48 protein-coding genes are annotated in these 57,671 nt (G+C 45.7%); 23 read left to right on the forward strand and 25 right to left on the reverse strand.

Annotated features, from left to right (window positions below; translation table 11 throughout):
* Both QUA25_RS07415 and QUA25_RS07420 read left to right on the forward strand, forming a co-directional pair.
* Positions 1-935, forward strand: a 935-nt coding sequence (locus QUA25_RS07415; RefSeq protein WP_333036771.1) for a GAF domain-containing sensor histidine kinase, incomplete at its 5' end; no start/stop codon positions are given.
* Between the two features lie 170 nt (positions 936-1,105).
* Positions 1,106-2,638, forward strand: coding sequence for an ATP-binding protein (locus QUA25_RS07420; protein WP_333036775.1), 1,533 nt, complete (start codon positions 1,106-1,108; stop codon positions 2,636-2,638).
* A 247-nt stretch (positions 2,639-2,885) separates the two neighbouring features.
* Here QUA25_RS07420 and QUA25_RS29425 read toward each other — a convergent pair whose 3' ends face one another.
* From QUA25_RS29425 to QUA25_RS07430, 3 genes are all read right to left on the reverse strand, one after another.
* Entirely contained in the window at positions 2,886-3,038 is a 153-nt protein-coding gene (locus QUA25_RS29425) for a transposase (RefSeq protein WP_445302109.1), read from the reverse strand.
* 244 nt (positions 3,039-3,282) lie between these two features.
* Positions 3,283-3,870: a hypothetical protein gene (locus QUA25_RS07425; RefSeq protein ID WP_333036777.1), complete on the reverse strand. Its 588-nt coding sequence runs from the start codon at positions 3,868-3,870 to the stop codon at positions 3,283-3,285.
* Positions 3,871-4,003: 133 nt separating this feature from the next.
* Positions 4,004-5,389, reverse strand: a complete 1,386-nt coding sequence (locus QUA25_RS07430; protein WP_333036778.1) for a sensor histidine kinase — start codon at positions 5,387-5,389, stop codon at positions 4,004-4,006.
* A 121-nt stretch (positions 5,390-5,510) separates the two neighbouring features.
* On the opposite strand from QUA25_RS07430, the gene QUA25_RS07435 reads away from it, so the two are divergent.
* The gene (locus QUA25_RS07435) at positions 5,511-5,678 is read left to right on the forward strand and encodes a hypothetical protein (protein WP_333036780.1); all 168 of its coding nucleotides are present in this window, start codon (positions 5,511-5,513) and stop codon (positions 5,676-5,678) included.
* A 106-nt stretch (positions 5,679-5,784) separates the two neighbouring features.
* Positions 5,785-6,108 carry a DUF3155 domain-containing protein gene (locus QUA25_RS07440; protein ID WP_006635576.1) on the forward strand — a complete coding sequence of 108 codons (324 nt, stop codon included), beginning with the start codon at positions 5,785-5,787 and terminating at the stop codon, positions 6,106-6,108.
* Between the two features lie 351 nt (positions 6,109-6,459).
* Here QUA25_RS07440 and QUA25_RS07445 read toward each other — a convergent pair whose 3' ends face one another.
* A complete protein-coding gene (locus QUA25_RS07445) occupies positions 6,460-6,993 on the reverse strand; it encodes a cofactor assembly of complex C subunit B (RefSeq protein ID WP_333036782.1) in 534 nt (177 codons plus the stop codon).
* A gap of 299 nt (positions 6,994-7,292) precedes the next feature.
* Between QUA25_RS07445 and QUA25_RS07450 the strand changes: the two genes are divergently transcribed.
* Entirely contained in the window at positions 7,293-8,483 is a 1,191-nt protein-coding gene (locus QUA25_RS07450; protein WP_333036784.1) for a transposase, read from the forward strand.
* Positions 8,484-8,655: 172 nt separating this feature from the next.
* Here QUA25_RS07450 and QUA25_RS07455 read toward each other — a convergent pair whose 3' ends face one another.
* From QUA25_RS07455 to QUA25_RS07475, 5 genes are all read right to left on the reverse strand, one after another.
* The gene (locus QUA25_RS07455) at positions 8,656-9,048 is read right to left on the reverse strand and encodes a PadR family transcriptional regulator (protein WP_333036786.1); all 393 of its coding nucleotides are present in this window, start codon (positions 9,046-9,048) and stop codon (positions 8,656-8,658) included.
* 339 nt (positions 9,049-9,387) lie between these two features.
* Positions 9,388-9,591, reverse strand: a complete 204-nt coding sequence (locus QUA25_RS07460; protein WP_190657763.1) for a DUF751 family protein — start codon at positions 9,589-9,591, stop codon at positions 9,388-9,390.
* Positions 9,592-9,975: 384 nt separating this feature from the next.
* Positions 9,976-11,268: a type II restriction enzyme gene (locus QUA25_RS07465; RefSeq protein WP_333036790.1), complete on the reverse strand. Its 1,293-nt coding sequence runs from the start codon at positions 11,266-11,268 to the stop codon at positions 9,976-9,978.
* Positions 11,269-11,270: 2 nt separating this feature from the next.
* On the reverse strand, positions 11,271-12,158 hold the full coding sequence (locus QUA25_RS07470; RefSeq protein ID WP_333036792.1) for a DNA adenine methylase: 888 nt from the start codon (positions 12,156-12,158) through the stop codon (positions 11,271-11,273).
* Between the two features lie 172 nt (positions 12,159-12,330).
* Positions 12,331-13,266: a metallophosphoesterase gene (locus tag QUA25_RS07475; protein ID WP_333036794.1), complete on the reverse strand. Its 936-nt coding sequence runs from the start codon at positions 13,264-13,266 to the stop codon at positions 12,331-12,333.
* 103 nt (positions 13,267-13,369) lie between these two features.
* Between QUA25_RS07475 and QUA25_RS07480 the strand changes: the two genes are divergently transcribed.
* Together QUA25_RS07480 and QUA25_RS07485 are read left to right on the forward strand one after the other, a co-directional pair.
* Complete coding sequence (locus QUA25_RS07480; RefSeq protein ID WP_333036795.1) at positions 13,370-14,401, forward strand: hypothetical protein; 1,032 nt, start codon at positions 13,370-13,372, stop codon at positions 14,399-14,401.
* Between the two features lie 181 nt (positions 14,402-14,582).
* A complete protein-coding gene (locus tag QUA25_RS07485; protein ID WP_333036797.1) occupies positions 14,583-15,125 on the forward strand; it encodes a Uma2 family endonuclease in 543 nt (180 codons plus the stop codon).
* Between the two features lie 294 nt (positions 15,126-15,419).
* Here the strand turns inward: QUA25_RS07485 and mrdA are convergent, their stop codons facing one another.
* Positions 15,420-17,234 (reverse strand): penicillin-binding protein 2, encoded by a 1,815-nt coding sequence (mrdA, locus tag QUA25_RS07490; RefSeq protein WP_333036799.1) that lies wholly within the window; start codon positions 17,232-17,234, stop codon positions 15,420-15,422.
* Between the two features lie 214 nt (positions 17,235-17,448).
* On the opposite strand from mrdA, the gene QUA25_RS07495 reads away from it, so the two are divergent.
* A complete protein-coding gene (locus tag QUA25_RS07495) occupies positions 17,449-17,808 on the forward strand; it encodes a phage holin family protein (RefSeq protein ID WP_333036800.1) in 360 nt (119 codons plus the stop codon).
* A 212-nt stretch (positions 17,809-18,020) separates the two neighbouring features.
* On the opposite strand, the gene QUA25_RS07500 is transcribed toward QUA25_RS07495, so the two are convergent.
* The 3 genes from QUA25_RS07500 to QUA25_RS07510 form a co-directional block, all read right to left on the reverse strand.
* Positions 18,021-18,698 carry an N-acetylmannosamine-6-phosphate 2-epimerase gene (locus QUA25_RS07500; protein ID WP_333036919.1) on the reverse strand — a complete coding sequence of 226 codons (678 nt, stop codon included), beginning with the start codon at positions 18,696-18,698 and terminating at the stop codon, positions 18,021-18,023.
* A gap of 80 nt (positions 18,699-18,778) precedes the next feature.
* Positions 18,779-19,144 carry a four helix bundle protein gene (locus QUA25_RS07505; protein WP_333036801.1) on the reverse strand — a complete coding sequence of 122 codons (366 nt, stop codon included), beginning with the start codon at positions 19,142-19,144 and terminating at the stop codon, positions 18,779-18,781.
* A gap of 106 nt (positions 19,145-19,250) precedes the next feature.
* Positions 19,251-21,797: an ATP-binding protein gene (locus QUA25_RS07510; RefSeq protein WP_333036806.1), complete on the reverse strand. Its 2,547-nt coding sequence runs from the start codon at positions 21,795-21,797 to the stop codon at positions 19,251-19,253.
* Between the two features lie 590 nt (positions 21,798-22,387).
* Between QUA25_RS07510 and QUA25_RS07515 the strand changes: the two genes are divergently transcribed.
* The 6 genes from QUA25_RS07515 (at position 22,388) to QUA25_RS07540 (ending at position 32,011) form a co-directional block, all read left to right on the forward strand.
* The gene (locus tag QUA25_RS07515; RefSeq protein ID WP_333036808.1) at positions 22,388-23,674 is read left to right on the forward strand and encodes a chemotaxis protein; all 1,287 of its coding nucleotides are present in this window, start codon (positions 22,388-22,390) and stop codon (positions 23,672-23,674) included.
* 202 nt (positions 23,675-23,876) lie between these two features.
* Positions 23,877-25,799, forward strand: a complete 1,923-nt coding sequence (locus tag QUA25_RS07520) for a response regulator (protein WP_333036811.1) — start codon at positions 23,877-23,879, stop codon at positions 25,797-25,799.
* Positions 25,800-26,068: 269 nt separating this feature from the next.
* Positions 26,069-29,542, forward strand: coding sequence for a PAS domain S-box protein (locus QUA25_RS07525; protein WP_333036813.1), 3,474 nt, complete (start codon positions 26,069-26,071; stop codon positions 29,540-29,542).
* Between the two features lie 283 nt (positions 29,543-29,825).
* The gene (locus tag QUA25_RS07530; RefSeq protein WP_333036815.1) at positions 29,826-30,212 is read left to right on the forward strand and encodes a response regulator; all 387 of its coding nucleotides are present in this window, start codon (positions 29,826-29,828) and stop codon (positions 30,210-30,212) included.
* Between the two features lie 1,065 nt (positions 30,213-31,277).
* Positions 31,278-31,586, forward strand: a complete 309-nt coding sequence (locus QUA25_RS07535; protein WP_333036817.1) for a DUF1830 domain-containing protein — start codon at positions 31,278-31,280, stop codon at positions 31,584-31,586.
* Between the two features lie 74 nt (positions 31,587-31,660).
* Positions 31,661-32,011 carry a late competence development ComFB family protein gene (locus QUA25_RS07540; protein ID WP_333036819.1) on the forward strand — a complete coding sequence of 117 codons (351 nt, stop codon included), beginning with the start codon at positions 31,661-31,663 and terminating at the stop codon, positions 32,009-32,011.
* An 82-nt stretch (positions 32,012-32,093) separates the two neighbouring features.
* Here QUA25_RS07540 and QUA25_RS07545 read toward each other — a convergent pair whose 3' ends face one another.
* Positions 32,094-32,447, reverse strand: a complete 354-nt coding sequence (locus tag QUA25_RS07545) for a DUF6464 family protein (protein WP_333036822.1) — start codon at positions 32,445-32,447, stop codon at positions 32,094-32,096.
* 445 nt (positions 32,448-32,892) lie between these two features.
* Positions 32,893-33,624: a sucrose-phosphate phosphatase gene (locus QUA25_RS07550; RefSeq protein WP_333036824.1), complete on the reverse strand. Its 732-nt coding sequence runs from the start codon at positions 33,622-33,624 to the stop codon at positions 32,893-32,895.
* A 171-nt stretch (positions 33,625-33,795) separates the two neighbouring features.
* Between QUA25_RS07550 and QUA25_RS07555 the strand changes: the two genes are divergently transcribed.
* Positions 33,796-36,042 (forward strand): iron uptake porin, encoded by a 2,247-nt coding sequence (locus QUA25_RS07555; RefSeq protein ID WP_333036827.1) that lies wholly within the window; start codon positions 33,796-33,798, stop codon positions 36,040-36,042.
* A 504-nt stretch (positions 36,043-36,546) separates the two neighbouring features.
* Here QUA25_RS07555 and QUA25_RS07560 read toward each other — a convergent pair.
* Both QUA25_RS07560 and QUA25_RS07565 read right to left on the reverse strand, forming a co-directional pair.
* Complete coding sequence (locus QUA25_RS07560) at positions 36,547-39,888, reverse strand: PAS domain S-box protein (protein WP_333036828.1); 3,342 nt, start codon at positions 39,886-39,888, stop codon at positions 36,547-36,549.
* A gap of 406 nt (positions 39,889-40,294) precedes the next feature.
* The gene (locus QUA25_RS07565) at positions 40,295-40,954 is read right to left on the reverse strand and encodes an HAD family hydrolase (RefSeq protein WP_333036830.1); all 660 of its coding nucleotides are present in this window, start codon (positions 40,952-40,954) and stop codon (positions 40,295-40,297) included.
* 111 nt (positions 40,955-41,065) lie between these two features.
* Here QUA25_RS07565 and QUA25_RS07570 point away from each other — a divergent pair, with 111 nt between their 5' ends.
* The gene (locus tag QUA25_RS07570; protein WP_333036832.1) at positions 41,066-41,830 is read left to right on the forward strand and encodes a Uma2 family endonuclease; all 765 of its coding nucleotides are present in this window, start codon (positions 41,066-41,068) and stop codon (positions 41,828-41,830) included.
* A 279-nt stretch (positions 41,831-42,109) separates the two neighbouring features.
* Complete coding sequence (locus tag QUA25_RS07575; protein ID WP_333036833.1) at positions 42,110-43,918, forward strand: aspartate kinase; 1,809 nt, start codon at positions 42,110-42,112, stop codon at positions 43,916-43,918.
* 324 nt (positions 43,919-44,242) lie between these two features.
* Here QUA25_RS07575 and dcm read toward each other — a convergent pair whose 3' ends face one another.
* On the reverse strand, positions 44,243-45,274 hold the full coding sequence (gene dcm / locus QUA25_RS07580; RefSeq protein ID WP_333036835.1) for a DNA (cytosine-5-)-methyltransferase: 1,032 nt from the start codon (positions 45,272-45,274) through the stop codon (positions 44,243-44,245).
* A 337-nt stretch (positions 45,275-45,611) separates the two neighbouring features.
* On the opposite strand from dcm, the gene QUA25_RS07585 reads away from it, so the two are divergent.
* Positions 45,612-45,995 (forward strand): DUF4346 domain-containing protein, encoded by a 384-nt coding sequence (locus tag QUA25_RS07585; protein ID WP_333036837.1) that lies wholly within the window; start codon positions 45,612-45,614, stop codon positions 45,993-45,995.
* Positions 45,996-46,054: 59 nt separating this feature from the next.
* Here QUA25_RS07585 and psb32 read toward each other — a convergent pair whose 3' ends face one another.
* Entirely contained in the window at positions 46,055-46,777 is a 723-nt protein-coding gene (gene psb32, locus QUA25_RS07590; protein WP_333036839.1) for a photosystem II repair protein Psb32, read from the reverse strand.
* Between the two features lie 132 nt (positions 46,778-46,909).
* Here psb32 and QUA25_RS07595 point away from each other — a divergent pair, with 132 nt between their 5' ends.
* Positions 46,910-47,140: a hypothetical protein gene (locus QUA25_RS07595; RefSeq protein ID WP_006635545.1), complete on the forward strand. Its 231-nt coding sequence runs from the start codon at positions 46,910-46,912 to the stop codon at positions 47,138-47,140.
* A gap of 152 nt (positions 47,141-47,292) precedes the next feature.
* Here the strand turns inward: QUA25_RS07595 and QUA25_RS07600 are convergent, their stop codons facing one another.
* A complete protein-coding gene (locus QUA25_RS07600; RefSeq protein ID WP_333036842.1) occupies positions 47,293-47,838 on the reverse strand; it encodes an NADPH-dependent FMN reductase in 546 nt (181 codons plus the stop codon).
* Positions 47,839-48,164: 326 nt separating this feature from the next.
* Here QUA25_RS07600 and ftsH point away from each other — a divergent pair, with 326 nt between their 5' ends.
* A complete protein-coding gene (gene ftsH, locus QUA25_RS07605) occupies positions 48,165-50,099 on the forward strand; it encodes an ATP-dependent zinc metalloprotease FtsH (RefSeq protein ID WP_333036843.1) in 1,935 nt (644 codons plus the stop codon).
* Positions 50,100-50,233: 134 nt separating this feature from the next.
* Here the strand turns inward: ftsH and QUA25_RS07610 are convergent, their stop codons facing one another.
* Positions 50,234-50,788 (reverse strand): M23 family metallopeptidase, encoded by a 555-nt coding sequence (locus QUA25_RS07610; protein WP_333036920.1) that lies wholly within the window; start codon positions 50,786-50,788, stop codon positions 50,234-50,236.
* A 267-nt stretch (positions 50,789-51,055) separates the two neighbouring features.
* Positions 51,056-51,241, reverse strand: coding sequence for a hypothetical protein (locus QUA25_RS07615; protein ID WP_333036844.1), 186 nt, complete (start codon positions 51,239-51,241; stop codon positions 51,056-51,058).
* A gap of 33 nt (positions 51,242-51,274) precedes the next feature.
* Between QUA25_RS07615 and QUA25_RS07620 the strand changes: the two genes are divergently transcribed.
* A complete protein-coding gene (locus QUA25_RS07620; RefSeq protein WP_333036846.1) occupies positions 51,275-51,655 on the forward strand; it encodes a hypothetical protein in 381 nt (126 codons plus the stop codon).
* 167 nt (positions 51,656-51,822) lie between these two features.
* Here QUA25_RS07620 and QUA25_RS07625 read toward each other — a convergent pair whose 3' ends face one another.
* Positions 51,823-52,653: a phytanoyl-CoA dioxygenase family protein gene (locus tag QUA25_RS07625; protein WP_333036848.1), complete on the reverse strand. Its 831-nt coding sequence runs from the start codon at positions 52,651-52,653 to the stop codon at positions 51,823-51,825.
* A gap of 169 nt (positions 52,654-52,822) precedes the next feature.
* Between QUA25_RS07625 and QUA25_RS07630 the strand changes: the two genes are divergently transcribed.
* A complete protein-coding gene (locus tag QUA25_RS07630; protein WP_333036851.1) occupies positions 52,823-54,271 on the forward strand; it encodes a RecQ family ATP-dependent DNA helicase in 1,449 nt (482 codons plus the stop codon).
* Positions 54,272-54,466: 195 nt separating this feature from the next.
* Entirely contained in the window at positions 54,467-55,432 is a 966-nt protein-coding gene (locus QUA25_RS07635; protein WP_333036853.1) for an RluA family pseudouridine synthase, read from the forward strand.
* Positions 55,433-55,668: 236 nt separating this feature from the next.
* Here the strand turns inward: QUA25_RS07635 and QUA25_RS07640 are convergent, their stop codons facing one another.
* Positions 55,669-56,475 (reverse strand): nuclease-related domain-containing protein, encoded by an 807-nt coding sequence (locus tag QUA25_RS07640; RefSeq protein WP_333036855.1) that lies wholly within the window; start codon positions 56,473-56,475, stop codon positions 55,669-55,671.
* A 202-nt stretch (positions 56,476-56,677) separates the two neighbouring features.
* Positions 56,678-57,436 (reverse strand): phycobilisome rod-core linker polypeptide, encoded by a 759-nt coding sequence (locus tag QUA25_RS07645; protein WP_333036856.1) that lies wholly within the window; start codon positions 57,434-57,436, stop codon positions 56,678-56,680.
* Between the last annotated feature and the right edge of the window lie 235 nt (positions 57,437-57,671).

Consider the following 57,671-nt stretch of genomic DNA (forward strand, 5'->3'; position numbering starts at 1 on the left):
TTACTACGGATCGCCTAGAATTGTTAAAACTTTTATCTGCACAAATTGCTATTTCTATTGAGAATGCTCAACTTTACAAAAATTTACAGGAGTTTAATCAAAACTTAGAGCAATTAGTGAGCGATCGTACTCAACAATTATCGAACACCCTAGAGGCTTTAAAAGCCACCCAAACTCAGCTAGTCGAATCTGAAAAAATGGCATCTCTGGGAGGATTAGTTGCTGGTGTTGCCCATGAAATTAATACTCCTATCGGAGTGGGTGTCACTGTTGCTTCAGCTTTGGCCGAAAATACCACGGAATTTGCATCTATTTATAAAAGTGGCAAAATGAAGCGCTCGGATTTAGAAGAATTTGTCGATATTGCTACCCAAAGCAGTAAGGCACTTCTAATTAACCTAGATCGGGCGGCAGCCTTGATTCAAAGCTTTAAGCAAGTAGCAGTAGATCGCTCTAGCGAAGAACGACGTACTTTCCAGATCAGACCTTATCTTGATGAAATTTTATTACAATTAAAACCAAAGTTGAAAAATAGCCAACATTCGCTTAAAATTAAGGGAGATAGCAAAATTGCTATAGATTCTTATCCAGGAGCATTGTCCCAAGTTGTGACAAACTTGCTAATCAATTCTCTGATTCATGCCTACGAACCAGGGATTTCTGGGGAACTAATCTTTGATTGGGAGCAAGAAGGTAATCGGCTAAGGTTTGAATACGCCGATGAAGGGAAAGGTATTCCCCCAGAAAACTTAAGTAAAATTTTTGAGCCATTCTTTACCACTAAGCGTGGTCAAGGTGGCAGTGGGTTAGGGTTACATATTGTCTACAATTTAGTCACCCAAAAACTCAAAGGTGAAATTGAATGTCTAAGTGAGGTGGGAAGAGGCACCAAGTTTATTATTAAATTACCCATGCAAATTGATTCACCAATGTAGAGTTCCTATTCTGATTTTCTGACCAAGAGAACTAAGTAAGTCCACCTCATTAAAACTAAAGTAAGGATGACTGAAAAGGTTGCTGTGTAACTCTTCTCCCTTCTGCCTTTTTCTTAACAGGTTTTCTAACTTCAAACCTAAACATTAGTAAAAAATAAAGGTGTACAGCAATGAAAAGTGATTTTGACGATTTGTTAACTCAACCATCTCCAGAAACAGTATACTTTGCCGAAGTAATCGACTCGGATGACGAGATATTGTTTGCAGATGAAACCACAGAAGAAAAACTGAGTGAAAGCTGGAAAATTTTAGTTGTAGATGATGAGGCTCAAGTTCACACCGCTACCGAAATTTCACTAAGGAAGTTTGTCTTTGAAAATAAATCTTTAACCTTCATTAATGCTTACTCCGCTCGTGAAGCTAAACAGCTAATCCAAGAAAATCCTGATGTTGCCATAATCTTACTTGATGTAATTATGGAAACAGATGATGCTGGCTTAAACTTTGTTAAATATGTCCGAGAAGTTTTAGGCAATCAGTTAGTGCGAATTATTTTACGCACGGGTCAACCCGGACAAGTACCTGAAAAAAGCATTATTATCAATTACGATATTAATGACTATAAAACTAAAACAGAATTAACGACATCAAAGCTATACACTACGATGCTAACAGCTTTGAGAAGTTTTTCTCTAAGTCATAAATTGCAGTCGGAAATAGAGCGGCGCGAACAAGTAGAGAAAGCACTCCGTATTAGTCAAGAAAAAGAGTACCAAAAATCTCTGGCTTTAGAACATTTTGTCAAAGAACTGCAAGACACACAACTCCAGTTAGTTCAAAGTGAAAAAATGTCTAGTCTAGGTCAATTAGTTGCAGGTGTAGCTCATGAAATCAACAATCCAGTTAACTTTATTTACGGCAATCTCTCGCACGCCAACGACTATATTAAAGAACTCATTAATATGTTGAGTCTTTACCAAAGGTATTACCCGCAACCCGAAGCAGAAATTGTCCATGAAATAGAAGATGGAGAGTTGCCATTTATCATAGATGATTTACCAAAATTGCTTTCTTCCATGCAGTTAGGGATCGAACGCATTCGCAATATTGTTCACTCTCTACGCAATTTTTCGCGGTTGGATGAAACTGAAATTAAATCAGTAGATATCCACGAAGGCATTAATAGCACTTTGCTGATCTTACAGCACCGACTAAAGGCTAAGTCTGATCGGCCTGCTATTAATGTGATAAAAGACTATGGTGCATTGCCGCTTGTGAACTGTTATGCCGGTCAGCTCAATCAGGTGTTTATGAACCTTTTAGCGAATGCTATAGATGCTTTAGAAGAGCGGCTAAGTAGAGAAGATGGTGCAGTTTTTAAACCCCAGATTTTGATTCGTACTGAAGTTGTACCCGGCAATTCGGATGACAACATTAGCTCGGCTTCCCACATCCTGGTAACAATTTCTGATAATGGTGTGGGCATGACAGAGAAAGTTCGTGCTAAACTTTTCACTCCCTTTTTTACTACTAAACCCATAGGAAAAGGTACAGGCATGGGATTGTCCATCAGCCGAAAAATTCTGATAGAAAAACACTGCGGTCAATTGGAGTGTATTTCTACGCCAGAGCAGGGAACGCAGTTTATTATTGATCTGCCGACTATCTGTAGAGCCACTAATATCGCCGTAGCTAATGCCTAGAAAACTTATCTGGCTGAATTGATCGTATACCGATTTTCAGTTGCATGAGAATAGGGTAATTGCTAATTGGTAATTGCTCATTAATCGGAATTATGATATAATTTTTACCCGCAGCAAGTACCCCCCCTTCTGGGGTCGGGATAGGCGCTGCGGCTTTAGCCACATTCTTCTAACTTAGAGCAGATTACAGGTTTATGAAGTAAACCCCTGATGGCTCAATCCCCGTAGGGGAGTGGCATTGCCGTGTCTAAAGCTGCACTTCATAAACCTGGGATACGCTGTAATTGTGTTGGTTTTCAATATATTTTTTAACTATCTCTTCGGAGACGTTACCAACTGTGTCGTAAAAATACAGCATATTCCATATATAGCGTATTCCAGGTTTATGAATGCACCTCAGAAACCGGGTTTCTTTACAGTTCTCGCATCATTACTGATTCTGTTCAAGGAACCCGGTTTCTCGAGATCTACATCTACATGGAGTATGCTGTATATATAGGACAAAATTTGAGCGCGAAAATACAAGATTAATACATCCTGATAGCTCGTTATAAAAGAAATTATTTGGCTTTTATGCGATCGCCGGCGTTGCTTAGTGATACCATAATTCAGAAACGACTTTTTTTGTAATATCATCGACGCGATCAACGATTTTCGCTTTGCTGGAAATGCCGCCAAACTTCATGATGACAGACGTACCAAAAATACAGGGCTAAATTCACAAGGCCTAATAATTTAGTGCCATCTTCTAGCATCGCGTGTAATGCTTGATGTGGAGTCTCTAAAAGATCCTCTAACCGCGAGATAGCAAACAATAAGAATGCTGCAACTAATGGCAGGTAATGAGTGGTTTTGATGTATCGCCAAAACTTAACTCCGTAAAGGAAAACTGCACTCCCATAACACAAATAAATTATTTTCTTAGATATTCCCAACCGAGACATAATCAAAGTCATCCGAAACCTGTCATCCAGGTAAAAGACTCCCAGGAGTAAAGCACTAAAAAATAAGAATATCGCCGATCTACTACCCCGATCTTTTTGGCGCAACACTCCGAAAGTAAATGCACAAATTGCGACTGGGAGACACCCGAGAACTTCGGAAACTCCGGTAAAAATGCCTTCGTAAGGGAACCAGAAATTAAAAGGGTCGCTAAATAGGCGTTCAACTCCGCGTCCCTTGTTGTTGAGTTTGGCGTATATGCTCACCCCGCCCAAAATCAGAAGAGTCATAATATTAAAAAAAGCTAAAAACGGTACACCAAAAAAGTTTTTTTTGAAAACTTTTAAAGAATTTGATAACTTGGAAATTTGATTGAATAAAGGTAGATGCTTCATAAAAAATGTCCCTAAGCAATATAGTTGGTTACTTATTCACTGGTAGCCAAACCACAAATGTAGTGCCGCGATTCGTTGGATATAAATGAGTTTCCGCCGATGGCAGCCATTCAGGATTGACTGGGGAAAATACTTCTATTTCTCCTTGCATTTGGCGGACTAAATCGCGGGCGATCGCCAAACCCAATCCTGTACCCGGAATTTCGGTCTGCGCTTTTTCTCCCCGGTAGTGCCGCTCAAATAAATGCTCTAAATCCTGGGGAGGAATGCCGGAACCTGTGTCACTGACAGCAACTGCTATGGCAGGCAATTGGCTGTATCCTGCCCGATCGCCATCCGCTGCTTTGTACCTGACTTTAATATAAATTTGGTGGCCGGCAGGCGTATATTTCAAAGCATTGTCAATTAAATTGCTCAAAACTTCGCGCAAAGCTCGATCGTTGGCTGAGACTGGCGGCAAATCAGCCGCAATGTCAGCTACCAATTTCAGATTCCTTTCAGAGGCGATCGCCTCGGCGGAAATTAACAGCGGTTTTAAGACTTCTGCCACAAAACAGGATTCCTGCAAATTGGCAGCAGGTAACAGCGACAGAGGAGAATGCCGGATTGATTCCACATTGGACATTGCTTTTTCTGAAGTCCCCGATCGCAGTTTTAGATGTGCTTCGCCGGTGTCAACAGTTCGATCGAACTGGCCGAGCAACTCTTGCAGCCGATCGCTCTCTCGGACAATACTAAAAGCCACATTGCGGTTTTTGTCTTCCGGTACCAGCCGCCGCGCTAACAGCTTGCCAAAAGTTCGCAACGCTGTCAGCGGACTTTTGAACTGGTGCAGCAAATTGTGCATCGTGTCGTAAACCTGAGCCTGGATTTGCCGACTCGTACCCAATTCCTGCTGCATCCACTGCGATCGCTGATCTAAAATGCAGGCTAGGGCTAAGGTGCGAGCAATTTGTTGTATCTGAGCCTCCTCTCGCTCGTTCCAAGGCCTGTCATGCCGACCGCTGACTAGGAGTCCCATTACAGCTCCCTCGTGTATCAGAGGCGTCACAATTTGCATCCGCTGCTGCCACACATTCTCCGGGCCTTGGCACTGATGGGAACTGCGCTCCTTACCCGGAAGTCGCTCGGGTGCGATCGCCCCCACCGTTGATTCTTCCACAGGCCGAACCGGCGGCGCCAGCAGTCGCGGTACCGGTTTCACTGTCGAGCTTTCGGAACATTGCAACCTCAACCCCGGATTTTCTTCCGATTCGGCTGAGCTTTCTGGGTAAACTGCGATCGGCACCAACTTTGCTTCGCTGCCTTCTACCAACTCTTGTGTCAGGTATACCGCGCTGAATTTCGCTCCCAAACTAACGGCGATGGCCACCTGCGAGCGGCAAAGTTTGACAAATTCTGAACTGGCTGGCATTAACATGAGCGCCACATTAAGATATCTAACGGAATTCTAAGTAAATTACAAACGATCGGCTACCGATTACTGATGAGAGACTTCTAGGTTTCAGGTTTCTTCCCTTTGATAGAAGGCAGCTATGTTGAAGGCATGGGGCTTTCATGAGCCCAAATTGCCCCGCATCGCCCTCCGCGCAGCTTCCACCGATCCCCAACCTTGGATCTTGCCGGAACTTGCGGCCAGCCCTACCACAACCGTTACACTTTTGTCGATCGGCACGAATGTTAAGATTATGTCGATATATTAAAAACAGTTGAAATTTTGAGCTAGAACGGATATACTGGCCTCGGATTTGGTAGCTATCATTACAACCTGTCTGCTCATACTGTCTGCTCACAGAGGAGGTAAAGAAATTGGCCAGGAGACGCAAACGCAAGAGTCGCCGCCGACAAGAAGGACGCAGAATTTTAGAGTGTGTGCCTCAATATAGCATCGAGAGCGGCGAAGATAAACCCGTAACAGCGGCTCGCAAGTTCATCCATGCAGAAGGCATTGCTCCCCCAGCTTTGCTGTTAGTCAAGCGTAACGAGCATACCACTGACAGATACTTCTGGGCTGAAAAAGGTTTATTTGGAGCCCAATACGTAGAAGAGAACCATTTCTTGTTTCCCAGCTTAAAGGTGATGTTGGAAGCTACCACAGAAAAAATTCCTGTGGTGTCAGCCAGCCGCGCATAGCTCAAAATGTTTAGCTCAAAACATTGACAGCAATGTTTTTCTAAGTCTTTTAACAAAAGCGCGAGAGTTCTCATTGTCTGGAGAGTGCCAACTGAAATTTCTGCGAAAAGTCCTTACGAATTAGGGTATAAGGAGCCATCGCAACAGGCTTGATCGCAGCCCAAGGGCGATCGCCACAATTGGCACTTTCACGATAATGGTTTTTTTTTGACGGTTTTGTCGATCGAACAAGTGGATCAAAAAAACAGCCACTGGTTTATCAACGAGAGAGCCGCTCTTGAGTCATCGGTTTGTCAGCTAGAAGTCTAACTACGGCATCTAGCATATCAAAAAACGTTCCGCGTCAAACTTTTAATCGATCGGTTTCAAATCTAAAGCTTTTTGCATGGCTGCTAGTTCATCGCGGTGAGCTCTGACAGTAACAAAGCTCTTGGTTTGGCTTCCCGACTCAGCAACTGATTCGAGTTTGAGGGAGACTTGCTCAGAGCGTCCAGCTTTTTTCCAGTAAAATACCCCCGCCAGCGGGGACAGCAGTACCAAAGCTAGGAAAATTTGACCCTGCTGCGGAACTAGCATTCCCAAAACCAGTCCCAAGCACAGAGCGCCGCCTGCACTCAGCAGAGTTAGAAAAATAGCTAGAAACCAACTCGGCCGCACAAAACCCTCAAACGTGACTTTATAGTTGGGGGCATCGACGGCTGCAACTCGGTAAGCTCTATCGGCAAAATACTGTTGTAAGTCGGCTAACAGTGACTCTTGAGCGCTCTCGGAAGCCAGCTTGACTTGTTCGATTCGATCTTTGACTGAAGCCTTGATGAAGAAAAACAAGCCAACAGCCAGCAGTAGCGTCAGCACAAAGGTAGAAGGAAGAACAGCAGTATCCATCGGTAGAAGTTTGTGTAATTGAAATTATCTACTATTACTTTACAGAAATTTACATAAGAAAGCGATCGAGGACTTACGCAGACACTTTTTTACCAAGATTCGCAGAAAGCTTCTTCTGCAAGGCGTTTTGCTCTCCATCACCCAATTCCCCTATCTCTCCATCGTCGCTAATTCTCAAGTGACCAGAGAAATGGGTACAAGCCTCCCCCTTCTAGGGGGACTTTCAGTTCTGAATTTCTCCGAAGAGGATTTTGAATAAATGCAGTGCTGTTTGTTCAGACTTGCTCTACAATGATTGTATGTTAAATCTCACCTACGAGTACAAGCTCATTCCTACCGATACGCAACGCCAAACTTTCGACCAGTGGCTCAATATTTGCCGCAAGGTCTACAACTTTGCATTGCGAGAACGAAAAGATTGGGTCAATTCTCGTAAGTGTGATATCAACTCGTGCAGCATTAAACAGGAATACATGATCCCTGCTGATGCACCGCGTCCAACCTTTGCGGGCCAATGCAAATCATTAGCCCAAGCAAAGAAGTTAATTCCTGAGTTGAAATTGCCTCACACCCATGTCTTGCAGCACGCGTTGCGCCAACTAGAGGCAGCGTTTGTGGCGATGTGGGAACGAGGACACGGTTTTCCTAGATTCAAAAAGCGGATGCGCTCATTTGTGTTCCCTCAATTGAATCTAGAATCCGTTAAACAGTTTGATGGTACCGATTGGGTCAACCTACCCAAGATAGGGTTAGTTAAAATGCACCTGTCGCGTCCAATCCCTCAAGGGTTTGAGGTTAAGCAAATTCGCGTTGTTAAGAGGGCTTCTGGCTACTATGTCATGCTCACTTTGCAATGTGATATCAAAGTACCTCAAGCCTCACCTTCAGGACATGGATTAGGGATTGATTTAGGGTTAAAACATTTTTTGGCAACTTCTGATGGTGAATTGATTGATAGACCTAGATTCTTTGTGGATGGACAACGCAAGCTGAAATTGCTGCAACGTCAACTGAAGCGCAAGAAAAAAGGCTCTAGAAAGTTTCGTCAAATTCATCACCAAATAGCCTTGCACCACGAATACATCTCGAACAGTCGCAAAGACTTTCATTTCAAGACTGCACATCATTTATGCAACGCAGCCCAAACAGTATTTGCTGAGGATTTGAACCTCAAAGCAATGTCAGCCGGAATGATGAGCAAACACACGCTTGATGCAGGGTTTGGTCAGTTCCTGAATATCTTGGGTCATGTTTGCTTTAAGCGAGGTGCATACTTTGCCAAGGTAGACCCGAACCGAACAAGTCAAACTTGTCCCAGATGTCAAACTCATACAGGCAAAAAAGAACTATCCGAACGGGTACATAAATGTCAAACCTGTGGCTATGAAACGAATCGAGATGTTGCAGCCGCGCAAGTGGTGTTGCAGCGTGGATATACAGCGGTTGGGCAAATCGCAGTGAATTTTGGGGAGGGCAAGCTACATGAGTAGTCCCAATGAACCAAGAATCCCTGCTCCTTTAGGACAGGGAGTTGTCAAGTAGTGTAGCTGCTTTAATCGGTGTGCCGCGGGCGATCGACGAGCAAAGCGAAGGCAAGGAAGGCAAATCGCTTTGCAAGTAGCGCCAGCATCTCCAGGGTTTAGGCATCCGATTCCAACTCGGTTAACCCGTCTGACCAGTTTCTAAGGGGCGGGAACGACGCTCTGACGCGCCGTTTCCCTGACCAATGTAGTCATGCCAGAGACGAGCAAGGTCTTGAGCTTGGTGCCGCCACTCAGCGAGGATTTGATACATCCGGCGGGGGCGGCCGCGTCCTTCTACTTTTTTCCAGTAACCGGTGATGACGCCTTCATCTTCGAGGAATTTCAGAGCGCTGTAGAGAACGGTATCAGAAAGGCGGTAGATGGGGAATTCCCTCTCTAGTTGGCCAATCAGTTCTGTACCGTAGGAATCTCCGCGCAATAACACGGAGAGAATGTAACACACAGCTAATTCCTTGTTTAGATAAACAGGAGGGGGGTCTTGAAAAAATTGATAGATATGTTCAAACTTCATCTGTCTTGTCCGCTGGAAACTCTCGTGATACCGTCAGGTTAACGGGAGAGGAAAGCGGGGCGGGGTGTGCCGCTTCCTAATGATTAAGTGGGACACCGGGGAAACAGAGGTGCAGTATTTCCCCAGTGAATGTTGATAGCCCCAAACGCCCTGCACTTCGGTAATGTTTGCCTGCGCCTTGGTTGAGCAGCACTGACGTAACTGGCCCAATTTTTTTCCTCTTCCAATCTATCGCAGCGACTATTGTCAAGTGTGCGATCGCCTGCAAGAATTGGCAGCTACTTTGGGAGTTAGTGTTTTAACTGAATTTGCCGTTGATGTTTGCGTTTTAGCTTGGCTTTAAACCGAACTCAGGCCTAACATAGCCCGCAGTGTAAAAGTTAGAAAGACAAAAGTCGCTACAATCGAACTAATCAGGGCGATCGCAGTTGCCGGTCGATCGAGCAGGGGTTTGAGTCGCTCGAACAGGAAAAAGAAAATTCCCAGACATATCGTAATGAAAAAGCGCGGGTAGCGAGAGACGTTATTAATAAAATCTTGCATGAGCTTGGTGGGGTAAAGTGTCACAGCACGATCTTTGACTGGTAACACTTGTGAGCGAGTTAGACAATTTTGGCACAGCCGGAGCTAAATCCGCCAATCGGGCGATCGGGCATTTTTGCCGGCGAGGCTGATATATATAATTCTAACGAAAACTTTTTGCCGATGGCTCCGGCACTGTCTGTTTAATGCCACGCGACCTCCGGTAAGAACTTCAGAAGTATTTCTATTGAGTTCTAGTTGTGATAAATATTATAGGGCCGTTATTTCTAGATAAATGTCTGCTTCCGCACCTTCTTTCGTCTTGCCACGTCCCTTTCTGCAATGGCCCGGAGGCAAAACTAGGTTGAAGATATTAAAAACCCAGAGAATCACACTATGCGGATTTTAGTCTTGGATTTGGGACCAAATCCAAGAAATCCAGCCTTGGACTGTAAAGTAACGCCTTTTTATAGTTGTATCATTAATATCTGGACGATTTTCTGAGATTATTTTACAGATTGCATCTTTGGGCGGAATTCCTCCCAGTTTAAGCGCTAATTGAAACACTAAATAAAAAACTTGACGTTCTAAAATCTTATTAATCAACTCTAGATATTTTAATTTAGGTCTTTTATGTAAAATAGACCTTCCTTCACTTGTCAAGCAAAAAGTTACTTTTTTGGTCAGGGAATCTTTATAATTTTCTATCAGTCCAATATACAGACCAGCATTAGTATAATAGTCAGTTTGCCTGCGATCGAATTCATAGTTTTCTGTAATATCGTCTTTGGTTAAATCTCTTTCTAATAACAAGGATAATAAATCTACTACTCTCTCAAATTTATCAGCTTGGGGAAATGGAACATCTGGCTCTGAAATTACTTTAATATTATTGAGTACCAGATCGACATCACTCCGTTGGATTTCTTCGGGAGCGATCGTATAATTCTTTTGTTCTCTCAGTTTCAGAGAGTTATAATTTTCATCGTTGCTAAATTCATAAATAAAAAAGCTAAAAATGTCATTAGAGTATGTCATCAATACGGGAATCACTTTTTTAGCCATTTTTTTTGACCACAATCTGTAGGGATAGTAAAGTTGTCTAATCAAAAAATCGTCAATGGCATAGTTCTTAGCTTCTATCAAGACAAAATAGTTGTTACTTTCAAATCCCGCATCTATCTCACACTGAGAATTTTTAACCTTGATTGAATAGGGTTTATTAGCGAAGGAATTTATAATATTAAAATCAAAGGACTCTGTAGACATTCTCCCTGAAACAGTATAAGCTGTTTTTTCTCCGAATAAATCATCTATAATACCTATATTAAATGCACAGTGCAATGCGGAACTTTCTGAATATAAATTTGTGTAATCTATACTCTCTATCCCGGAAGGAAACTCAAAAGGAATCACTTCAATTTCACTATCATATTTAACTTCAAAGTGTGTATCAAACTTCCCAATAACGTATTTAGAACGAGAAATTGGCAATATGGATAGATGATTGTCTCGAAAGATATCTGGCAAATTAACCGAGTGATCGAACTTTGCCATCAGCCTGCTTTCTCTTTCTTGATTAATTTGACCAGATGCTATTTCAAAATAACCATTTTTCTCTACCTCTTCTAATATCTTATGCCTTTCAAATAATATTTCCCAAGCTTTGTCATTGGCAGTTTTCTGGCTTTTACTCATATTTATTTATCCTGAATTTCATAATTCAAAACTAATACTTCATCAACCATACCTCTTTTCAAGGCATTTGAGTTGATACTTCTCGTTGCCCTAACTTTTATGATTGTATCCTGATAATCCTTGTACAAATCCAGAATAAAATCCGTACAAGAATTACTCAGCATTACCTTGCAACCTCTTTTATGTAAAGCGTCAAACTCTTCTTTTAGTCGTTTTTGTTCGTCTCTATTAAAGCCATTGACATCATATCCAGTAAAAGAAGCTGTTTCCGACACAGGATCGTAAGGAGGATCGAAATAAACAAAATCTCCTTTCTTTGCATCTTTAACAGCATCTTTAAAATCCTGATTTAACAGTGTGATATTATTGCTATTTAAGTATTTGTTCACAGCTCTTAAAACAGCGTCATCTAAAAAATTGGGATTTTTATATCTACCAAACGGAACATTAAACTGACCTTGGGAATTAACCCTAAACAAACCATTATAGCAAGTTTTATTTAGATAAATGATTCGTGCTGCTTTTTCCACTTCAGACAAAAGTTCATATTTTTTCGTTGAACGATCTAAGTCTCTCATCTGATAATAAGAAGTTTCGCTATTGCTATATTTATCATTGCTTAATTCCTCCATCAGCTCATCTAATGAGTCTCGGATTACTTCATAGCAGTTAATCAGTTCTTTATTGCTATCATTGATAACAGCTTTTTGGGGTTGTAACTCAAACAAGAGTGCGCCTCCACCTATGAAAGGTTCATAGTATGTATGTTTACTTGTCAGCTTAGGAACATACTTAATAATTTCTGGCAATAATTGTCTTTTACCTCCTGCCCATTTCAAGAAAGGTCTTACTAATGGATTTTTCCCTCTTACTAACGTATCGCTTTTCACTCAGATTCCTCTAACGCTACTATCAAATAACAATATATTATAAGTTGAATTTTAGTTCAAGTCAAGAGGGAATGGTGATATTGATTCAAGGTGTAAGTCGCAGTTAAATATATCGACAAAAGCACCTTGACATAAATCTATTCATCTGATACGTCTGGGAAAACAATCAGATTTAAGCCGATCGCACTTGAATCACCCCTCGGTCAAAAACCCGTTTGTCAGTACCAATACAACTGACAAACATCCGGTCTTCATAGACATCAAACGTCGCAAAACTCAGGCGGCTAGCAGAATACTCTGTCCACTCAGAACGCCCCACCGGACGAGTGCCAGCGCCAGCCCCGCAAATTAAATAAGTCGTACCGTTAATCGAGCGAGTGCGTTCGTAACTGTGCTCGTGTCCGTTGATATAAAGCTGCACGCCGTACTTTTGAAACAAAGGCGCCAAAGTCTTAATAAAAGATTGATTCGATCCGTAGATGCCAGAGGAATAAATCGGGTGGTGGCCGAACACAACTTTCCAAGGTGCGGTGCTCTGACTCAACTCTTTTTCCAGCCAAACAAGCTGATTTTTCCAATCCGCATTGTGATTGGTATCTAAAGCAAAAAACTGTACTGGATCTCGCCGAAAAGTATAGTAGCGACCTTGCATATTAAAACCCGCATATTTAACTTGCAGATCGCCATTAGCAGTGCGGATATCGTGATTTCCCAGACAAGCATAAAATTTTACGTCTTGCTGCAATAACGGCTGATAAGGCCGCTCGAAAACAGCATTAATTTTTTCAATTTCGCCGTTGTTGTAGATATTGTCGCCGGCGAGAACAGCAACATTAAAAGGGTTTTCCCGGTGATATTGCGCCATCGCCTCAGCGACAGCATACTGACCTTCAGCGCCAGTACCGGTGTCGGCTACCGAAATAAAGCGTAAAATAGGCGGTGAGGCCGGCAAAGAAACCATCGCCCTTTCTGCCTCAACGTTAGAAGGCACAACAGCATGGGCGTCTGTACCCCAGGAAGTCCGAAGCTGAAACATTTTCCAGACTCCGGCAAAACCTAAGCTGCTGAGACTGCCTAAAACTAGAAATTGACGGCGTTTGATACTCATTTTGATTCACTTACAACTAAGTTAAATGATAAATTAAGGTTGAGATGGCTCAACTAAAATTTATCTCGTTTAGATATATTTGCAACGCCCCAAGGCAGAAAAAATGTCAGAAGAACAACTAAACCAGTCAAGTCCAGAACCCTCTCAATCTCCGACACCGCAGGTTGATTCGGCTGCAAAGTCTGCCCCCACTGGCAGCAAAATTCAAAATGCCAGCAGCGCGGTTCCCAAAAATCAGAGAATCAAAGCTTTGATTGCCTCGATCGGGAATTTGGGAAAAAAAGGCAAAAAATTACCAGCCGAACCCCCCTTGCAGCAAGTAAAGCCGATCGCGCCCACCGCTTCTGACTCAGCAACAGTAACTCCTCCCGCTGTTGCAGCAGAAGTTAACAGCGTGCCGCCAAAAGTTGCTGTAAAAGTTGATAAAAAGCCTGTATCCCAACGCAGGGAAGGGAGCTTTTTACAGAACGTCGGTGTACTTTGGCAAAGTATTGTACGGCTAGTGCGATCGCTACTGCCACCATCTACGAACCAGAAGCTGTCCGATCCAATTTTAAACGCCGCCATAGCAGCCATTCTGATCGTTGCAGTCGGTTTAACTCTCAACAGTTTCTCGGCAAAACCGCCGGAGAAAGTAGCAAAAGTGTCTTTGCCAGAAGCCAAGCAGTCGTCGCCAACCTTTGACGATTTTATGGCGTCGGGAACGCCGAAATCCCCAGAGGCGATCGCACCGTCTGAGCCAATCTCTGCTAAATTCAAAAGCAAGTTGCCCGATTTAGTGGCTCCAGAAAAACCGCAACCAGTAGAAATTATCCCACCGCCACCGCTGACGCCCGAACAGTCTCTGATTGCTGCGATTCAAAATCAAGTTACTGACATTAAGAATCGACTGGGCGGCGGTTTAGTTGAGTCTGTTCAAGCTAATTTTTCCAGCAGCATTTTGACAGTAAAAGTCGCTGAAGATTGGTACAAGCTCAGCGTAGTTGAGCAAAATCAACTAGCAACCAAGATGTGGAAGGAGGCTAACTCACTCGATTTCAGCAAGTTAGAAATTGCGAATATGGAAGGCAAGTTAATAGCTAGAAGTCCGGTAGTTGGTTCGGAAATGATTATTTTAGAGAGAGGGATTAATTAGAATTTAAATAGTCTGTATCTGTAAAACGTCACGCCAGCCTTACAGTCCAGGACGCACCACCTAATTATGTAGGTGTGCAGTGCACACCTTACCGCTGTTAATTTTTTTGAAAAGAGTGAACTTTTCTCAAATCCGACAGAATGCTACCATTAAATTAATTAACTTTGAGGAAAATTGAAAAATGACAATTTTAACTCAAGTCGGACAACTAGAAATAGAATATCCCAGCAGCGACGGAGAGCCGATGGCTGAAAGCGACATCACGCGCGATTACATGACTTACAGCGTAGAAGCTGTCAAGCTTTACTTTCAAGAACGTTCGGATGTTTACGTGTCAGCCAATTCTTTCATTTATTATGAACAAGGGAACAACCAGGCAGTTGTGGCCCCGGATGTTTATGTGGTGTTTGGAGTTGCCAACCGCAAAAGGGATAATTATAAAGTTTGGGAAGAAGGGGGAATTACTCCAGATTTTGTGTTAGAAATTACTTCGGAAACAACTCAGACGAAAGACCAAGAAACTAAACCGGAAATTTATCGGGCTTTGGGAGTTAGGGAATATTTTCAGTACGATCCGTCGGGAGATTACCTAAATCCGATTTTACAGGGAGTACGTTTGATCAACAATCAGTATGAGCCGATTGCAGCCAACAATATCGCTTTCGATACGCTGTGGTTGTTCAGTGAAGTGCTGGGACTGGAATTGCATCTAATTTCAGGATAATTGAGGTTTAGATCTCCTCAAACGGGTGAGTTTTTGAAGACTCACAAGGAAGAAAACCTGGGACGACTAGCGGCGGAGTCAACATTGCGCCAGCTCGTAACTCAACTCTTAAATTCTGGAGTGGGTCTGGAACAGGTGGCGCAAATGATGAATTTATCGACCGTGGAAGTGAGACGATTGGTAGGGGAAAATTTTTGACCGATCGCACTTTTCCAAGATATCAAGGATAGTGCGATCGAACTATGGGACAAAATGAGAACAGTCAACAGTCAACAGTCAACTATTAACTAATGACTAGAGAGGCTTATTAGTAGGTTTAAAACCCTGCTTTTGAAAATATGTTCTAAATACCTCGTGAGCAATTGGTGCCGCCGATACAGCACCATATCCACCGCCTTCAACTATAACTGCGATCGCAACTTCAGGTTTGTCGGCAGGAGCAAAACCCACATACATAGAATTGTCAGGATGACCGGGCATTTCCACCGTTCCAGTTTTGCCCGCACTTAAAGGAATAGTACCATCATTCAAGCCGCGACCTGTACCTTTTTTCACCACCTCAATCAATCCTTGTTTAATGACATTTAAAGTTGCCGGCTTAATACCTGTTGAAATTTTTTGAGTAACAGGCGTATTGGTTTGAGAAGCCAACAAATGTGGCTGCACTCGCCAACCACCGTTGGCAATAGTTGACACCATCACGGCCAATTCTAGGGGAGTACAAAGTACCAAACCTTGACCGATCGCCATTGTTACTGTATCGCCAACATACCAATCTTCCCCATACATTTTCTGTTTCTCTGCTGGTATAGGAACTTGACCGTGATTGGCGCCGTCTATCCCCAAAAGCTCTAAATTAATAGTACCGCCAATGCCCATTTTCTTAGCCCATTTCGCCATTTCTTCCGGCCCGGCTGCCATGCCTACTTGATAGAAAAACGTATTGCTGCTGTAGGCTAAAGCATCGCGAAAACCGATAACACCGTAACCGGCCCCGTGTTCGTTAAAGGAAATTCCGCCGATGTTAATTGAAGCAGAACTTACCAAAGTCGAGTCAGGAGAAAACTTGCCCGACTCCATCCCGGCTACAGAAGTTACAATCTTAAAAGTGCTGCCGACAGGATAGCCTTGAACTGCCCGATTTAAAAATGGTTTGTCTGGCCCTTGCAGCCGATCCCATTCTTTTTGAGTAACCTTGCGGGTGAAAATATTGGGGTCAAATGTCGGCCAACTAGCCATTGTTAAAAGAGCTCCGGTTTTCACGTCGATCGCCACAACGGCACCAAGGCGATCGCCCAAAGCTTTTTCCGCAGTTTTCTGCATATCTAAATCTAAAGTTAGCTGCACCGGTTTGCCGGGAATAGGCTCTTTTACACCTAAATCTTGGATTTCCTCACCCTTAGCATTTACCTCGATTAAACGGTTTCCCCAAACGCCCTCTAAAGTTGAATTGGCTAATTTTTCAACTCCCATTTGACCGACGAGCATCCCCATCGGATATGCAGGATTAGCTTTTAATTGCTCTAAACTAGCTTCGCCGACGTATCCCAAAAGGTGAGCTGCTAATTGCTGGTGGGGATTGTCTCGGCTCGATTCTACGCGAATTTCAACTCCCCGCAAAGCATTAGTTTGTTCTCCCAAAGCGACGAAAGTACCGACATCGATATCTTTACTAATTCGCACGGGTAGGGCTGATTTGTAGCCAACGGCATCGATTTTTTTGATAATTTCGGTCGCGGGAAGTTTGACGATCGGGCCCAGTGTAGCAGCGATCTCTTGCCACTCCTTAGCCGATCGCTCTTTTGGCCACACATATACCGATCGAGATACGCGGCTGGCAGCAAAAATTTTGCCGTTGCGGTCTAAAATTTGACCGCGATTGGCTGCGACTGAAACAGGGCGAATGCGGTTATTTTCCGCCCGCTGTCGGTTGTAGGCTCCCTGTACCAGTTGCAGTTCGGCTAGACGAAATATGGGTAGCGTCACCAAGGTAGTGACGAGCAGCATAAAAATCATAACTTGGAGCGATCGGCTGCCTTGCCGTGCAGGGTTGTCCAAGGCTTTTTTGTCGAATCTGATTTTAGAGTTAAAAGAAAAATCGCCAGCCATATTAATTAATCTGCTCTTTTTATTCAACTAACAGGTTGATACGGTTCCCATCCGGATCATTTGGCAGAAAATGCAGCGATTGGAACTTCTCACTCTTTAGTGACAGACATAAATTCGGCCTGTTGGCAGACGAATCAGCCGGATTGTTTGATTAAGGTAGATGTTAAATATCAGGTTTTTTTAACAATTCAACTGTTAAGGAGGTACGAGCGCTGTGGAACCGATCGATTTTTTGATTGCTTGGCTGGTGACAGGTAGCAGCTTGCTACTAATTTCTCAACTGCCGATCGGCGTAGAAATTGACAGCACACCGAAAGCAGTAATTTCCGCTGCGGTTTTGGGAATGTTGAATGTTTTAATTTTGCCAATTCTAAAAGCAGTTTTTTTCGTACCGAACCTACTGACGCTGGGATTGCTTTCCGGCCTGTTTGCTTTTGTAATGAACGTGATTGTTTTTGCCTCGGCTGCGAAGTTAGTTGAAGGATTTAGTTTGCGGATGGGCCTTTGGAGCGCGGTACTGGGGGCGATCGCCTTAGCTGTAGTTAGCAGCTTTATCAACGGCGCACTGATTTAGCAACTTCCCTTGATAAAGGGCGATGGAAATCGCCCGCTATTTCCCACCCTTAGCTGGCGCGTTTCCTTTGCCTACAAGCCATTTCTATCGCCGAATATTTCTTCTCCCTTCTTCCTTCAATCCGTTACATCCGTTACATTGCTTAAATCCGTTAAATAATCGGTTGCCGAACTGCCTTCAATCCGTTAAATCCGTTAAATCCGTTGCCGAACTTACTTCCCCATCAGCGACTTATAGGCTGTCACCTTAAGATCAATCCCAGTAATATCTGTCCCCACAACAACAGCCACCGCTCCTAAATCCAAGGCTTTTTTAGCCATTTCCGGCCCCGATATCCCGCCTTCGCAGATAACGGGAACCTTAAGCTTTTCTACCATTTCCGCAAGCAAATCAAATCCCGGTGGCGATAAATTTTCCGTCTGGGGAGTGTAGCCAAAAAGAGTAGTTGCTACAGTATCTGCACCCGCTTCGGTAGCCGCGATCGCAGCTTCTATTGTATCTACATCCGCCATCACTAATTTACCCAATTCACTGTGAATTCGCGCGATTAATGTCTTTAAGTCTTCGCAGCCAGCAGGACGGTTTCTCAGAGTAGCATCAACGGCGATAATATCGGCTCCAGAAGCGGCGATCGCCCGCGCGTCTTCAAACCGAGGAGTAATGTAAATCTCGCATCCCGGCAATTGCTGCTTCCAAATCCCAATTATGGGAGCGGATATCTGTTTTCGCACCGCTGCAATGTGAGCCGGAGTGTCAATCCGCACGCCCGATGCACCTCGATTGATGGCGGTTCGCGCCATTGCCGCAATTACGATCGGATCGTGCAGCGGCGAATCAGCAGGTGCTTGACAAGAAACAATTAATCCTGTAGGAATTTGACAATTAATCATGGGGAATGGAGAAGGGGGAATTGGGCATCGGGCATCGGGCATCGGGCATCGGGCATTGGGCATTGGGCTTTTTTTGTAATTTATTCCCTGTGCCCTATTGAACTCAAATAAGCGTTAACTTTTGGTAGTAATTTATCGATAATTGGTTTAAATTTGCTTACTTCTTCGCTGGTGATAAGTTGTCTAGCATAGGCTAATCTTAACCAGTTTACTGTTTCGTACAAAGAGCCTCTCGCAATTTTTACAAAACGCCGATTATCTTGATCATTATAACGACCTCTTCCTTCAGCAATATTAGCACAGACACTATCAGCAGACCGAACTATCTGTTTGCCCATCGTATCTTTTGTGAAGTAATCCCATTTTTTTACAATCTCCCAAATCTGATTCGCCAAACTTTCCGCCAACTTATAAACCTCTAATTCCTCAAAATCAGGTCTTCCCATAATTACCTCAAAAACTCAATTATATGAAATGCCCCATGCCCCATGCCCCATGCCCCATGCCCCATGCCCCATGCCCCATGCCCAATTCCCCATGCCCCATGCCCAATTACCCATTACCAATCCCGGCCATTAAAGAAATAATTTTGTCCAGCAATTGCTCAGGGTGAATCGGTTTAGCCAAACACTCGTTAGCTCCCGCCGTCACAAAAGATATCTGATCTGGCGGAATTTCATTAGCGCTTAAAGCTAGAATCTTGATATTTTCAGTAGCGGGTTTTTGGCGCAGTTGGTGAATTATTTCGCAGCCATTCATACCGGGCAAACGCATATCGACAATCACAGCATTCGGCTGCAAAAGTTCAATTTGTTCCACGGCAGCCGAACCTTCAATCATCCACACCACTTGCAGTCCTGCTGCTGTCAGGATATCGCAAATCAGCATGGCAGTTTCTTCATCTTCTTCGACGAGTACGAGGCTGCCCCACGAGGAAGAATGCAGCGGTAAAGATGAATTCGATTTTTCATATGTAAATTTTGTGGATTCATCTTTGCTGAAAGTTTGGATGGGTATAAAAACCGTAAAAGTAGAGCCGACATCAACTGTAGAGCTGACTTCGATCGCACCGCCGTGAAGCTCTACTAACTGTTTAGTTAAAGCCAATCCCAGACCTGTGCCGCCGTATTCGCGGCGGTACGGGGAATCCAACTGCTGGAATTTTTGAAACAAAAGCGATCGCTGATTTTCGGGAATTCCAATGCCGGTATCTTTGATTTGAAAAACAGCGGTGCTGCCTGCCGGTGCAGTACCGGGCTGCCGCACTGCCGGCGTTCGATTTTTATCTTCGGTCACCCAAACTCGCAGGATGACTCGCCCGCCTTTGGGAGTAAATTTAATCGCATTTCCTAAAAGATTGAAGAGAATTTGTCTCAAGCGGCGGGGGTCAGCGATGAAGCGATCGCACTCTTGTTTGATTCGCTGTTCTTGCAGCAGTTCCACGCCTTTAGCCGCAGCTTTTTCTTTGAGGGCGTGCAGGCTCTGAGAAGCTAATTTAGAAAGTGAAAATTCACTAATTTTTAATATTGCTTTTCCCGCTTCTACTTGCGATAAATCTAAAATATCGTTAATTAATTCTAATAAGTGGTCGCCACTGTCTCGGATAGTTTGCAGGTACTGCCGCTGCTTTTGCACTGGCACTTCTTTACTGCCAACTTTGCCGTAAGACCACCGCAGTAGCGTGTCGGAAATGCCGATGACGCAGGTGAGAGGAGTCCGCAATTCGTGGCTCATAGCTGCCAAAAATTCGCTCTTGGCGAGGCTGGCAGACTGGGCGGCAACCAGTGCATCGCGCAGTTCTCGCGTGCGTTCTATTACGCGCTGTTCTGAGGTGCGCTTTTGCTGCTGGACTTGTGCATAAAGTTCGGCTTGGTAAATGGCGATCGCCAAATGTTCTGCTATTTGTCGCAAAAATGTTTTTTTGCTTTCTTCCCACTCGCGAAAAGTGCACTGGTGGGCAATTAGCAGCCCCCACAAGTCGTCTTGAACTACGATCGGCACTAGCAACTTCGCCCGCACCTTCGCCCGCCGCATCAACTCTAAAAAACAAGGGTGCGAAGAGTAAGTTGTTTCCACATCCGCAACGCACAAAGCCAAACCTTTGCGATATTTCTCTCGGTCAATGACTCCATTGGTAAAACACTGCGCGTCTTCACTAAAATTTAGTACAGACGAGATACCATCATTGGCTAAAGCTTCGTAGGTAACGCGACCTAAATACAAGTAAGACCCGGAATTTTCGGGGATTTCGCCAGACCCAGAAACCGCCGCCGGTATTTCTTTAGCTAACTCGCCCTTGTGCGGCGCAGGAACTTTTTCAAATTGATAAATTAACAGGCGATCGACCTCCAAAAACTCTCGCACTTGCTCGACTGCTTTTGACAAAATTACAGGCAATTCCAGAGTCTGGCGGATTTGAGTTGTGACCTGATTCAAAAGTCGCTCTTGTTCAAGCTGTTGCTGCAAAGCATCTTCTACTGGCTGACAAAATGAAATGCAGGGACTGGCAATTTGTAATTGATTGACGGCTTCAGCAATCTGGCTTTGTAGCGTTTCTGGATCTATAACTTTGGGCGCGGATTTTCCCTCTATTTCTGTTTGGCTGTGTAGGGGCAGGTGATTATTTTGGCTGGCATTGGCAGCGAGAATATCCAGCAAATTTAGGGTGAATTCGCTTTGAAGAACGGCCGAGTTGGGCTGTATATTTTTAATTGCTTGTTTGAGGGCGCGAATGTCAATTTTCCACGAGGGTTCGCCCGTTATTTCTGCGAGTTTGTCTGCGAGGGGAGACAGGAAATTGGCGATCGCCCCGGGGTCGAAAGTCAACTGCACATTCAATTGCGAATGGAGATTTTGTTCGCTGTGCTTGTTTCCGTTTGTTGCGAACTCATCTAATAGATTGCCCCGCAGCAGCGCGCTAAAATGCTCTGATACCACTGCTGCAAACCTTTCCGACGAATTGTCCAGATTTTGATAATCAGCGATCGCATCGTCGGTCAGCCAAATCGCCCCTGGGATTTCAGCCATTTGCTGTAACAACTGGTAAGCAGCCTCAAAGGTTGCTAGTGGCAAAGTCCGATTTAAGGTTTTTGGTTTCAATCTAGATATTTTCCCGGTTGTTTTAAAGAACAAAATATGAATTCCCCTGTTGTGAGGACGGAACCTGGGGAACAGCAGGCGCGGCCGATCCAAAGTCAGAAAGTAGGTAATAGAAGGCCCCGGAGCCAGAGAGCTAATTTCTCCCTATAGTTGTCCTCTTTCTTCTGGGCGAGTGACCCCCGCTTCAGCGCTTTACGAGCGCGAAAGCGGTAGGAGGAAACGGGGGGAAGGGATACGGCTGTATAATCGATCGCTTCTGGTGGTGTTTGTGAACCGGGTTGTTGATTGAAACTAAGCAATTCCACTCCCATTGCTGGGGTGAAGTTAGCACGCGCCTTTGTTTTCTGAGCTGATTCGGCTAATGGCACGTCCTTAACCCAAATAAAAATGTTTAACCCTTAACGACAGAACAGGGGACTAGCTACGTATCCGCTTGGTGTCATTACTGTCAGGCTGGTCAACTGAAAATGAAGTTTTAGGCGCGAAGCCCAGTCACTTCCGTGCTGGGTCGTTGACTACTTTCAACAATCTTATTCCAGTATAATATTAATATATAATTTGTTAACTTGTACTTAACACTATCCGGGTAAATGAGCAATCCAACTCAACTCACCCCCGATTTCACGATCGGACATCTGCCGTGTCACGACTTCCAAGTGAGCGCTGCAACTCTAGGACAGGTAGTGGCTGAAAGATTTGAGCAAGAACCCGAGCTGCCGGGAGTCATTATTACCCATGAATCACAGGTATTGGGCATGATTTCTCGCGTCAAATTTCGAGAGCAAATGAGTTTTCCCGATCGCGTAGAACTTTACGGGTCACACCCGATTCGAGCCTTGTTAGATTTTATTAGAATTCCGCCTTTGCTGCTTTCGGCAAACTGGAAAGTTGACGATGCCGTGCAAGCGTCTTTCAACAGGCACAAAGACTTGGTTTATGAACCGATTATTGTGGTAAGAGAAGACCAGAGCCACCACCTTTTGGACGTTCATACTCTGGTGATTGCCCAGTCAAAACTTTTAGCGCAAGCTAACAAAGTTATTCAAAAATACCGAGTAGAAAGACACAAGTATTTGGCGCTACTTCAACAAGAACAGGCTAAGGTTCACGAATGTAATGAGCTTTTAAAAATCCACCAACGTCAAACAGAAAAGTCCTATGCCAATCCTAGTTCCCAGCAAGTGGCTCTTATCAAACAAGCTGAAGAAATTGCTCAAATGAATCAGCGATTTGTGAGGATTGCGAAACTGATTTCTTCGGAAGGTCGCCAAGCATTTCAAGCTACTTTTCAAGGTGCTAATTCTATTTGCAACAATACAGATAAAATTTTGGGCGTGGGCAAAGCCATAGCTAATGATTTAGAAACGGTTAACCGCACTTCCCGAACCATCCGGGAGGCGATCGAACAAGTCAGGCATTTAGCAGTACAGGTGGCTGTAGTTACCAATCAAATGGGAAGTCAGCCCAGCGGTCTGAGCAAAGTGAGTCTAGAAATTGGCAGGCTGGCAAGTAAAACTTTTGAATTGGGGACTCAAATGGAGCAAATTGCCAGCCGGTTTAAACTTCGAGTTCACGAACTCACGGAGGCAGCAAGAGCAGGTGCTAATGTGGCTAAATCCGTGACGATCAAGATCGATCGCGCAGAAATGGCCCTGTTAGAGTTAGAAGAATTAATAGCGGAAAAAAAATTCAATTCATTGACCGCTATCCAAGAACCTTTGGGAATCATAAAAAGTGTTACCGCTGATTCTTTAGTTCGAGAGAGTGAACAAGCCGAAGTCACGGTTTCCGAGTTGGAAGACTTAGTTAAACATCAAGATTCCTCGCAATATCTGATTCAAAAGATTCAGCAGGCGCTGAAGTCCAAAAAGCCATAAAATCCCAGCCCAAATATAATGAAATATTTCGAGAGGCAAACAAATAAAATAAAAATAATAATTTACAATTATTCTATTTCCAGAATACTATTTGTTATACTGAAGGTAGGAAATTTTTAAATTCAGTTGTAAAAAGGCTATTTAATTAGCCCCAAGAACCGATAAAAAGTTCCAAAAATAGTTGGAAGGACAGGTGACGTTTATGAAAATCCTGCTGGTAGAAGATGACACAGTTACAGTCAGTTTGCTGACTCAAGCGCTGAACTCTCACAATTACAATGTGAATGCGGCAGCAGACGGTGAAACAGCGTTGCATTTGGTGCAGGCATACGATTACGACCTGATTGTTTTGGATGTGCTGATTCCTAAACTCGACGGCATTAGTTTGTGTCGAAAATTGCGATCGTCCGGCTGCCAAATGCCGATTTTACTGCTGACAGCGCTAGATAGCAGCAACGATCGAGTCCAAGGTTTAGAGGCGGGTGCAGACGATTATGTGGTCAAACCCTTTAATCTCGAAGAATTAATCGCTCGAATTCGGGCTTTGCTGCGCCGGGGTAAGGCAACTTTGTCGAGTACAAATTTGACCTGGGAAAAACTGCAAGTCAACCCGGACACTACGGAAGTAACTTATGCCGAAAAAGTCCTGCACTTGACTCCCAAAGAGTACAATTTGCTAGAACTTTTCCTGAGAAATCCTCGGCGCATTTTCAGTCGCAGCGCCATCCTCGATCGCATTTGGTCGGCCGGCGAATTTCCTCAAGAAGAAGCCGTTACCGCTCACATCAAGGGGCTGCGGCAGAAGCTGAAAGCAGCCGGGATGACTGTAGATTTAGTGGAAACCGTTTACGGATTGGGCTATCGGCTCAAAAGTCTGCCGGAGGAGATTGAGAGCCAACAAGTTGGGCAGGAAACGGCAGAAACTGCTAAAACTCAAGAGACTTTATCTACTGAATCCAGCGGGTCGATCCAGGAATTAAACAAAGACGAGCGCCGTCTCAAAGTCTTGAATGCGATTGCCCAAATGCGGGGAAATTTAAAAGCTAATTTTATAGAAAAGGTGGCGATATTCGATCGCGCGATCGCTCAACTGAAAAACGGAAGCTTGGAGGGCGAAGTGCGCCAGGAAGCCCAAGCCCAAGCTCACAAATTAGTTGGTTCTTTGGGAACTCTAGGGCTGCCAAAAGGTTCAGAAGTTGCGCGCCAGATAGAACATTTGTTCAAAACTGAAAACATCTGGAAACCGGATACGGCTCAGCAGATTGAGGGATTACTGCATCAGCTCAAACAGATATTCGATCGCCCGTCGGCCGAACCAGAAGGCGATTTGGTTCCTGCGGTTTCCCAAAAGCGCCGAATGCTGATTGTTGATGATGATACTTTTGGGAGCGAGCAACTGAAAACAGTAGCATCCGGTTCCGACTTCCAGATAGAAATCGCCAACTCTCCGCAAGCGGCAAGAAATGCAATTTCTCAACAGCCTCCCGACGCGATTTTGCTTGATTTGACATTTTCCCGATCTCAGGAAAACGGACTTTCTCTCCTAGCCGAACTCCGCAGTGAAAAGCCAGAAATTCCGGTGATGGTTTTTAGCGGGCACAATCAATTGAGCGATCGAATAGAAGTTGCTCGTTTGGGAGCTTCGGGCTTTTTACACAAATCTATCCCCCCAGCAGATATACTCAAAGCAGTCGCCCAACTACTCGACCAGACTGGCCCTGCTGAAGCTAAAGTTATGGTGGTAGACGATGACGTGCATCTATTGGCTGCACTGCAAGTGATTCTACAACCTTGGGGATTTCAAGTAACAACATTGGACGATCCCGAAAAGTTCTGGGAGGTACTCGAAACAACTTGTCCGGATTTGCTAATTTTAGATGTGGAGATGCCCGGTTACAGCGGTATCGAGCTGTGTTTGGCAGTTCGCAACGATTTGCGCTGGAGCAAGCTCCCCGTGCTATTTTTGACAGCTCATTCCGAATCGGAAACCGTGCGCCAAATGTTTGTCGCAGGTGCTGACGACTACGTGAACAAGCCGATCGTGAAACCGGAATTAATTGCTCGCCTCCTGAATCGTTTGGAGCGGACTCAACTCAGAAACAGACTGGCTCAGGCACAGCGCTAATCCCATTTTAGATTTAAAAAATTAAAGAATTAAAGAATTGAAGAACTGGGAATGACTGATAAGATATGGCTTTCGATCACGTACCTACAGTTGTATTCTTTTTTTTTATGGGATAACTAGGAGCAAATATGCAGTGCGTGTCCGAAACAAATCAGGAAGCCTTAGCCAAGACTTGGGATTGTTAGATTGTGTGAATCCGACGCGGTGCTGTTGATTGATGCTTGCCCGCCGATCGAGAACACAGGCTAATTTAGAGAAGTATTAATTAGATGAAAGCAATGGTATTGCCCTCAGACACAGGCACTCTCAATCACAGCGACTGCGAGCTGATTTACGCCCCCGGTTCGATTCAACCTCACGGCATCCTTTTGGTGCTGGAATCTCCGGCGTTGAAAATTTTGCAAGTTAGCAACAATACTTTTGAGGCCATGGGCCTTTACCCCGAACAACTTTTGGAGAATTCTTTAGAGGAATTTGTCGAGACTGAGGAAATTGAGGCTATTGAAAAAGCTTTATTTGAAAACGATAAACAACGTAACGGTATCAGATTATCATTCAAAAGTCAAGACTGCAAGTCTTTTTTTGAGGGAACGCTGCATCAATCAAATTCAACATTAATTGTTGAACTAGAGCCGGTTATTTCCCCAAAAACGAGCGATTCTTTCAATTGTTATAATTTAGTCCAAGAGCCGATCGACAAAATCCACAAAACACCAAACCTGCAAGTGCTGTGTCAGACAGCAGTGGAAGAAGTGCGGAGGATGATCGGTTTCGATCGGGCGATCGTCTATAAATTTGATGCCACCGGTGCGGGGGAAGTTGTCGCCGAAGACAAAGTAGAAAGTTTGGCTCCTTTATTGGGACTGCACTATCCGGCTGGCGATATTCCCCCCCAGGCCAGAAACCTGTTCAGCATGAATTTAATTCGGTTTATTCCCGATGTTAACTGTCAGCCTGTCGAACTAATTCCTCACTGCAATCCTCTAACCGATCGCCCCCTCGATCTGGGCTGCTCTTTGTTGAGAACAGTTGCGCCTTGCCATGCTCAATATCTCAAAAATATGAACGTTGGCGCTAGCATGACATTGACATTAATCAAAGATCGAAAACTCTGGGGATTGATCGCCTGTCACCACCCAACACGAAAGTATGTCAACTACGAAACAAGAACTGCTTGCGAACTGCTCGCCAAGTTTGTGAATCTAGAAATTACCTACAAACAAGATAGCGAAGACCGGGAATATGCAGTTTATTTAAAAGAAATTTGCCATAAACTTGTCGCCAATATCTCTCAATCACACAGCTTTGTCGAAGGTTTACTGAAATCCCAAGATGAATTGCTAGCATTAGTGGGCGCTACCGGTGGAGTTGTGTGTGCCAATGAAGATTTAACAACCATCGGTCAAACGCCGGACTTGGTAGAAAGTAAAAACTTAATTGCTTGGCTCAAAACTCAAATAAATAATGATGTTTACCATACAGATTCTCTCTCGAAACTCTATCCACCATCCGAGAAATACAAAGAAGTTGCTAGCGGTTTGCTGGTACTTGCCCTGTCCGAAATGCACAATTATTACATTTTGTGGTTCCGTTCCGAAGCAATTCAAACTGTCAACTGGGCTGGTCAACCCGACGGGCAAATAGAATTTCAACCGCCGGATGACAGCCGAGGGATTTCTCCTCGCAATTCCTTTGAGTTGTGGCAAGAAACTGTGAGGTTAAAATCTTTGCCTTGGCAGCTATGCGAAATCGAAATAGCCCGAGAACTTCGAGTGGCGATTACTAGCATGGAGTTGCGGAAAACCAATCAGCAGCTCAGCTTAGCTTTGTCCGCTACCAAAATCGGATTTTGGGACTGGGACTTGCAGAAAAATCGCATTGTTTGGTCGAGGGAACACGAAGAGCTATTTGGGTTGGCTCCGGGGACTTTTGCCGGAACTTATCAAATGTTTGTAGCTTGCGTTCACCCAGAAGATTTAAACAGTATTCAGAATGCTATAAATCAGGTAATCGCCCAGCGATCAGATTACTATCACGAATACCGCGTGGTTTGGCCCGACGGCAGCATTCACTGGATTGAGGGGAAAGGTAAGTTTTTTTACAATGAAGCAGGCGATGCAGTGCGGATGGTGGGGACAGTTACAGAAATTACCGATCGCAAAGCTAGAGAATTACAGTTGCGCCTGTTGGAATCAGCAGTCACCACCACTAACGACGCCGTGTTAATTACCGAAGCTGAACCGATTGAGGAACCGGGCCCGCGAATTATTTATGTCAACCCAGCTTTCACGCGGATGACCGGCTATACGCTAGAAGAAGTTGTGGGCAAAACGCCACGCATTTTGCAAGGACAAAAAACAGACCGCGCCAGTCTCGATCAAATTCGGACAGCTTTAGAAACCTGGCAGCCGGCGCGGGTTGACTCGATCAATTACCGCAAAGACGGGACTGAATTTTGGGTAGAAATGAGCATTGTGCCCATAGCTGACCAAAATGGTGAGTTTACCCACTGGGTATCAGTACACCGCGATATTAGCGATCGCAAACTTGCTGAAGCCGCCCTCCAACAGCTCAACGAACGGTTAGAAATGCGAGTTTTGCAGCGAACCAGAGAACTAGAAAGCTCTCAAGCAGAACTCCGGGAAAGCGAAGCTTTATTTCGCTCTCTGAGCGAGAGTTCCCCCGTCGGCATTTTCAAAATCGATACTGAGGGGAAATGTACTTATACAAATCCTCGCTGTCAAGCAATTGGCCACTTCACACAGGCAGCCGCTTTAGGAAACGGCTGGATGCGCTTTGTTCACCGCGAAGACCTCAAACTAATTCTGTCTAAGTGGTCCCAATCGCAATCGCTAGATGGGGAATTTTCCTGCGAATTCCGCCACATCCAGCGAGACGGAACCATCCGGTTTTGTCGGCTTAAAACAGCTCCGATTTTTTCCGACAGATCTCAACTAATTGGTCACGTCGGCACAGTCACAGATATCACAGAAAGTCGGGCAATTGAAAAAATGAAAAATGAGTTTATTTCGATTGTCAGCCACGAACTGCGAACGCCGCTTGCTTCCATTCGCGGTTCTTTAGGTTTGCTGGCGGCTGGGGTACTGAAAAGTAAACCGGAAACTGCCAAACAGATGTTAGAAATCGCTTCCAGCGATACCGAACGGTTAGTGCGTTTGGTAAACGATATTCTCGACTTAGAGCGGCTCGATTCGAGCCAAGTTATCCTCGTCAAGCAGTGGTGCGATGCCCAGGTTTTGATGCGGAAGTCTGCAGAAGCTGTACTTTCTTTGGCTGCTGAAAATAACATTGATTTGTCGATTTTGCCCGAAACAGCCCAAATTTGGGCTGACCCCGACAGAATCGTTCAACTGCTGGTAAATTTGTTGAGCAATGCGATTAAATTCTCCGATCCAGGGAGTACAGTAACTGTCAGGGTGGAAGATTTGGGCGATTCCCTACGGGATAGCTACGCTTCACGGGTTTTATTTGAAGTCAAAGATCGAGGGCGGGGGATTCCTGCCGATAAACTAGAAACTATCTTTGGACGGTTTCAACAGGTCGATGCTTCTGACTCCCGCCAAAAAGGAGGTACGGGTTTGGGTTTGGCTATCTGTCGCAGCATAGTACAGCAGCATGGGGGCAGAATTTGGGTCGAAAGTGTTGTCTCACAAGGCTGCAGTTTCTATTTCACAGTGCCTGCACCGTTGGAAGGCGAAGGGGGAAAAAGTTTGGAGGTTTGAGATTGCTTTGATAATATCTCGCGAAAGCTCAAGTTCCTGGGAACCCACGCGGGTAGAATGATTTTGGGAGGCTGATAGGTCGATTTTTCAGTTCAGGGTTTAAGTAGGTGAGCGGCAAAATATATCAACCGCGCCCGACGATTAGGACGTTTTTAAGTGCTGAAACTCTTAATTTTATTGCTTCTTCCTTTGGCTATATCTTTCCAGAAACCCGGTTGATGAGGCAGCGTGCGTAAGTCCTTTTTCGGTTTACCATGATTAATTTAAAATTTGAGTTTTAATTATGTCAGCAAAGCGCATTCTGGTCATCGATGATGAAAAAAACCTCTGCAGCGTGATTCAGGCCTGTCTGGAACATTTAGGCGGCTGGATTGTACTAAGCGCCCCCGACGGCAGCCAAGGATTGCTTTTAGCTGAAACTCAACTCCCTGACGCTATTCTGCTAGATGTGATGATGCCGGATATGGACGGACTTACTCTGTTTGGTTTGCTGCAAAACAATGCGACTACTCGGGGGATTCCGGTGATTTTCCTGACGGCTAAGGTGCAGGCGATGGATTTGAGCGAATTTGCTGATTTGGGGGTAGCGGGGGTGATTGCCAAGCCTTTCGATCCTTTGAGTTTGGCACAGCAAGTGGCGGACATTCTGGGTTGGGAACCGTTGCTTTAAACTGGGGTAAAAGGCGATCGCAGATAGCATATCAAACTCGGCATTTGAAACCGCTACTAGACCAACAAAGTCGGCCCACCCCGACGGCAGAATCAAGGGCATTAAAGCCGGATGACGATCGAAAATCCGCTTTCTGGTTCTCTTGATTATTCCGAAAATCACGCAATTACGTTATTAAACCGGGTTGATGCGTTCAGGAAAGTTCTAGTTTTTCCGGCTATTTTCATAATTTCCTCATTTTTTTGATTTAGCTTTGAGATGGATCGGTGATTGGTTAATTTAAACTCTGATTCCCTATAAGTTCTAGAGATGATCTCAGGGAGTCGGGGTTTTTTGTTACCTCCAAAGCTGATCGGCTATCACCGTATTTACAGGCAGAATAACTCCTCCAGAGGTTACGCCCACTGGCATCAAGAACGGTTTTTTTTTTACCCGTAATCACAGATGCAGCGAAGTTTTTGGGTGAAAAACCCGGTTTCAGCCTGCTAACCCAAGATTTACGCAGAGTTCCCTGAGAAACCGGGTTTTTTAACCCAGGAGCACAGATGGAGCTAAGTTTTTGGCTAAAAAACCAGGTTTTTGCCTAACTGTTGTAATCCCTGCTTCGGCAAAAGTATATTTATCAAAAAAAATGATGGTCTTCATAATTTCCTCATATTTTTTAGATAAAGTTTACTCCAAGCTCTTGATCTTAAGGTCGATCGCACTCTCAGCACCATTCCGCTGTCAAAGAGTAAATCTGTTGTCAGGAGAGTTCGGGAAAGTGACGGAACTTTCAATTAACTGCTGCTACAGTACAACCAACCTCAATAAGTCAGGATCTAGGCCCTGCATACCAAAAAAACCGGGTTTTTTAACCGGGAAAAACGGAGTTTCTGCGCCAGACCTCTAAGTGTTGGCAGGATAACTCAATGCTACAAAAATTAATAACTGAAGATGTGATTTGCTCTCGAATAACACCCCAAAAATAAGTCGGTCGTTTGATAAAGAGTCAAACTCGCAATTGCCACTAACAGGCAAAGCCAAGTCTCAGTAAGTTTTTGAAAGAGTGTGGAGATTTTTTTAATGTCTGATCAGCTATCTTATAAAGGTAACAAACAGATTCTGTGCTATTACGCAAATGTTACCAACCTAGTTCAGGTGGTTCGGATTGGGAACATTCCTAATTGGTACTTTGAAAGAGTGCTGTTTCCGGGACAGCGACTGATGTTTGAAGCTGCTGCTGAAGCAGTCTTAGAAATTCACACGGGTACGGTGGCAAGTGCTATTTTATCGGACAAGATTCCCTGCTACGTGCTGCGGGTTATAGAAGAGGTAAGTTCAGAGTTTGAGCTGGTGATGACCGAAGAACGATTGGCGGTATTAGCCGGTTAAAATTCATGAGAAATCAGACGATATCGAGAACGGGCACAAAAATATTAGTTAACGAGTGTTTGGGGACAGGGAAAATGCAGAAAAATCTTGTCAATATTACCTTAGCTGTAGTAACAGAGGAAGTAGAAATTATCTTGGAGTCTTATCCGAAGCACCCATACCAACAAGCTTTTTCGCCTTCGGGATTGCGACAGGATTTAATTGCTTATGTGCTCAGCCGAGTTCCTAATAGATATACTGCGATCGACTCCGGTGAGTCTGTGTCAAACCAAACAGTTCAGGTTCGCTGTTCTTCAGAGCAGTTGCTGCACATAGAAAATTTGATTCATACTGGCATTCGCGACGTGCTGCACAGCTATCAGAAGATAGATTACCCCCTGCCTGAAGAAGTTAAATTCGATTCCAGAGTTGCTAGTTGGTTGTGATAGTTTCTGGTAAATGAGCGAGACGCCGAGATTCTCGGCCATCTCGGTGGGGCGAGGTGGAATTGTGTACTGACTCGATGGTTCAAGACTGTTGGTAATCGCAGCAGCAGTTGCACGGGCCATTGGGATTGACAGCACAGCGCAGAATTTCCGATCGAGCATTAAAGCGACAGCTAGCATCTCCGATAACCCAGATCCCGCTTACAAAACTTCTTTCCGTCGGCGGTGTGGCCGACTGCACGTACAGGGCAATTTTTTGCAGTCGGTAGCGGCCGGATTTGAGTTGATAGCGGTGGTGGCGTTCCAAGACAGCGTAGGTTTGTCCCTCTAAATCTAGATAGTTCCCCGGTTGTGGCGTCCAATCCAGCCGAATGCTACCTAAATATTGGCGGGGGTGAGAGAGAATCACCTCTACAGGTAAAGTATTTTGTTCCATGTGGCGGTGCGTTCGCGAACTGAACTAAAGGGGCAAATAGTTGACTCAACCTACATCTTGTTCATCTAGAAAGATAAGTTTTTATAGAGAGAGTAATTTAGGTTTAGGCGCTACACTTAACTATAGAACCTTTGGCGATCGAGGAATAGGCGACTTATCTTGGGATAGCCGACTCCCTCCACTACGTTCCGCCCAACAGGCTAGGAAATAAACTTCAACTCGCTTGAGGTAACTAAAGTTAAGTTCGATTAGGTTTGATAAAGCAGTACACGCTGATGGTATCGCAACTCGCAGGTTCGATCGATACGCGGTTGATATTCCTGAACAGATTTTAACGGTTTGCAGGACTTGGGGTGCTTGAGGTGGGTTTGTACTAAGGACTTCAGTCCTCTGATTTGTATGAGAACTTAACTGCTGACTACAAACCAAACCGCTTTTTTGGCAATCAAAATTTCCAAAAATATGCCATTCCTTCCATGATTCCCCAAGCGCAAGCAGAACCTGCTAAATAATGATTTTCAGTGCCACATTCGCGATGCCATTCTAAGAGTTCTGACAGAGCATTAGCAACGATTACTCCCCGGACAGCCTGTTCAAACATACTGATATCATTGCCAGAATCACCGCAAACTAATGTTGCCTCAGATGGAATTTGTAGGCGCTTTTGTAAATAAAAAAGGGCATTGCCTTTATTGCTAGTTTGCGGTAAAATATCTACATTACTATTACTGCTAAAAATGATTTGAGCTGGCAGTCCCGATTCAGTTAACTTTTGCTGCAAAGCCTGGACAGTCGAGCTATTTTCTCCTGCTGGTTCCAGACTATAACTGATTTTCCAAGGATTTTGTTCTTTTAGGGATTGGGGTTTAAGCTGGGAAAACTGCTGAGCTAAAGAGGAGATCGCCATTTTATCCCAGTCTTGAGAAAGATATTCCGCCCAATCTAAATCGAGGATTCCGTCTTGGTAAATTTCGCTACCTACACCTGCGATAAAATAGTCGGGTGCTAGCAGTTGCTTTTGGGCAATTAATTCGCAAGTTGAAGCATAAGAACGCCCGGTAGCGTAAACCAAACAAATTTGCGCTCGCTGTGATTGCAAGCGCTGGTTGAAAACTTGAGTTGCTTCGTCATCTCCGACTAGCGTGTTGTCTAAATCTGTAACTAATAAAAACTTCATTTGGGGAATTAGTCAGGAGTCAGTAGTCTTCAGTCATTAGTGATTGGGAATTGCTCGCTTCCTAAAATAATTTTAACTATTTATAAGAATTTGTTAAACCAACTACATTTATAAGCAAGCTTATCGGTTAACATTGGCCAGATTTAATTTTCAATAAGTGGTGTGAGTTTTATGGTGAATAATGCAACCTCCGTTAAAGCTTTTTGGCTGTCTTTCTTGATTTCGGGTGCTGCAGTGCCTTTGGCGCCGATCTCCGCAACAGCTCAAATTCAGGATACCTCAACTCCAGAAGTTGCGCTAGAAGCGAGTGCCGTCTCTACGGCTACCCCAGAGGCAGCGCTGGCAGCAGTTAAGATTGAGATACCGCCGTTAGCGGCGAGCACCGCAGAGACTAAATCAGCAGTCGATCGCCCTTTACCCGACACAGATGCAGCATGGGTGAATAGCGCTTTACCCGAAACAGATGCAGCAGTCGATCGCAGTTTACCCGAAACAGATGCAGCCACAGTCGATCGCCCTTTACCCGACACAGATGCAGCATGGGTGAATAGCGCTTTACCCGAAACAGATGCAGCATGGGTGAATCGCGCTTTACCCCAAACAGATGCAGCATGGGTGAATCGCGCTTTACCCCAAACAGATATAGCAACAGTCGATCGTGCAACAACAGCCCCAGAAATAACGGGGGCAATTCGCGAATTACCCCCCCAGGAGTTAGAAATTGCAAACTCTCCTCAGTCTCAACAAGTGGCTGAAGCCAGCAAAGTTGCCGACATCAGCAGCGAGACGGGCACCGCTGATGACCTCAGCATACAAGAAGACGCAGCACAAGTCACTTCTGTTTCCCAACTGTCCGACGTGCGCCCCACAGATTGGGCTTTTCAAGCCTTACAATCCCTAGTAGAAAGATACGGCTGCATTGCGGGATATCCAGACGGCACATTCCGAGGCAATCGGGCAATGACTCGCTATGAATTTGCCGCCGGATTAAACGCTTGCTTAGACCAAATTACCAAACAACTTGGCGGTTCTACTGGGAATTTAGTCAAGCGAGAAGATTTACTTGCTTTGCAAAGATTGCAAGAAGAATTTGCCGCAGAATTAGCTACTTTGCGCGGTCGAGTCGATGCTTTAGAAGCCCGCACTGCCGAATTAGAAGCCAACCAATTTTCAACTACTACTAAACTCAACGGATTTGCTTGGTTTAACCTGACTGGAGCTTTTGCGGGCGAGCGAGTCCGAGTTGAAGCAACAAATGGAAATGCTGCTCCGCTCGATCGAGTAGCCGGACGCGATCCTGTCACCAACAGACCCATTGTGCAGAGAGTGGACGACCCAGAAATCACTTTCAGCCAGTTAGTTTGGTTGACCCTCACTACTTCCTTTACAGGGAAAGACGAATTGATTACACAGCTAGCTGTAGGTAACGGCAATTCCCCAGCCAATCAGTATACTTCAACAGGCCTGTTCAATACCTTTGGCACTCCTTTTCTCGACCAGACTGCTGGGGTGAATCCCAATGAAGTTACCCTGCGAGAACTTTCCTATCGGTTCCCGCTTAGCAACCGCTTCCAAGTAGTAGTCGGGCCGAGGATTAATTTTTACCGCTACTTTGACAACAATAAGTTTAACTTTTTCGTAGACGGTGCGAGCAGCTTTAATTCTAACAACAGCCCTTTGTTAAGCGCTACCCGACGCGGTGCCGGTGCTTTGGTTTTGTGGGATATCGGCCGCGCATTGAAACTGCGTTTTGGCTATTTGGGCGAGAGTACGGAATTTTTGCCCAGTTCCGTGTTTAATTCCGCTTCCAATCCGTCTCAAGGCTTGTTTGGTGGGACAAATACGACTACAGCAGAATTAACATTCAGTCCGAGCGATCGGACTAATTTGCGCTTTTTGTACAGCCGTTCCAACATCCAGCAAATCGGCGGCTTAATTGGATCTCCTAACAGCAAGCCGTTAAACGGTGTGGCAGATGACGGTTTCGGCGGTCGGCTGGGGAATGCGACTGCGAATACTTATAGTTTCAATTTCGATTGGTCAGTCAGTCGCCGCTTTGGTCTTTTCGGCCGCTACGGCTACGCGGAAACCAATATATTTCCCAAGACTGACCGACCCGACGGCACGATCAAAAATCAATCTTATCAGTTAGGACTTGCATTTCCCGATTTGTTCAAAGAAGGAGCTTTGCTTACGGTGTCGTATTTAGTACCTTTTGACTTTACTGGCGGCCGGAGGTTTCTGGTTTCGGGCGGAGGGAATGGCGGCACGCAGTACGAAATTGAGGCAACTTATTATTTGCCTCTCACCGACCATATTTCGATTGTGCCGGCATTTTATGCGATCGGCAATGCCAATAATTTCGATAACAACCCGACAATTTTTGTGGGCAATTTGCGGACGCAGTTTAGTTTTTAACTACATTAGGACTTACTTGAACCTAATTATAGTATTTTTCAGTTGAGTGAGGTACACATGGGTAATGGGTAATGGGGTGCTGACTGCATAGTACCTGACTCAGTTTAAAACTGCTATATTTAGGGCGCGCCTGGAGCACCTTACCACATTATCTAGGGTGCGCCTGGAGCACATTACCGCGCTCTTAGTAGGGTGTCAAACCACTGATACCAAATCCGCGTTAAAAACCCCTTGATCAGACTCGGCGATTGACATCGCTATTACAAAAACTTTCGTTCCTAGCTGAGAGGGACTAAGAAATCAAGGGGGTTTTTAAGCCGAATGCGGACATAATTAATGGACATGATATCAAATCCGCGCTTCATCGTCGGGCGTAAAATCGAGTTAACACTCAACACTCAACCATCATTCAGTTTTTCGACTGACAGTTAACAGCCAACAGTCAACAATCACGGACGGTGCAACCGGAATTGACATGATGTCCTGATTAGCTTCGTCCTGATGTCAACGAATTGGAATTTCGATGATAAATTCAGTGCCTTTACCGGGTTCTGAGAAGCACTGCAATTTGCCGCTGTGTTTTTCAACGACAATTTGGTGCGAAATTGATAAACCCAAACCTGTGCCTTTACCTACTGGTTTTGTGGTAAAAAACGGGTCAAACAAACGCACGATCTGATCTTCCGGAATGCCCAGACCGTTATCTTTGATCCGAATTAAAATGCTCTTGTCATCAATCGTTTCAGTTTTAATGGTAATAGTAGGAAAGATAGAATTTCCGGTGTCTTTGGCTTGGTTGCTGCTTTCTTCTAAGGCGTCGATCGCATTTGCCAATACATTCATAAATACCTGATTTAACAGTCCGGGATGACAGTTTATTTGCGGCAGTTCTCCGTATTCTTTGATCACTTTAATGCCCTGCCAGTTGGCTTTGGCTTTCAGTCGGGTGTTCAACATTAACAAGGTACTTTCTAAACCTTCGTGAATGTCGGCAGTCTTGATTTTAGCTTCGTCTGCCCGCGAGAAATTGCGAAGAGTTTGAATGATTTCTACAATGCGCTCGCACCCGGTCTGCATCGAATTGAGCAACTTGGGCAGGTCTTCTGCTAGAAATTCTAAGTCTATATCATCGGCTTGTTGCTGAAGTGTGGCTGGGGGATTCGGGTACTCTTCTCGATACACTTGCACGATTTCTAATAAGTCTAGAACGTAGCCTCGGACGTGGCAGAGGTTGCCTGCGACAAAGCCCACTGGGTTGTTAATTTCGTGGGCAATTCCTGCTAGCACCTGTCCGAGGGAAGACATTTTTTCGGTTTGTACTAACTGCATTTGAGTTTGCTGCAAGTCACTCAAAGCTGTTTCCAGTTCTTGGGATTTTTGTCGATCGCGATCGGCGGCGGCGGCCCGTTCTTCCTCAACTCCGATCGCCCCGGCAATAATTCCGATCAGCTTGCAGTCGGCTTCTGTGGGCGCGATCGACTCGGTGTAGACAACGCACACCGCACCCACGTAATCGTCGCCCAGCCGCACTGCTTGCCCCAGATAGCTTTGCAGTTGGTAGCGGATGACAGCGGGATCGGTTTGGGCGTAGATCGTGTTCTGCAAGTCAGGAATGGCAACAGCCCGATCGCTTCCTTTGCTGCATACGTCGGTGCAGATGCGGCCCTCGGCGCGATCGACCAGCGGGTAGTCCGGCGGCGCTTGCCAAGTCGCGAGCGCTTCCAGCAGTCCGCCACCTAAACGGCTGTAGATGGCGCAGCTTCCCCCTAAAAGCTCGCCGGCTAAGGATGTCAGCCGCTGGATGTTCTCAGCGGCGTCGGTGGTGAATCCCAAAAAGCACTCGTTGATTTTGCTGAGGCGGTACTCTGCTTGCCTGCGCGCCGTCATGTCGCGGGAGTTGATCACAATTCCTTTCACAGCGGGGTCTGCTAGCAAGTTAATGCCGACACCTTCGAGAAAACACCAAGAACCGTCAGCGCGCCGGAACCGGCCTTCTACGGCGATCGGATCGCCTGGATTTGCCATCAGTTTTTCGCCGTCGGAAATCACCGAGGGCAGGTCGTCAGGGTGGATAAAATCGAGAGCAATTTGACCGGCGAGTTCATCTGGTTCGTAGCCTAAAACTCTTTCTACAGAAGGGCTTTCGTAAACAATGCGACCGCGGGCGTCGAGAATAGTAATGATGTCGGAACTGTTGAGAATTAGCGATCGCCACTTAGCCTCATTTTGAAACAAAGCTGACTCGGCTTGTTTGCGATCGGTAATATCCTCTACCATTTGCAAAATAAACTGTGGCGTTCCCTGACTGCTGTCGATGACAGAGGCGCTGAGGCGTCCCCACCTGATGCTGCCGTCTTGGCGGAGGTAGCGCTTCTCGATTTGATAAGCTTCGCGGGAGCCCGCGGCCAACTCTTGGCGCAACTGGCGCGAAACTTCTGCGTCTTCCGGGTGCGCGCAGTCATCGAGGCAGACACCCCGCAGTTGAGCTTCCGAGCTCCCCAGCATAGCTTGAAATGCCGGATTAGTGGCGATCGCAACACCTTCGAGGGTAGCGACTACCATGCCGATCGCAGCGCGTTCAAAAATTGCCCGAAACCGCTGTTCGCTGTCGCGCAAAGCTGCATCCGCTGCCACTTCCTGCGTGATGTCCCGCCCCGCCACTGCCAAACCTTTGCGCGAACCGTCGGGGTTGAACAGCGGCACTTTCCGCACTTCAAACAAATTGCTGCCGCCTGTGGGCAAGGAAACAATTTCGCGGCTGGAGGTAAGAGTGCCTGCTTGCCAGGTGGTTTCGTCGGTTTCCTGCCAAGTTAGCAGGATTTCTCTGACTCTCGGATCGGCGGCGGCAGCGAGTTCGGCAGTAGTTTTGCCCTGGTAGTCTGAGGTTTCCCAGCCCAAAAGTTGGAGGGCGCAGTCGTTGGCAATCAGCCAGCGCCCCTCGCTGTCTGTGAGGTTGATCGCGTCGGGCACGGCGTTAATCGCGGTTTTTAACCAGTATTCTTGATTTCGCAGGGCTGCTTCAGCTTGTTTGCGATCGGCTATTTCGGCGACGGTTCCTTCGTAGTAAAGGAGCTCGCCATCTTCGTCGCGGACTTCGCGCACGTTTTCCGAGATCCAGGTAGTGCTGCCGTCTTTGCGGCGGACGCAGGACTCAAACTCTTTCAGGGAGCCGTTTTTGCTGATTTCTGCCATGAAGGAAGCGCGGCGGGTGCGATCGGCGTAAAGGTTTTTTGCCGAACATTTTGCGATCAGTTCTGAGGGGGAATCGTAGCCGTACATTCGGGCGAGTGCCTGGTTGGCGCTGAGGTAGCGCCCGTCTGGGGCGGTTTGAAATATGCCTTCGGTGGCGTTTTCAAAGATGCTGCGGTATTTGGCCTCGGCTTGTTTGAGGGCTTCTTCTGCTTGTTTACGATCGGTGATATCAGATTGGACGCCGATGAAGTGGGTAACGAGCCCGCTGCTGTCGCGCACCGGGGAGATGGTGAGTTCGTTCCAGAAGGCGGTGCCGTCTTTGCGGTAGTTTTTCAGAACTACTTTGCAGTCATGCTGTTCTTTCAGGGCCACGCGGATTTGATCGACGGCAGCGCCATCGGTATCCGGGCCTTGCAGGAAGCGGCAGTTCTGCCCGATTATTTCGCTGCGATTGTACCCTGTAATCCGCTCGAAAGCCCCGTTGCAGTAGACTATAGGCCTGTCCGGCTGGGTCGCGTCCGCGATCGCGATGCCGTTGCTGGTAGCTGCCAGGGCGCGATCGTACAGGCGAAATACTTCTTCTATTAAATTCGGTGTGCCGCCAGTACGAGTCGGCGATAGCGTTTCAGAAGGAATGCTTATATCTATCTGCATGAGTTTCTATAAATTGAGTTTATTGTAGATCCCGACTGGCAGCACACCCTAGACTTTAACAGAATTGCCTGTTTTCCACAGGCAGAAGTTAGAAGGCTATTATGCAGAATTTGGGCGGTAAATTCTACCTAAAAAAAATCTGGCTTCCCTCGTTTTTTTCTCTTTGCTTCTGCCTTGTGCCTTCTACCTTCAAAGGAATCCTACTTGTTAATTTATAATAGCTGTTCTTGGGATCACTCTATCTTTAGTATGGTTTACTTGGCAGGGTTTAGGTAGCTTACAAATTCGCGCACTTATTTTTTTTATTGAACCAAAATCAGATACCATGAGTCTCTATTGAAATATTTTTAATAAAAAACCTAGGATTTAAACGATTCAAAAGAGACTAATAAAAAACCAGTAAAAATTAATGTTGAACGAACACAGCAAGTTCTGAAATATCGTCGATAGCGAAATTCGGTTCTAGGGCGAGACACTGATCGCGATCGCCATATCCGTAAGCCGCCCAACAAACATCTATCCCAGCATTTTTAGCAAATAGCAAATCAATCGCCGTATCGCCAACCATTAAAATTTGACTGTTATCCAACTCCGGGAACAGCGGTTTAATAATCGAGTTAAAAACCGCTGGGCTGGGTTTCATAATTATTTCTCCGTTGTCACCTAAAATTAAATCAAAAAAACTGTGAATTTTCAATTTTTGCAGTAACGAATTAACAAAACTAACGTGTTTGTTGCTAAAAACTCCCAGGCTCAATCCCGACTTACGCGCCAACTGCAAGACTTGCTTTGTCCCGCTAAATAAATCTACCTGCTTTTCACCTTCCGTCCGATAATAAGAGCGGTAAGTTTCAACCCATTCGGGAATTGCGCTTTCCGCGATCGCCGGATGGAGGATTTTAAAAGTATTTGGTAAATTGATGCCGATCGTACCTATAATAATATCAGCCGCAGGCGGGGTAACATTGAAACTTTCAAAAGTTTTGGTAAAGCACAATACAATAGCTTTGTGAGTAATTGCCAAAGTGCCGTCGAAGTCAAAAATAATTAACTTGTACTTACTCATATTTCTGAAAATTTTCTATAGAGCAACCGAAGGTTTCCAATGATATAATATCATTATTAATCTATAAACCAATAATTATAAATATAATTTTTAAACGTTCAAGAGGTCAACATGAGTGTCACCGAAAAACCAGAAATTATAGCAACAGATTTCCCTGACCACACTCAATTACCAGACTCCGACGGTACTTTTGTAAAAAACTTCCAAGAACATCCTCAAAGCATCCTGTTAACAACATCAATTCGACCCATTTTAGACCAAATTCATCCCGACGGACAATACTGCATCGGTCAAGATTCCGGTATTTACTGGCGAGTGCCCCGGCCCCCGGAACCGCCAGAAAGAGGAGCCGAAGCACCTGATTGGTTTTACGTGCCCGACGTGCCGCCAACTCTTGACGGCAATCTTCGCCGCTCCTATGTCATGTGGCAGGAATTAATGCCGCCTCGGATTGTACTTGAATTTGTTTCTGGTGATGGCAGTGAAGAAAGAGATAGGACTCCTCGCCAGGGCAAATTCTGGATTTACGAGCGGATAATTCGACCTGCTTTTTACGGCATTTATGAAGTCAAAAAGGCACAAGTTGAAGTGTATCATTTGGTAGAAGATCGGTTCGAGTTAGTTGCACCAAATGAGCGCGGACATTACGCGATCGCACAAATAGGAGTGGAATTAGGCATTTGGCAAGGGGTTTATCAGGGCGTAGAACTGCCTTGGCTGCGCTGGTGGGATGCTGAGGGGAATTTGCTGCCAACGGCCGAGGAACGGGCGGAACAAGCCGAATTAGTGGCAGAACGAGAACGAGAAAGGCGCATAGAAGCTGAGTTGCGAATTCAAGCTTTAGAAGCGCGTTTGCGACAGTTAGAAGGACGGTAATTCGATTTTAGATTTTAGATTGGGGATGACTGATGATTATCGGGGTTGGGTTCTTCATAAGTCATTCGCAATTCTTCAATTCTTCAATCAACAATCTAAATTCGCATAAGTCGCAGATTCCGGTAGGGACAGGGCAATGCCGTGTCCCTAGGAATATCATGTGCTGTAAAAACCCGATCGCCTAGCAGCCTCCTCAGAAACGATATAAACATTCATCGGTTATTATCAAAAATTTGCGTATATTAACTTAAGTATTGCATCACTTTTTGTGTAAGTCCTATGGCACTAATTGTTCAGAAATATGGCGGAACCTCGGTTGGTACAGTCGATCGCATTTTGGAGGTAGCCAGACGAGTTGTAAAAACAGCACAGCTCGGCAACTCTCTCGTTGTCGTACTTTCAGCGATGGGCAAAACCACCGACGGTTTAGTTAAACTCGCCAAGGAAATTTCCGCAAATCCCAACAAGCGGGAAATGGATATGTTGCTTTCCACTGGGGAACAAGTCTCGATCGCACTTTTGAGCATGGCATTGCAGGAAATGGGACAGCCCGCAATTTCCCTCACCGGCGCCCAAGTCGGCATTGTCACCGAAGCCGCCCACACCCGCGCCCGGATTTTGCGAATTGACCCAAATCGGCTTGAAAGCCAGTTAAAAAGCGGTAAAGTCGTTGTGGTTGCGGGTTTCCAAGGTATCGCCGATGCCGGAGAATTGGAAATTACCACCTTGGGCCGCGGCGGTTCCGACACGACAGCAGTTGCCCTCGCTGCAGCGCTGCGGGCCGACAGATGCGAAATTTATACTGACGTGCCCGGAATTCTGACTACAGATCCGCGCTTGGTTGCCGACGCCCAATTGATGGACGAAATCACCTGCGACGAAATGCTGGAATTGGCGAGTTTGGGCGCAAAAGTCCTCCACCCGCGCGCTGTAGAAATTGCCAAGAATTACGGCGTGCCGCTGGTAGTGCTTTCTAGCTGGAGTGACGCCCCCGGTACGCGGGTAGTGTCCCCACCCCCGCAACCTCGACCTTTGGAGGGCTTGGAGCTCGCAAAAGCGGTGGATGCGGTGGAATTTGACTTAGATCAGGCGGGGGTGTCGCTGCTGCGTTTGCCCGATCGCCCTGGCGTAGCAGCGCGGTTGTTTGGTGCGATCGCGCAGCAAAACCTCGATGTAGACTTAATTATTCAGTCAATTCATGAAGGAAATACTAACGATATTGCCTTCACAGTGACGCGAAAATCTCTGCAACAAGCCGCCGCCGTTGCAGATGCTATTATCCCCGCCCTCGGCAAGAATTCTCGCCCCGAATTGGGAGAACCGGAAGTGAAAGCAGAAGAGCGGCCAATAGCTAAAGTTAGCATTGCGGGTGCGGGAATGATCGGTCGTCCGAGGGTAGCGGCGCAGATGTTTAAGACTTTAGCGGATGCGGGAATTAACATTCAAATGATTTCTACATCCGAGGTTAAAGTTAGTTGTGCGATCGATGCCGAAGATTGCGATCGGGCCGTTGCCGAACTCTGCAAAACATTTGATGTTGCCAACTCCCCTATTGGGCTGCGTTCATCCTCTCACAAACCGCCTGCAGTCCGCGCCGTTGCGTTGGATCTCAATCAAGCGCGTCTAGCAATTCGCCAATTGCCCGATCGCCCCGGAGTAGCAGCAAAACTGTTCGGACTTTTAGCCGAGGAAAATATCAGCGTAGATACAATCATTCAATCGCAGCGCTGTCACAATATTGACGGCATATTAACTCGCGACATTGCATTTACCGTAGCACAAATTGACGCCGAAGCTGCTAAAAAAGCCCTCGAAAAAGCCGCGCCCGAATTTGGATGGGGCGAAGTAGCAGTCGATACACAAATAGCCAAAGTTAGCGTTGTCGGTTCCGGGATGGTAGCGCATCCGGGAGTAGCGGCAAAGATGTTTGAAGCGCTTTCCCGCCAGCAAATCAACATTCAAATGATTGCCACTTCCGAGATTAAAATTAGCTGCGTTGTGGATGAAGGACAAGGAGTAACTGCTTTGAAAGCAATTCACGCAGCCTTTGAACTTGCCGGCACCGAAAAAATCCAAGTTCCCGCCTAATCGAGGTTTGTAGTTGCGCTTCAGCGCCGGCAGACTCTGAATCCCAACTACAAGCTTAAAAATTTCATTAATTAGAGTTTTCGGTAGGGATACGGCACTGCCGTGTCCTTGCAAATATCGATCGACAGTCAACGATCGGAGTTTTGACTGCAAATTTCACAGCATGAGGCTGTGTTAAAATGAAACTGGCGATCGAATTAAGGAATTTAATCTTAGTCCTGTATTAGTAGGGTGCGTCAGAAACAAAATCCTCTATCGTCGCTCTCTACATCCGTCTGACGAACCTTACAAGTCGATGGGAGTAGCACACTTGCGTAAGTGCTGTTAGAAAAGAGCAACCTGTAAATATTCATTTATTTCTCTTGGCAATCCCTTCATTTCATCATACAATAAATTTTGACTTACTATTTCTTGTGCGATCGCCTCCACCACCGGAATACAAACCGAATTCCCAATTTGCTTGTAACTTTCCCCCGCACTTGGATAACTCTTAAAATCTTCAGGAAAACCCATAAGGCGGTAACATTCCTTCAGCGTCAACTTTCTTACCATATCTTGCTCAGGAATGTAGATAAAAAACCTGCCAGATGTTTCTTGCGAAGGAATGGTGGGATGCACTCCATCTACCGAATAAATGCGATTAGGCTGTCTGTGAACTCTCGATAAATGTTCTGTATTTGGCCTCACGCCAGTTTTCCAAGTACCTTTATTTCTGTAACCTACAAACAAAAGTCCCGAATCTTGCTTTCTCGGAAACTCAATTAAAGTATACTCGGATTTGTCCAATATTTCAAAATTCCCTGTCTCATCTAGAAATTCCCTCAATTGCGGAGTAAACTTGCTTTTAAGTCGAGAAAAATTGAATTCTTTATCTTTAGTTGCCATAATGAATATTCTTTCACGATGTTGAGGAATTCCAAAGTCTTTAGCATTCAGCATTTTGTAATTCACTCTGTACCCCAACTCTCTAAGACTGGCAATAATTACTTTTAATGTATTTCCCTTGTCATGATGGATTAAGTGCTTGACATTTTCGAGGACAACTACTTGAGGTTGCTTTATTTTGATGATTTTACAAATCTCGAAAAATAGCGTGCCTCTAGTATCTTCAAAACCCAGCTTTTTCCCACAGATGCTAAAAGGTTGGCACGGAAACCCAGCGACTAAAATATCAAAGTCTTCTAACTCGACGGGATTAATTTTACTGATATCTCCAAAAGGAACATCACCGAAATTTTCCGTGTAAACTTGTCGGCATTTGCTGTTAATTTCGCAGGAAAAAACGCATTTAAAGCCTATTTTTTCAAAGCCTTGTCTGAAACCTCCTATTCCTGAAAACAAATCTATAAATTTCATTTTGGCTTAGCTTTAATACCAACAAATTCTATATACAATAATAACCGATTTTGCATCATATATAAGTGAGCAACGACTAAAAAAATACAATATCCAGAGTCCCGACTCTTTCAAGAAGTCGGGTATCTACAAGCGATCGCGTCTTAAGTTCACTCATCAATTTATCTGTCCAGCCCGATCGACTGTAGCATAGGAGCGATCGGCAAATTGCAGGAATTGTCGATCGCCCGAAATTTTCCCCCGCATTCAACCAACCAACTGCCAAACTTGTCCCACAGCCGACTAAACTAGAAATAGCAAAAAAAATATAGCTCTTGTTTAGTTCCTTTCACCAACCATGAGTCAAACCTTGGAAAATCTCACCGCAATTGATGACAAGCTATCCAAACGCCACATCGACCTCGATCCAGGCGGCTACTTCATCATCTATCTTGATCGCGAAACCAGCTTAATTTGTGCCAAACATTTCACCAACATCATCGACGATCGAGGCCTCGCCGTCGATCCGGAAACTGGCAAACCCATCCCCGCCCGTGGCAAAGTAGAACGCACTGAGGCCACACTTTTTACCGGCAGAACCGCCAAAGAACTTTGCGTCAAAATCCTAGAAGAAACCCGCCCCTGTCCGGTGACAATGTTAGATCACGCGGCTTATCTGGGACGGGAATTTGTACGGGCAGAAATTGCATTGTTGAGCGATCGAGAATACGTTCAAGATTAGTGCAGCCCTGCCTTAATTTTTTGACAAAACGGCCACCGATCGAATTTGTCAGCACCCGATCACGAAAAACCTTGATACCAGAAATAAGTCACCATCGGAATCACTGTCGCCAACACCAACAGCACAACCACAACAACTGTGGCATTGCCTTGGTCTGTTTCTTCAGCTTTTTTAAACGTGCCTTCAACTTGAATGTTGTCAACAACTTCAGGAGGACCCGGATCGGGTTCGCCCGACAAGACAGTTGCAATGCGCGTACTTGCAGCCGCAAATGCCTCGTTGTATTTATTCGCTTCCCGCAGCGGCACTTGCACAGTTTCCCCAGCCACACTCTGGGCAATTTCATCGGTTAGCAGGGATTTCACCCCTTCCCCCGTCCGAATTGCCGCGCTGTTGGTAACAGTGTCGAGAACGAGTAAAATTTGATTAGTCTGGTCTTCTTTTGCGGGAAACCACTGTTCAAACAGTTGGTCGGTGAAAGTGGCAGTCGTTTCGCCGTAGTCTAAGCGGTGGATGGTGACAAATCGCACTTGTTTCCCTGTTTTGTTTTCCAGGTTGTCGAGCACGCTGCTGATATTGCTTTCGCTGCTGCGGCTGAGCACGTCGCCTTTGTCGAACACCCAAGTTCGATCGCCCGCCGACAACACGGGCATTTCGTAAACGCCAGTCGCCAATGCCGGCAATACCGCCATCTGGGATGCGATTAGGGCGATGGCGATCGTCGCCGCCAAAGGTTGGAGATATTTTCTCCAGTTAAATAATTGCTTCAGGAGTCGGGTCATGAGGTTAACCGTAAAACTGACTTTTTTCCAAAAATACTATAGAAACCCCCGTAAAATTCATTTTATGCAGGGCAATATTTACAATTAGCTCGCCAGTGGAACTCCCCGCCCGATTATTTTAGGATTCTAGCTATGGAACCAGCAGACACTTATAAAGGTTGGATTATTCAATCCCAGAAAGTTTTCTACGTCGAGGTTTGGGATAGCCGCGGCAACCGCCACGTCGCCGTCCAAAATGCCAAGACTGAGGAGGAAGCTTTGGAATTGGCCAAAAAGTGGATAGACAAATATGAGTCAAAACCCGGAAGAATGCCGATCGACGTACCCCATCCTTTCGGAGACATGATCGATATGCCATTTTAATTCAGTTGACTGTTGGCTGTTAACAGTTAACATTACAGCTTGTCGGGTACTCTACTAGAGACAAAACCTCTTCAAATCGAGCAATTATTGCAACTGACGCATCCGAAGAATAGGCCAGTTGCATCCCGGACTGCATTTGTCATGAGATAAAATTACGAAATTCCTCGCAACTTCCGCGTATTTTCTACCAAACTCCGAGCAAATTCGTCGAACCTTTCAGACAGTTTTTCATCCAACAATTTACCATCCGGACTAAAAGCTTTCCAAGCTTGTCCGATCGCAATTTGTTCGGGAATTACCCAAGCGTGTACCCATCTCAAAATCACGCGCAAATCGTTGAGTGCGTTGCTGTTAACTTGCCCTCCCAAAACGCTGATCGAACCCGCAACCTTCCCGTCCAAATGCTCAAAACTCATCAAATCCAGGGCATTCTTGAGAGCACCGCTGATGCTGCCGTGATACTCCGGCGTTGCCAAAATCAAGCCGTCGGCTTGCTTAACCGCATTCTGCAGCTTTTCCACATCCGGATAATCGATATAATCATTCTCACCATTGCAGAATGGCAGATTGAGCGATCGCAAATCGAATATTTCAACTTCCGCGCCCAGGGCTTGCGCCCGTTCTGCTGCCACCTTCAACGCTAACTGGCTGTAGGAGCCAGCCCGCAAACTTCCACCAATGCCGACAATTTTTACCATAAAGCTTAAAAACAATAACTGCTTCTCTAAAACGTACTCATTACGAGTATGATTAACATAGCAAGTTCGATCGGCAACTGTCAAGTAAAGTTTCCGATGTAGAAAATAGAAGGAAGAATAGAAGGTTATGGGTAGGAGGGGTGAGTGCTCATAAGCCCGGTAAGGGAAAACAGACTCGGAGCGTTCACAAGCCACTATTTTGAGGGGTTTCTTAAGATGCCCGCCAGAGATAAACCCATCCAACACCCGCCATCTTGTTAAAATAAATGAACGTAGCAAACCACAAGCGGTCAATCTTGGCAGTCTTCAACCTTGGGCAAAGCAATATGAAAAATTCTTGGAAACACGCATGGCTGGGGCATCTAGCTGTAAACAAAGACAAATCGAGCCAGAATCCTAAAAAATCAATTCCAGGACGGAATCTTTGGCGTATCCTGGGCAGTATGGTGATTTCTCAAGGAATATTGCTCTCGACCCCGGTGTTTGCCGAGAGCGCGCCAAACACCATGAGTTACAGCCAACTGATCGACAACATAGAAAAAGGGCAAGTCAGTAGAGTCGAAGTAGACGAAACTCAAAAAACTGCCAAGGTTAGGCTAAAAAATCAAAAAAGCGATCAAACCCAATCAGTTAGTCTGTTCGACTACAACAACCGAGAACTGTACTCGCAAATCCGCGCCAAAAAGATTGACTTTGAAGTCAAACAAACAGCCGACAACGCCGCCGCAGTCAGTTTAGTAGTAAACTTGCTAGTGATTTTTGCAGTGTTGGCAGTGTTGATGGCAATCCTGCGCCGATCGACCCAATCTCAAGGAAATGCCATGAACTTCGGCAAATCCCGAGCCCGTTTCCAAATGGAAGCCAAAACCGGCGTGATGTTCGACGACGTAGCAGGCATCGAAGAAGCTAAAGAAGAACTGCAAGAAGTCGTAACCTTCCTCAAAAAACCCGAACGCTTCAACGCCATCGGCGCCAAAATTCCCAGAGGAGTTCTGTTAATCGGGCCTCCCGGAACCGGTAAAACCATGCTGGCAAAAGCCATCGCAGGCGAAGCAGCCGTCCCCTTCTTCAGTATCTCGGGTTCCGAATTTGTCGAAATGTTTGTCGGAGTTGGCGCCTCCCGCGTCCGCGACTTGTTCCGCAAAGCTAAAGAAAATGCCCCCTGCATCGTCTTCATCGACGAAATAGACGCCGTAGGAAGGCAGCGCGGCGCTGGTATCGGCGGCGGCAACGACGAACGCGAACAAACTCTCAACCAGTTGCTGACAGAAATGGACGGCTTTGAGGGTAACAGTGGCGTGATTGTGATTGCAGCTACTAACCGGCCCGACGTACTCGATACCGCCCTGCTGCGGCCCGGCAGGTTCGATCGCCAAGTAACGGTAGATTTACCCAGTTACAAAGGGCGTTTGGGGATTTTGCAAGTTCACGCGCGCAACAAAAAACTCGACCCAGAAGTTGCCCTAGACACGATCGCCCGCCGCACTCCCGGCTTTTCCGGCGCCGACTTGGCAAACTTGCTCAACGAAGCAGCTATTCTCACTGCGAGGCGTCGCAAAGACACGATTACTAACTTAGAAGTTCACGACGCGATCGACCGGATCACGATCGGGCTTACCCTCAACCCGCTGCTCGACAGCAAGAAAAAGTGGATGACAGCATACCACGAAGTCGGACACGCGCTAGTCGCGACCATGCTCAAAAATGCCGATCCAGTTGAAAAAGTAACGATTATTCCGCGTTCCGGCGGGGTCGAAGGCTTTACTAGCTTTGTGCTTGACGACGAAATGCTCGACAGCGAAGGTTTGAGGAGTCGGGCTTTGCTGTTAAACCGAATTAAAGTAGCTTTGGGGGGACGGGCGGCGGAAGCAGAAATTTATGGCGATGCTGAAATCGACACCGGTGCCGGTAGCGATCTCAAAAAAGTTAGCAGTCTCGCGAGGGAGATGGTAACGCTTTATGGAATGTCGGATTTGGGGCCTGTGGCTTTGGAAAGTCCGAACAATGAGGTGTTTTTGGGCCAAAACTGGAATTCGCGATCCGAGTATTCCGAAGACATGGCAATTAAGATCGATCGGCAAGTCCGGGAAATTGCCTTTGAGTGCTACGAAGAAGCTCGCCGAATTATCCGCGAAAACCGCGCTTTGGTAGACAAACTTGTCGAAGCGCTGTTGGATGAAGAAACGATCGACGGCGATGAATTCCGCCAAATTGTTGAGCGGTACACCGAGTTGACCAAAAAAGAGTTGGCACCAACGTAAAGAGTCATTAGTCATTAGTTATTCAAGTTTGTAGTGAGGACTTTATTCCTCATTCTCGAAAAAATCAGGACTTTAGTCCTTACTACAAACCAAGAAAAATGGCTACTAACTAATGACTAATGACTAATGACTAATTAAGATTGTTGCGCGTACATTTCCCGGAGTACCAAAGCCGGGTCTACCCAGCGGCCGCCGTACTTCAATCCCCAGTGCAAGTGAGGCCCACTCGTGCGGCCCGTCATCCCAACTCTGGCAATTCTCGCACCCGCAGGCACTGTTTGACCTTGCCAAATTTGCACGGTACCTTCGCGATCGGTATAATAACGCCCGCCGTTAGCCGTTAGCACTCGGCCTCTGAGGTGACAGTAGATGTGTTCCCAATTTCCCGATCGCACCACCATACCAGTGCCGCACCGGCCATCTTCCCAAACTTCCACAATTTGCCCGCCCCACCAATTGCGGATATAGCTGCCTTCCGGGGCGGCCAAGTCCAAACCGTAATGAAAATCCCCGCCACGGGGGCCGAAGGCGGAAGTGTATGTTTCAAAGTTTTCGACTGGAAAAGAAGCTTCTTGCCACAAATTACCCGTCGCTACTCTGCTTGGTAAGCCTGACTGAGCTTTGACCACCTGCTGCTGCAAATAAGGGCTGATCAACACAATGCCGATCGAAAGTGCCAGCAGCAGCATATGTCTGAGACGAAAAAAGCGTTTTGCCGTCAGCGGGCCTCTAGAGTCTTGCAGGATTTTTTTCACGGCTCAAAGTTAAATGTGTGTGCGAGTTTGCGTTGTCTTTTAGGCTCACATCTTGCACCCTTGTCAATAAAGCTTTCAGGGGCGGGCTTTCCGGCCCCCCCCACAAAAAAATCATTCTTTGTGGAACGGGCATCTTGCCCGTTTCTCAGAAGGGTGCAAGATGTAAATTATGCCAATTCGCTGCAAGATTGGCTTTGAGCTCTACCCGCGATCGCGAATCAGTTTATCAACAACGTGTATCTTACTCCATCCAAAACCCGTGTCAAGGCTTCCGGGTAAATGCCCAGGGGTGATAAAAAAAAATTGGCCGAGGAATTCGTGCTGCGGTTGAATTCGATCGAGCTTTTGCTTGACACTATAGTTAAGTTCGGGGATTTTGGATGTCATCCAAAATTTCAAATTCATAACAGACATCAAGCAATGCTTACTGAAATTTTTCCCTTTAGTTTTGCCATAGATGCAACTGCGATCGCAGGTGCGTCCTTGTGGTCTTTGGCCCTGTACTGGGGCCTGTCGCCCGTGACAGAATGGGTAATCCTGCAACTCAACCGCTGGATGAATTTTGCCGAGAGATCCCTCTACACCTCGGAAGCCGAGTTTGAAAGAACCCGCCAAGCCAGAGAAGCTCAAAATGCGTTTTACGCTTCCCTATTGAGCATTTTGCCCTTTTTGATTGTGGGCGGATTGTGCAATTGGGGCGTTGAATTGTCTCTGGGCACTGGTTGGGCGGTATCTATGGGTACGATCGCCTGTATTGGTGGCGGCGTGTACGAGCTCGGCCGCCGGGACGGTCAATCTTAGGCGATTTGAGATTTTGGATTTTGGATTTTGGATTGCTCAAGATATTCGGAGATTTACCAGCCTCTAGAATTGATCGTAATCTCAAATCCAAAACTCCAACTCTTAAATAAATATGACATTTCCCGTTTATTTATCGATCGCGCCTCAAACAAAATTCATAATTTATCTTAACCGTAATCTGACTCAGGATGTTTGCCTAAAAGCCGCAGTTGCCGTTCTGTAGCTGTAGCGATAATTTCGGGGTTAAACTGCCACGGCCAAGGCGAAAATTTCTGCGCGATGTTGCGATGGGAATAATGCACTTGCAGTAAGTAGCGAGTTCCATCTGTTGTCGTATTTTTGCCGCCGGAGTGCCAAATTTCACTGCGGAAAAACAGCACATCTCCTGCTTTGCACAAAACTGGTTCTGGGGAATGTCCGTTCCAAGTTTCTTCCCCGCGATCTGGTTTGCGACCAGATTTGTGACTGCCGGGAATAATGTAGGTAGGACAGAGGTCTTCTGCAATGTCGCTGAGATAGAAATGGGCTGTACAAATCCATACTGGCAGTTGAAAAGTGCGATCCTCTCCGAGGGCTGCGCTAACGGCAAACACGCTTTCGGGCACGGGTACAAACACCTGATCGACGTGGACGCGCCAACCATCATAACCGGGCCCGCTTTTCCACGCAGTCATGCCGATAATGTGGCAATCGCTGCCCATTAATGCTTCTGCTAACTCAATTATACCCGGTCGATCGACATAGGAAAGCCACAGCCGATCGCGATTAAAAACGCACTTAAAATGCTGGTTCAATTCACTCCAACTGCTACCATCGAGTCCGAAGGGTTGCAGGCGATCGAGTGCTTCCTTGGTTTGCGCCACTTCCGACGGAGTGAGTACACCAGGAATCAGCGCAAAACCATCTTCATGCACTGCTTCTGCTAGACCTGCGGTATCGAAAAGATCACAAGTCTTTTGGCGATAGCTGAAAACTTCGCTTAACGTGCTTGCGTTCATAATTCAAAAAGTAAAATTATTAACTGTTATTAAATTAACACTTATCCAGCTCGATACTTGCATACTATGAAACCAGCCACCCGGTTTATTGGTACATCAGGACTTACACAAAATTTAATTATGTCGGGCACGCACTGCTCACATTACGTCTGATTTGGGGATAAATTAAATGAAATACCAACCAGAACCAGTATCATTAAATCAAGCCCGCACCGCCTTCCAAAAAATCTGGGGATACGACGACTTTCGACCGCCCCAAGGAGAAATCGTCGGTAGTTTATTAGCCGGAAAAGATACAATTATAATTATGCCGACAGGTGGCGGCAAATCAATCTGCTTTCAACTGCCAGCTTTGTTACAAACAGGCTTAACGTTGGTAGTTTCGCCGTTAGTCGCACTGATGGAAAATCAAGTACAAGAATTGCGCGATCGCAATCTTCCTGCTTCCCTCCTCCACAGTCAATTGCCAACAGCGCAGCGCCGACAAACTATGCAGTCGCTGCAACAAAACAAATTAAGGTTGCTGTACCTGTCTCCTGAAACATTACTCAGCAAACCTGTTTGGGAAATTATCAGTCAGCCACAGATCCAAATCAACGGTTTAATATTAGATGAAGCTCACTGTTTAGTGCAGTGGGGCGATACATTCCGACCAGCTTACCGCCGTTTAGGAACAGTGCGGTCGGCTTTGTTGAAAGCTAAACCAGCAAACAGTAAAATTGCGATCGCAGCTTTCACCGCTACCGCCAACCCGGAAGCACAGCAGACAATCAAAAATGTCTTGCAACTGCAAAAGCCCGAAGCATTTCTGCTAAGTCCCTACCGTTCTAACCTCCACCTGCAAGTGCAAACAGTCTGGACGCCGAGAGGACGCAAGCAGCAATTATTAAACTTTATCAAAGAGCGACAAAAACAAGCAGGTTTAGTCTATGTCCGCACCAGAAAAGATAGCGAAAATTTGGCGGATTTGTTGGATGCAGCAGGTTATCAAACAGCAGCATATCATGCAGGTTTGAGTCCAGAATCACGACGAAAAATAGAAACAGCTTGGCTGAACAATGATATTAAATTCGTGACTTGTACCTCAGCATTCGGGATGGGAATTAACAAGCCAGATGTCCGGTGGGTTGTTCATTATCAAGCACCTTTGCTATTATCGGAATACATTCAGGAAATTGGTAGAGGCGGACGCGACGGCAAATCGGCGATCGCCCTGACATTGATTAGCGAACCTACGGGTTTTCTTTATCCCGAAGATAAACAAAGAAAGGAATTTTTTCAAGATAAATTGCGATCGCAATACCGAGAAGCTCAGCAATTAGCCAAAAAACTGCCAGTTAAAGGCGATATAGAAGCAGTTTCCCGTGAATTTCCCGAAAGTGCGATCGCCCTTTCAATCTTGCACAGTAGCGGACAATTAACATGGCAAGATCCTTTTAATTATGCGATCAATAAATCTCAACAGCAAAAAGCGGAAAAATTTAATTTTACCGCAGCGGAAGAAATGGCTAAATATCTCAAACATCGCGAGTGTAGGTGGCAATTTTTGCTGCAAGCTTTTGGGTTTGCCAAGGAAGCTAAATCAATGCGCTGCGGCCACTGCGATAATTGTCGATAGAATTGACGATTATACTCAAACGACTTAACCACTCCGACCAAAGAAACCGGGTTTTTTACCCAGTCTGCGCGCCCAAAGGAAGTATTGCTGTGAAAAAACCCGGTTTCTCGCTGCCCGTGCGATCGCGAACGAACTCACAGATGTTATGATTAAGATATTTGCTTTACACACTTGGCAAAAAATAGTAAAAAGTAAATGATAGAAACAGACACTGCGGCACAGATTTACACAGTAGAAAATACAGAGGAATTCGATCGCAGTAATGTCAATCAGCGATTAGATATTTGGCTGTCAAACCAGATACCGGACTTATCCCGATCGCGAATCCAAACCCTCATATCACAAGGTAACGTCAAAGTCAACGATGAAACCTGCACCTCGAAAAAAATATCAGTAAAAACTGGCGATCGCATCCACCTCACTTTACCCGAAATCCAGCCCACTTCCTTGCAGCCGGAATCAATTCCCCTCGACATCCTCTACGAAGATGACAGCCTAATTATTATCAACAAACCAGCCGGATTAGTCGTCCACCCAGCCGCCGGACACCAAGACGGTACATTAGTCAACGCCCTCTTAGCCCACTGTCCCCTAGCAGAAATAGGCGGAGTTCAGCGACCGGGAATCGTGCACAGATTAGACAAAGATACAACGGGTGCGATCGCGATCGCCAAAACCGACATAGCCCACCAACACCTGCAAGCCCAACTGAAAGCCAAAACAGCCCGCCGCGAATATTTAGGCATAGTTTACGGGGCTCCCAACACCGAAACAGGCACAATAGACTTACCCATCGGCCGGCATCCCACAGACCGCAAAAAAATGGCGGTAGTACCAGTAGAAAAAGGCGGCCGCCCCGCAGTTACTCACTGGACAATCAAAGAAAGAATCGGCAACTATTGCTTAATGCACTATCAATTAGAAACCGGCCGCACCCATCAAATTCGCGTGCATACAGCCGAAATAAAACATCCCATTGTCGGGGACCCGATGTACAGTTCCAACCGTTCTATCGGCGTCAATTTAACCGGACAAGCCCTCCACGCCTGGCGGCTGACATTGCAGCATCCCGTAACAGGAGAATTAATAGAGGCGATCGCGCCTTTACCAGATCAATTCAACACCCTGCTAAAAATATTGCGGTTGCGCGCTAATATTTGATAATTGGTATAGCAGCCGCCAAAGCTGTTATGACAAGTCGCCATCAGGCGTTGAGAATTTTATCTACGTTGATTGCTTTGTTCAACATTCCGTCCAGGATATTGTTTCTACCTTAAAATTTTTTAATAGCACAAGTATCACTTAGATGCTAGTGCAAGTCGGGGATGTTACTGGTCTGTGCAAATTTGTTGATGTCAAACATATCAAGGTAGCGGTTTGTCTCATTTCTCCCAATCTTATCTACTTTTATAGGAGCGATCGAGTTCTTGCAACCCTGACACCAGATTGCCCAGTTCCATGACGTAAGCACCCCTAATCTTCTTTTTGTTGCTAAAACTCACCTTGGCATCGCTAAATACAACTACTGGAGTGACCTTGGTTAACTTCTTAGCTTTTTTTATAGCCGTAACTTCTTTGGCAATCTGTGCCAGAAAATCTTTCTCAAAATCTCTCAATTTCCCGTCGTAAGATTGACGCTTGAGCACATCCCCATCCAACAGAACTACGGTTGAGTGAGACTTCACATCAAGGATAAAATTGACCCCTTTAGGCGATCGCAGCCACACATCGATATCGCCTACTTCCGGCAATCTTAAGTTGTACTCAGCTATCCATCCAGATTGGATTAGGGACTCCAAAACTTGCTGAATCTTTTCTTCACCACAGGCCCCTTGGTCAAATCTCTGAGACGACTTCCAAAACGTTTTCCCGTCCTCAATCAACGGAAGGGCGATTAATACCCCTATCAAAAGAGCCGCAACCAAAAATAAAGGATTAAAAGGTGCTACCGCGTATACCAGCAGTGGCAACAACACCAACCCTGTTGCTGCACCGTACCTGTATAAGGCTTTGGTACGAAGCTGTTTAGCATGGCGACGCAATGGTTTTCCAGCATCTTCGTTATATTGTGGCTGCATAAATGCACCTATGCACTTAGAGTTAACAATGAGAAAAGGTCGAATTATTTTTCTTCCTTCTTCCCTCTTCCTTCTTCCCTCTTCCTTCTTCCTTCTTCCTTCTTCCGACGGACATCGGACTGACATCCGTTACATCCGTTACATCCGTTACACAATCCGTTGCCGAACTTCCTTCTTCCTAATGACAAAAAATTATGAGTCCCGAGTTTTGGATTCCAAGTTTATCAAAAAACTCAAACCTCAAAACTCAAGACTCAAAACTCTCTCAGCCTAAAAGCCGATCGATTCAGTCGGCCCGACACAAATAATCGCATCAGGGCAGCATCAATTACCGGCGACGGGGAACCATCGTGTCGATATTGATATTAGCTAGAGGCACGCGCTGCGGCGGAGTAGCAGGCATGGGCATATTGCGCGCCATACCCAAATAGTTCGACGGATCGCCAGCCTTCGGTTGCTGCTCTTGAGGAACAAAACGGCGCACGCCAGTCTGCCAGATGATTTGCGGGAAGCCAAGCTGCGAACGGTGGTATTCGCTGTAGCGGGGCGTTTTCAAGTTGAAAGGAGTGTCTCCTCCAACTCGCTGAGGCAAAATTCGGCGCTGCTGGTAAGGTACGGTATCGTAGCCGAACTTATCCAGGTACTCTTCGCTATTGACCAACTCGTCAATAAAGCCTTGAGGCCCCTTATTGGCTACCACGATCGACCAAGCAATCTTTTCGCGCTCGCTGTACACATCCCGGCCCAAAATGCGCTGCACGCACATTTCCACAAACCGGTAATTGCTGTTAGTTTGATAATTCCGCTCCAAGAAAGGAGAAGAAGTGGCCAAACCGCGAATAAAGTCCCGCACAGTAATTTGGCCGAACTTGAGTTGCGACTCCAAAGACTTTTGGCGGTTGCTCTTGAGGATTTGGTGTTCGCTGTAAATCTGGCGATATCCAGCCCAAATCAAATTTTCCATGTCTCCAGACGAGAGCACATTTTCAGTTGTGAAAATTCTCGGCTGCTCGTCGCTCCCCACTTCAAAACCAGCAACGCGCTGGTTTTGGCTGTTGGGGGCGTAGCTTAATAAAGGAAGCGCCACGTTAAAATCTCCGTTATCTCAAATTTCAGAAATAGTTGACACCGTGAGCTGCCAGCATAACGGATACAACTAACCAACATACAGATTAGGGGATTCCCGCAATCTAAATCTGATTTTCCTGAATTTTTGCAACAATCTGTAACATTTGTTGACTTTGGGGAAGTCATTAGTCATTGGTCATTAGTCATTGGTCATTGGTCATTAGTCATTACTTTGGCGTCGTTTCGAGACTCAG

This window comes from Microcoleus sp. Pol17C6 (genome assembly GCF_036701145.1).
Taxonomy (GTDB): Bacteria; Cyanobacteriota; Cyanobacteriia; order Cyanobacteriales; family Microcoleaceae; genus Microcoleus.

Bases quoted from the DNA above. Each gene is read 5' to 3' on its own strand.
- QUA25_RS07570 (WP_333036832.1), top strand. From the start codon at position 41,066: ATGAGTGTCACCGAAAAACCAGAAATTATAGCAACAGATTTCCCTGAC.
- QUA25_RS07545 (WP_333036822.1), bottom strand. From the start codon at position 32,447: ATGGAACAAAATACTTTACCTGTAGAGGTGATTCTCTCTCACCCCCGC.
- QUA25_RS07480 (WP_333036795.1), top strand. From the start codon at position 13,370: ATGTCAGAAGAACAACTAAACCAGTCAAGTCCAGAACCCTCTCAATCT.
- dcm (WP_333036835.1), bottom strand. From the start codon at position 45,274: ATGAAATTTATAGATTTGTTTTCAGGAATAGGAGGTTTCAGACAAGGC.
- mrdA (WP_333036799.1), bottom strand. From the start codon at position 17,234: ATGGCTGGCGATTTTTCTTTTAACTCTAAAATCAGATTCGACAAAAAA.
- QUA25_RS07520 (WP_333036811.1), top strand. From the start codon at position 23,877: ATGAAAATCCTGCTGGTAGAAGATGACACAGTTACAGTCAGTTTGCTG.
- QUA25_RS07425 (WP_333036777.1), bottom strand. From the start codon at position 3,870: ATGACTCTTCTGATTTTGGGCGGGGTGAGCATATACGCCAAACTCAAC.
- QUA25_RS07560 (WP_333036828.1), bottom strand. From the start codon at position 39,888: ATGCAGATAGATATAAGCATTCCTTCTGAAACGCTATCGCCGACTCGT.
- QUA25_RS07515 (WP_333036808.1), top strand. From the start codon at position 22,388: ATGAGCAATCCAACTCAACTCACCCCCGATTTCACGATCGGACATCTG.
- QUA25_RS07525 (WP_333036813.1), top strand. From the start codon at position 26,069: ATGAAAGCAATGGTATTGCCCTCAGACACAGGCACTCTCAATCACAGC.
- QUA25_RS07455 (WP_333036786.1), bottom strand. From the start codon at position 9,048: ATGAAGTTTGAACATATCTATCAATTTTTTCAAGACCCCCCTCCTGTT.
- QUA25_RS07595 (WP_006635545.1), top strand. From the start codon at position 46,910: ATGGAACCAGCAGACACTTATAAAGGTTGGATTATTCAATCCCAGAAA.
- QUA25_RS07575 (WP_333036833.1), top strand. From the start codon at position 42,110: ATGGCACTAATTGTTCAGAAATATGGCGGAACCTCGGTTGGTACAGTC.
- QUA25_RS07420 (WP_333036775.1), top strand. From the start codon at position 1,106: ATGAAAAGTGATTTTGACGATTTGTTAACTCAACCATCTCCAGAAACA.
- QUA25_RS07630 (WP_333036851.1), top strand. From the start codon at position 52,823: ATGAAATACCAACCAGAACCAGTATCATTAAATCAAGCCCGCACCGCC.
- QUA25_RS07530 (WP_333036815.1), top strand. From the start codon at position 29,826: ATGTCAGCAAAGCGCATTCTGGTCATCGATGATGAAAAAAACCTCTGC.
- QUA25_RS07465 (WP_333036790.1), bottom strand. From the start codon at position 11,268: ATGAGTAAAAGCCAGAAAACTGCCAATGACAAAGCTTGGGAAATATTA.
- QUA25_RS07585 (WP_333036837.1), top strand. From the start codon at position 45,612: ATGAGTCAAACCTTGGAAAATCTCACCGCAATTGATGACAAGCTATCC.
- QUA25_RS07460 (WP_190657763.1), bottom strand. From the start codon at position 9,591: ATGCAAGATTTTATTAATAACGTCTCTCGCTACCCGCGCTTTTTCATT.
- QUA25_RS07615 (WP_333036844.1), bottom strand. From the start codon at position 51,241: ATGACATCCAAAATCCCCGAACTTAACTATAGTGTCAAGCAAAAGCTC.
- QUA25_RS07475 (WP_333036794.1), bottom strand. From the start codon at position 13,266: ATGAGTATCAAACGCCGTCAATTTCTAGTTTTAGGCAGTCTCAGCAGC.
- QUA25_RS07625 (WP_333036848.1), bottom strand. From the start codon at position 52,653: ATGAACGCAAGCACGTTAAGCGAAGTTTTCAGCTATCGCCAAAAGACT.
- QUA25_RS07500 (WP_333036919.1), bottom strand. From the start codon at position 18,698: ATGATTAATTGTCAAATTCCTACAGGATTAATTGTTTCTTGTCAAGCA.
- QUA25_RS07435 (WP_333036780.1), top strand. From the start codon at position 5,511: ATGTTGAAGGCATGGGGCTTTCATGAGCCCAAATTGCCCCGCATCGCC.
- QUA25_RS07430 (WP_333036778.1), bottom strand. From the start codon at position 5,389: ATGCCAGCCAGTTCAGAATTTGTCAAACTTTGCCGCTCGCAGGTGGCC.
- QUA25_RS07540 (WP_333036819.1), top strand. From the start codon at position 31,661: ATGCAGAAAAATCTTGTCAATATTACCTTAGCTGTAGTAACAGAGGAA.
- QUA25_RS07635 (WP_333036853.1), top strand. From the start codon at position 54,467: ATGATAGAAACAGACACTGCGGCACAGATTTACACAGTAGAAAATACA.
- QUA25_RS07610 (WP_333036920.1), bottom strand. From the start codon at position 50,788: ATGCTGCTGCTGGCACTTTCGATCGGCATTGTGTTGATCAGCCCTTAT.
- QUA25_RS07600 (WP_333036842.1), bottom strand. From the start codon at position 47,838: ATGGTAAAAATTGTCGGCATTGGTGGAAGTTTGCGGGCTGGCTCCTAC.
- QUA25_RS07555 (WP_333036827.1), top strand. From the start codon at position 33,796: ATGGTGAATAATGCAACCTCCGTTAAAGCTTTTTGGCTGTCTTTCTTG.
- QUA25_RS07505 (WP_333036801.1), bottom strand. From the start codon at position 19,144: ATGGGAAGACCTGATTTTGAGGAATTAGAGGTTTATAAGTTGGCGGAA.
- QUA25_RS07535 (WP_333036817.1), top strand. From the start codon at position 31,278: ATGTCTGATCAGCTATCTTATAAAGGTAACAAACAGATTCTGTGCTAT.
- QUA25_RS07445 (WP_333036782.1), bottom strand. From the start codon at position 6,993: ATGGATACTGCTGTTCTTCCTTCTACCTTTGTGCTGACGCTACTGCTG.
- QUA25_RS07450 (WP_333036784.1), top strand. From the start codon at position 7,293: ATGTTAAATCTCACCTACGAGTACAAGCTCATTCCTACCGATACGCAA.
- QUA25_RS07550 (WP_333036824.1), bottom strand. From the start codon at position 33,624: ATGAAGTTTTTATTAGTTACAGATTTAGACAACACGCTAGTCGGAGAT.
- ftsH (WP_333036843.1), top strand. From the start codon at position 48,165: ATGAAAAATTCTTGGAAACACGCATGGCTGGGGCATCTAGCTGTAAAC.
- QUA25_RS07485 (WP_333036797.1), top strand. From the start codon at position 14,583: ATGACAATTTTAACTCAAGTCGGACAACTAGAAATAGAATATCCCAGC.
- psb32 (WP_333036839.1), bottom strand. From the start codon at position 46,777: ATGACCCGACTCCTGAAGCAATTATTTAACTGGAGAAAATATCTCCAA.
- QUA25_RS07620 (WP_333036846.1), top strand. From the start codon at position 51,275: ATGCTTACTGAAATTTTTCCCTTTAGTTTTGCCATAGATGCAACTGCG.
- QUA25_RS07640 (WP_333036855.1), bottom strand. From the start codon at position 56,475: ATGTCAGTCCGATGTCCGTCGGAAGAAGGAAGAAGGAAGAAGGAAGAG.
- QUA25_RS07565 (WP_333036830.1), bottom strand. From the start codon at position 40,954: ATGAGTAAGTACAAGTTAATTATTTTTGACTTCGACGGCACTTTGGCA.